The sequence below is a fragment of the Collinsella sp. HCP3S3_D1 genome (assembly GCF_052064015.1).
Classification (GTDB): Bacteria; Actinomycetota; Coriobacteriia; order Coriobacteriales; family Coriobacteriaceae; genus Collinsella.
On record NZ_JBQHWK010000013.1, the window covers coordinates 1 to 57,671 of the forward strand.

General features: G+C 60.6%; 52 protein-coding genes (1 of these 52 running past the window's edge). 3 read left to right on the top strand and 49 right to left on the bottom strand.

The genetic code is table 11. The features are described from left to right. Positions 1-491 precede the first annotated feature (491 nt). The 27 genes from ACTNDJ_RS05740 to pyrR all read right to left on the bottom strand — a co-directional run bounded on the left by ACTNDJ_RS05740 (position 492) and on the right by pyrR (position 27,542). Positions 492-2,738, bottom strand: a complete 2,247-nt coding sequence (locus ACTNDJ_RS05740) for a polyribonucleotide nucleotidyltransferase (protein WP_441015482.1) — start codon at positions 2,736-2,738, stop codon at positions 492-494. Positions 2,739-2,888: 150 nt separating this feature from the next. After that, positions 2,889-3,167, bottom strand: a complete 279-nt coding sequence (rpsO, locus tag ACTNDJ_RS05745; RefSeq protein ID WP_154516313.1) for a 30S ribosomal protein S15 — start codon at positions 3,165-3,167, stop codon at positions 2,889-2,891. Between the two features lie 138 nt (positions 3,168-3,305). Next, a complete protein-coding gene (gene recO / locus ACTNDJ_RS05750; protein WP_154516310.1) occupies positions 3,306-4,055 on the bottom strand; it encodes a DNA repair protein RecO in 750 nt (249 codons plus the stop codon). Positions 4,056-4,070: 15 nt separating this feature from the next. Beyond that, positions 4,071-5,144, bottom strand: coding sequence for a GTPase Era (gene era / locus ACTNDJ_RS05755; protein ID WP_441083432.1), 1,074 nt, complete (start codon positions 5,142-5,144; stop codon positions 4,071-4,073). Positions 5,145-5,156: 12 nt separating this feature from the next. Further along, positions 5,157-5,534 carry a diacylglycerol kinase family protein gene (locus tag ACTNDJ_RS05760; RefSeq protein ID WP_427726826.1) on the bottom strand — a complete coding sequence of 126 codons (378 nt, stop codon included), beginning with the start codon at positions 5,532-5,534 and terminating at the stop codon, positions 5,157-5,159. 9 nt (positions 5,535-5,543) lie between these two features. After that, positions 5,544-6,053, bottom strand: coding sequence for an rRNA maturation RNase YbeY (gene ybeY / locus ACTNDJ_RS05765; RefSeq protein WP_441083433.1), 510 nt, complete (start codon positions 6,051-6,053; stop codon positions 5,544-5,546). Continuing rightward, positions 6,050-7,036 carry a PhoH family protein gene (locus ACTNDJ_RS05770; RefSeq protein ID WP_441063835.1) on the bottom strand — a complete coding sequence of 329 codons (987 nt, stop codon included), beginning with the start codon at positions 7,034-7,036 and terminating at the stop codon, positions 6,050-6,052. The genes ybeY and ACTNDJ_RS05770 overlap by 4 nt, the downstream gene beginning before the upstream one ends. Further along, the gene (locus ACTNDJ_RS05775) at positions 7,017-8,309 is read right to left on the bottom strand and encodes a MiaB/RimO family radical SAM methylthiotransferase (protein WP_441083434.1); all 1,293 of its coding nucleotides are present in this window, start codon (positions 8,307-8,309) and stop codon (positions 7,017-7,019) included. The genes ACTNDJ_RS05770 and ACTNDJ_RS05775 overlap by 20 nt, the downstream gene beginning before the upstream one ends. Positions 8,310-8,318: 9 nt before the next feature. Next, entirely contained in the window at positions 8,319-9,467 is a 1,149-nt protein-coding gene (gene dnaJ / locus ACTNDJ_RS05780; protein WP_441063832.1) for a molecular chaperone DnaJ, read from the bottom strand. 81 nt (positions 9,468-9,548) lie between these two features. Continuing rightward, positions 9,549-10,652 (bottom strand): DnaJ domain-containing protein, encoded by a 1,104-nt coding sequence (locus ACTNDJ_RS05785; protein WP_427747934.1) that lies wholly within the window; start codon positions 10,650-10,652, stop codon positions 9,549-9,551. Between the two features lie 58 nt (positions 10,653-10,710). Continuing rightward, positions 10,711-11,943: a radical SAM family heme chaperone HemW gene (gene hemW, locus ACTNDJ_RS05790; protein WP_441063830.1), complete on the bottom strand. Its 1,233-nt coding sequence runs from the start codon at positions 11,941-11,943 to the stop codon at positions 10,711-10,713. Between the two features lie 2 nt (positions 11,944-11,945). Then, the gene (gene dusB / locus ACTNDJ_RS05795; protein ID WP_427717514.1) at positions 11,946-12,989 is read right to left on the bottom strand and encodes a tRNA dihydrouridine synthase DusB; all 1,044 of its coding nucleotides are present in this window, start codon (positions 12,987-12,989) and stop codon (positions 11,946-11,948) included. A 4-nt stretch (positions 12,990-12,993) separates the two neighbouring features. Next, positions 12,994-14,805: a translation elongation factor 4 gene (gene lepA, locus ACTNDJ_RS05800; RefSeq protein ID WP_154516289.1), complete on the bottom strand. Its 1,812-nt coding sequence runs from the start codon at positions 14,803-14,805 to the stop codon at positions 12,994-12,996. Positions 14,806-14,901: 96 nt separating this feature from the next. After that, the gene (rpsT, locus tag ACTNDJ_RS05805; RefSeq protein ID WP_022094714.1) at positions 14,902-15,168 is read right to left on the bottom strand and encodes a 30S ribosomal protein S20; all 267 of its coding nucleotides are present in this window, start codon (positions 15,166-15,168) and stop codon (positions 14,902-14,904) included. A gap of 133 nt (positions 15,169-15,301) precedes the next feature. Further along, positions 15,302-16,264: a DNA polymerase III subunit delta gene (holA, locus tag ACTNDJ_RS05810; protein WP_427747932.1), complete on the bottom strand. Its 963-nt coding sequence runs from the start codon at positions 16,262-16,264 to the stop codon at positions 15,302-15,304. Between the two features lie 78 nt (positions 16,265-16,342). Then, positions 16,343-18,373 (bottom strand): DNA internalization-related competence protein ComEC/Rec2, encoded by a 2,031-nt coding sequence (locus ACTNDJ_RS05815; RefSeq protein WP_441063829.1) that lies wholly within the window; start codon positions 18,371-18,373, stop codon positions 16,343-16,345. Between the two features lie 269 nt (positions 18,374-18,642). After that, positions 18,643-19,353 (bottom strand): helix-hairpin-helix domain-containing protein, encoded by a 711-nt coding sequence (locus tag ACTNDJ_RS05820; RefSeq protein ID WP_441063827.1) that lies wholly within the window; start codon positions 19,351-19,353, stop codon positions 18,643-18,645. A gap of 214 nt (positions 19,354-19,567) precedes the next feature. Further along, positions 19,568-20,812, bottom strand: a complete 1,245-nt coding sequence (gene thiI / locus ACTNDJ_RS05825) for a tRNA uracil 4-sulfurtransferase ThiI (RefSeq protein ID WP_441083435.1) — start codon at positions 20,810-20,812, stop codon at positions 19,568-19,570. Continuing rightward, positions 20,813-21,094, bottom strand: coding sequence for a DNA-directed RNA polymerase subunit omega (locus tag ACTNDJ_RS05830; RefSeq protein ID WP_370450597.1), 282 nt, complete (start codon positions 21,092-21,094; stop codon positions 20,813-20,815). It abuts the gene before it with no gap. Between the two features lie 5 nt (positions 21,095-21,099). Then, on the bottom strand, positions 21,100-21,669 hold the full coding sequence (gmk, locus tag ACTNDJ_RS05835) for a guanylate kinase (RefSeq protein WP_427794783.1): 570 nt from the start codon (positions 21,667-21,669) through the stop codon (positions 21,100-21,102). Continuing rightward, positions 21,670-21,978: an integration host factor, actinobacterial type gene (gene mihF, locus ACTNDJ_RS05840; protein ID WP_006236130.1), complete on the bottom strand. Its 309-nt coding sequence runs from the start codon at positions 21,976-21,978 to the stop codon at positions 21,670-21,672. Between the two features lie 240 nt (positions 21,979-22,218). Continuing rightward, positions 22,219-22,935, bottom strand: coding sequence for an orotidine-5'-phosphate decarboxylase (gene pyrF / locus ACTNDJ_RS05845; RefSeq protein ID WP_427747926.1), 717 nt, complete (start codon positions 22,933-22,935; stop codon positions 22,219-22,221). After that, complete coding sequence (locus tag ACTNDJ_RS05850) at positions 22,929-23,837, bottom strand: dihydroorotate dehydrogenase (protein ID WP_427717595.1); 909 nt, start codon at positions 23,835-23,837, stop codon at positions 22,929-22,931. The genes pyrF and ACTNDJ_RS05850 overlap by 7 nt, the downstream gene beginning before the upstream one ends. A 14-nt stretch (positions 23,838-23,851) precedes the next feature. Then, positions 23,852-24,619, bottom strand: a complete 768-nt coding sequence (locus ACTNDJ_RS05855; RefSeq protein ID WP_154516544.1) for a dihydroorotate dehydrogenase electron transfer subunit — start codon at positions 24,617-24,619, stop codon at positions 23,852-23,854. A gap of 116 nt (positions 24,620-24,735) precedes the next feature. Continuing rightward, the gene (locus ACTNDJ_RS05860; protein WP_154516264.1) at positions 24,736-26,025 is read right to left on the bottom strand and encodes a dihydroorotase; all 1,290 of its coding nucleotides are present in this window, start codon (positions 26,023-26,025) and stop codon (positions 24,736-24,738) included. Continuing rightward, positions 26,009-26,953 carry an aspartate carbamoyltransferase catalytic subunit gene (locus ACTNDJ_RS05865; protein WP_035138537.1) on the bottom strand — a complete coding sequence of 315 codons (945 nt, stop codon included), beginning with the start codon at positions 26,951-26,953 and terminating at the stop codon, positions 26,009-26,011. Before ACTNDJ_RS05865 ends, ACTNDJ_RS05860 begins: the two co-directional genes overlap by 17 nt. Positions 26,954-26,957: 4 nt before the next feature. Further along, on the bottom strand, positions 26,958-27,542 hold the full coding sequence (pyrR, locus tag ACTNDJ_RS05870; RefSeq protein WP_138374176.1) for a bifunctional pyr operon transcriptional regulator/uracil phosphoribosyltransferase PyrR: 585 nt from the start codon (positions 27,540-27,542) through the stop codon (positions 26,958-26,960). Between the two features lie 450 nt (positions 27,543-27,992). Between pyrR and rpmB the strand changes: the two genes are divergently transcribed. Beyond that, positions 27,993-28,181, top strand: a complete 189-nt coding sequence (rpmB, locus tag ACTNDJ_RS05875) for a 50S ribosomal protein L28 (protein WP_022094725.1) — start codon at positions 27,993-27,995, stop codon at positions 28,179-28,181. A gap of 229 nt (positions 28,182-28,410) precedes the next feature. On the opposite strand, the gene ACTNDJ_RS05880 is transcribed toward rpmB, so the two are convergent. Beyond that, entirely contained in the window at positions 28,411-28,854 is a 444-nt protein-coding gene (locus ACTNDJ_RS05880) for a hypothetical protein (RefSeq protein ID WP_441063825.1), read from the bottom strand. A gap of 233 nt (positions 28,855-29,087) precedes the next feature. Here ACTNDJ_RS05880 and adhE point away from each other — a divergent pair, with 233 nt between their 5' ends. After that, the gene (adhE, locus tag ACTNDJ_RS05885) at positions 29,088-31,736 is read left to right on the top strand and encodes a bifunctional acetaldehyde-CoA/alcohol dehydrogenase (protein ID WP_441063824.1); all 2,649 of its coding nucleotides are present in this window, start codon (positions 29,088-29,090) and stop codon (positions 31,734-31,736) included. Positions 31,737-31,823: 87 nt separating this feature from the next. Further along, a complete protein-coding gene (locus ACTNDJ_RS05890; RefSeq protein ID WP_154516259.1) occupies positions 31,824-32,588 on the top strand; it encodes an aminoglycoside phosphotransferase family protein in 765 nt (254 codons plus the stop codon). A 173-nt stretch (positions 32,589-32,761) separates the two neighbouring features. On the opposite strand, the gene ACTNDJ_RS05895 is transcribed toward ACTNDJ_RS05890, so the two are convergent. The 21 genes from ACTNDJ_RS05895 to glyS form a co-directional block, all read right to left on the bottom strand. After that, on the bottom strand, positions 32,762-34,471 hold the full coding sequence (locus ACTNDJ_RS05895) for a proline--tRNA ligase (RefSeq protein ID WP_441083447.1): 1,710 nt from the start codon (positions 34,469-34,471) through the stop codon (positions 32,762-32,764). A 12-nt stretch (positions 34,472-34,483) separates the two neighbouring features. Continuing rightward, positions 34,484-35,566, bottom strand: coding sequence for a flavodoxin-dependent (E)-4-hydroxy-3-methylbut-2-enyl-diphosphate synthase (ispG, locus tag ACTNDJ_RS05900; protein ID WP_441083436.1), 1,083 nt, complete (start codon positions 35,564-35,566; stop codon positions 34,484-34,486). A 13-nt stretch (positions 35,567-35,579) separates the two neighbouring features. Then, positions 35,580-36,941: a M50 family metallopeptidase gene (locus ACTNDJ_RS05905; RefSeq protein WP_441083437.1), complete on the bottom strand. Its 1,362-nt coding sequence runs from the start codon at positions 36,939-36,941 to the stop codon at positions 35,580-35,582. Between the two features lie 25 nt (positions 36,942-36,966). Beyond that, a complete protein-coding gene (gene dxr / locus ACTNDJ_RS05910) occupies positions 36,967-38,154 on the bottom strand; it encodes a 1-deoxy-D-xylulose-5-phosphate reductoisomerase (RefSeq protein WP_441083438.1) in 1,188 nt (395 codons plus the stop codon). Then, complete coding sequence (locus ACTNDJ_RS05915; protein ID WP_441083439.1) at positions 38,154-39,053, bottom strand: phosphatidate cytidylyltransferase; 900 nt, start codon at positions 39,051-39,053, stop codon at positions 38,154-38,156. The genes dxr and ACTNDJ_RS05915 overlap by 1 nt, the downstream gene beginning before the upstream one ends. A gap of 2 nt (positions 39,054-39,055) precedes the next feature. Continuing rightward, complete coding sequence (locus ACTNDJ_RS05920) at positions 39,056-39,850, bottom strand: isoprenyl transferase (RefSeq protein ID WP_427717554.1); 795 nt, start codon at positions 39,848-39,850, stop codon at positions 39,056-39,058. 1 nt (position 39,851) lies between these two features. Next, entirely contained in the window at positions 39,852-40,388 is a 537-nt protein-coding gene (frr, locus tag ACTNDJ_RS05925) for a ribosome recycling factor (RefSeq protein WP_006236112.1), read from the bottom strand. Between the two features lie 2 nt (positions 40,389-40,390). Further along, entirely contained in the window at positions 40,391-41,113 is a 723-nt protein-coding gene (gene pyrH / locus ACTNDJ_RS05930; RefSeq protein WP_154516255.1) for a UMP kinase, read from the bottom strand. A gap of 117 nt (positions 41,114-41,230) precedes the next feature. Beyond that, positions 41,231-42,100: a translation elongation factor Ts gene (tsf, locus tag ACTNDJ_RS05935; protein WP_441083440.1), complete on the bottom strand. Its 870-nt coding sequence runs from the start codon at positions 42,098-42,100 to the stop codon at positions 41,231-41,233. 45 nt (positions 42,101-42,145) lie between these two features. Then, positions 42,146-42,874 (bottom strand): 30S ribosomal protein S2, encoded by a 729-nt coding sequence (rpsB, locus tag ACTNDJ_RS05940; RefSeq protein ID WP_055285135.1) that lies wholly within the window; start codon positions 42,872-42,874, stop codon positions 42,146-42,148. A gap of 230 nt (positions 42,875-43,104) precedes the next feature. Continuing rightward, positions 43,105-44,058, bottom strand: coding sequence for a tyrosine recombinase (locus ACTNDJ_RS05945; RefSeq protein WP_441083448.1), 954 nt, complete (start codon positions 44,056-44,058; stop codon positions 43,105-43,107). Next, positions 44,022-45,359 (bottom strand): methylenetetrahydrofolate--tRNA-(uracil(54)-C(5))-methyltransferase (FADH(2)-oxidizing) TrmFO, encoded by a 1,338-nt coding sequence (trmFO, locus tag ACTNDJ_RS05950; protein ID WP_441083441.1) that lies wholly within the window; start codon positions 45,357-45,359, stop codon positions 44,022-44,024. The genes ACTNDJ_RS05945 and trmFO overlap by 37 nt, the downstream gene beginning before the upstream one ends. A gap of 14 nt (positions 45,360-45,373) precedes the next feature. Then, on the bottom strand, positions 45,374-46,306 hold the full coding sequence (locus ACTNDJ_RS05955; RefSeq protein WP_441083442.1) for a DNA-processing protein DprA: 933 nt from the start codon (positions 46,304-46,306) through the stop codon (positions 45,374-45,376). Beyond that, positions 46,306-47,829 (bottom strand): YifB family Mg chelatase-like AAA ATPase, encoded by a 1,524-nt coding sequence (locus ACTNDJ_RS05960; RefSeq protein WP_154516248.1) that lies wholly within the window; start codon positions 47,827-47,829, stop codon positions 46,306-46,308. Before ACTNDJ_RS05960 ends, ACTNDJ_RS05955 begins: the two co-directional genes overlap by 1 nt. Next, entirely contained in the window at positions 47,829-48,314 is a 486-nt protein-coding gene (locus ACTNDJ_RS05965; RefSeq protein WP_154516246.1) for a YraN family protein, read from the bottom strand. Before ACTNDJ_RS05965 ends, ACTNDJ_RS05960 begins: the two co-directional genes overlap by 1 nt. Positions 48,315-48,502: 188 nt before the next feature. Next, positions 48,503-49,291 (bottom strand): ribonuclease HII, encoded by a 789-nt coding sequence (locus ACTNDJ_RS05970; protein WP_441057368.1) that lies wholly within the window; start codon positions 49,289-49,291, stop codon positions 48,503-48,505. A 93-nt stretch (positions 49,292-49,384) separates the two neighbouring features. Then, positions 49,385-49,726, bottom strand: coding sequence for a 50S ribosomal protein L19 (gene rplS / locus ACTNDJ_RS05975; RefSeq protein ID WP_117583231.1), 342 nt, complete (start codon positions 49,724-49,726; stop codon positions 49,385-49,387). Positions 49,727-49,874: 148 nt separating this feature from the next. Then, positions 49,875-52,634 (bottom strand): hypothetical protein, encoded by a 2,760-nt coding sequence (locus ACTNDJ_RS05980; RefSeq protein ID WP_441083443.1) that lies wholly within the window; start codon positions 52,632-52,634, stop codon positions 49,875-49,877. Between the two features lie 172 nt (positions 52,635-52,806). Further along, positions 52,807-55,557 carry a pyruvate, phosphate dikinase gene (gene ppdK / locus ACTNDJ_RS05985; RefSeq protein WP_370450592.1) on the bottom strand — a complete coding sequence of 917 codons (2,751 nt, stop codon included), beginning with the start codon at positions 55,555-55,557 and terminating at the stop codon, positions 52,807-52,809. A gap of 341 nt (positions 55,558-55,898) precedes the next feature. Next, positions 55,899-56,774 (bottom strand): pyruvate, water dikinase regulatory protein, encoded by an 876-nt coding sequence (locus ACTNDJ_RS05990; protein ID WP_154516238.1) that lies wholly within the window; start codon positions 56,772-56,774, stop codon positions 55,899-55,901. Positions 56,775-56,808: 34 nt separating this feature from the next. Next, on the bottom strand, positions 56,809-57,671 hold the end of the coding sequence (gene glyS / locus ACTNDJ_RS05995; RefSeq protein ID WP_441083444.1) for a glycine--tRNA ligase subunit beta. It continues 1,234 nt past the right edge of the window; 863 of the gene's 2,097 nt are visible here — the last part of the coding sequence; its start codon lies beyond the right edge, outside the window; the stop codon is at positions 56,809-56,811.

Genomic DNA, 57,671 nt, shown 5'->3' on the forward strand with positions numbered 1-57,671 from the left:
GGTCTGGGGGGCCGGGGGGGGGGGGGCGGGGGGGGGGGGGGGGGGGGGGGTTGGGGGGAGTGCGGCTGGAAGCCACGAAAAAATTGATGTAGTGTATTGGTTGGGTGGGCGACGAAACGAAACACACACCCCCCCCCCCCCGCCCCCCCCCCCCCCGATCCCCCCAGACCTGCCAAAAAGGGACAGGTTTATTTTGGTCGGTTTTATCTGGGGTAATGCCGCACATGCGATTATCTAAAGATCTGAATTCAGATAACTGAATAGACTATCTGACAAAATCGAAACCCGCACCCACCAGCCCTTTTGCTATTCCCGGCGGGGGCCGCGGGTAAAGTTTATCGCGAGTTCCGCACGAGCCGGAGAGCACTTAATGTGCTCTCCGTGCGAGCAGGACTGTAGAGCAGGAAACTTTACCCGCGGACCCCGCCGGGAATAGTAAAAGGGCGACCCCTGTCCGGAGTCGCCCTTGTTGAGCTGCTTATGTACGGCTGTTACTCGGCGTCGTGGTGACGGCGGGGCTTGCGGCCTCCGTTGTCACCGGGACGGCGCGGACGGTCGCTGCGCTCGGAGCGCTCGCGGCGCGGACGCTCACGGCGCTGGAAGTGCTCGCCATCGCCCTCGGGGGCACCCTCGGCACGAGCCGGAGCCTCGGGCTTATCCAGACGATCGAGCGAGATCTTGCCGCGATCGTCAACCTCGATGACGACAACCTTAACCTCGTCGCCCACGTTGAGGACGTCCTCGACCTTCTCCACGCGGCCCTTGGCGACGCGGGAAATGTGCAGCAGGCCGTCCTTACCGGGCAGCAGGTTGACAAAGGCGCCAAAGGGCTGGATGGAGACCACGCGACCGGTGTACTCCTCGCCCGGCTCGGGAACCTTGATGATGAGCTTGATGCGCTCGACAGCCTGGTCGACGGACTCGCCGGTGCCGCCGACAAAGACGGTGCCGTCCTCCTGGATGTCGACCAAAGCACCGGTCTCGTCTTGGATGCCGCGGATGACCTTACCGCCGGAACCGATGACGTCGCGGATCTTGTCGGTCGGAACCTGGATGGAGACGATGCGCGGAGCGGTGCTGCGCGTGGTGTGGCGCGGCTCGGGGATCACATCGAGCATCTTCTGCAGGATGAAGGCGCGACCCTCCTTGGCCTGCTGCAGGGCGCGGGCCAGGATGTCAAAGGTAAGGCCGGTGGCCTTGTTGTCCATCTGCAGAGCGGTAATGCCCTCGGTGGTGCCGGTGACCTTAAAGTCCATATCGCCCAGGAAGTCCTCGAGACCCTGGATGTCGGACAGGACCACGGTCTTGCCCTCCTCCTGGATCAGACCCATGGCGATACCGGAGACCGGGCGCTTAATGGGCACGCCGCCGTCCATGAGGGCGAGCGTGGAGCCGCAGGTCGAAGCCATCGAAGAGGAGCCGTTGGACTCCATGACCTCGGAGACCACGCGGATGGCGTAGGGGAACTCGTTCTCGTCGGGGAGCACCGGAAGCAGGGCGCGCTCGGCCAGGTTGCCGTGGCCGATCTCGCGGCGCTTGGGGCTACCCATGCGGCCGGTCTCGCCGGTGCAGAACGGCGGGAAGTTGTAGTGGTGCATGTAGCGCTTGCCCTCGGTGGGCTCGATGGTATCCAGACGCTGGCCCTCGTTGAGCATGCCGAGCGACAGGACGGAGAGCACCTGGGTCTGGCCGCGCTGGAACAGGCCGGAGCCATGAACGAGCGGCAGGTAGTTGTCCTTCACCATAATGGGGCGAATCTCATCGGCGGCACGGCCGTCGACGCGCTCACCGGTCTCGACGACCATGGTGCGCATGGCCTTCTTCTCGAGCTTCTTGAGTGCCACGGGGATCTCGCGCTCCCAAGCGGCCTGCTCCTCCTCGGTGAACTCGGCACGGATGGACTCCTTCAGAGCCTCGACCTTGCCGATACGGGATAGCTTGTCGGCGTCGCGAAGGGCGGCTGCCATCTCGTCGTAGTGGGCGAAGATGCGCTCCTGGACCTCCTCGACAGGCTGGTCGAGCGGGTACTCCTTCTTGACGATAGCGCCGTTGACCTGCTCCCACTCGGCAACGAACTCGTCCTGAGCCTGGCAGAAGGCAGCGAGGGCCTCCTGGCCAAACTTCATGGCGGCGAGCATATCGTCCTCGGAGATCTCATCGGCGCCGGCCTCGACCATCGAGATGAAGTCGGCAGAGCCGCCCAGCTCCAGGTCCAGATCGGAGTTCTCGCGCTCCTCATAGGTGGGGTTGACGATAAACTCGCCGGTCTCCACGTTGCGGCCGATGCGCACGCACGCAAGCGGGCCCTCGAAGGGCACGCCGCCGAGCGTCATGGCCAGGGAGGCACCCATGACGTTGATGACGTCGAAGGGGTTGACCTGGTCGGCGACGAGCGAGGTGGCGACGATGTGCACCTCGTTGCGGAAGCCGTCCGGGAAGCTCGGGCGAATAGGACGGTCGATCATGCGGGCCGTGAGCGTGGCCTTCTCGCTGGGACGGCCCTCACGCTTGAGGTAGCCACCCGGGATGCGGCCGGCAGCGTACATCTTCTCGTTGAAGTCGACGGTCAGCGGAAAGAAGTCGTAGTTCTTGCGCTCCTTGGAGACGACCACGGTGTCGAGCATCGTGGTGTCGCCCTGCTTGACCAGACAGGCGCCGGTGGCCTGCTTGGCAAGTTCGCCCGACTCAAAGGTGTAGGTCTTGCCGTACAGCTCAAAGGTCTTGGATACGAGTGTCATTGTTCTCCTTTACCCCGCAGGCCCCTTGCCTGCGGGCTTCTCATGTGACGCGGGCCCCCTGCCCCCGCCACGCTTCAGAGCGTGATTGTTCACGCCCTTACACAAAAAGAGCGCCCCGCTGCGCAGGACGCTCTTAGCATGTACAAATCCTTACTGGATGTTGTCGCGGATGCCCAGAGCCTTGATGAGCTCACGATACTCGACGACGTCGTTCTTCTTGATGTAGGAGAGAAGACGACGACGGCGACCGACGAGCATGAGCAGACCACGACGGGTGTGGAAGTCCTTCTGGTGGGACTTCATGTGCTCGGTCAGCTCCTTGATGCGCTCGGTCAGGATGGCGACCTGAACCTTGGGGTTGCCGGTGTCGACCGGGGTGTTACCGAACTGGGCAGTCAGCTCCGCCTTGCGCTCTTTGGAAACAGTCATTGTTTCACCTTTCGTTTCGCGTCGCCCGCGGGCGACTCTATTCGCCTCGGACTGGGAAGCCGCCGGTGGAGCGAGCATCCAAGGTCGAGGTACCAACAGGTCGGTATGTTACCACAAGCGGACCGCGTCTGCCCATCATCACCGACCCAACATGAATTCCATCGCGCGAAGACGCTGATCGGTGTGCGTCGCAGCCCAAACATGCGAAAGCCCCAGCAAAAAGGCGGCAGTATGGGGATCGACCCTCTCGGCCATGAGCGCATCGAAGGTCATGGACATGAGGGCGCGCAGCCATGCGACCTCGCCGGTCGACACCAGCTCGGCACCCGGAACGCTCGACGCGCACGACCCGCACATGAGCCCGCCCGCCTGGGGCGAAAAATACGACAGCATGGGGTCTCCGCACAGTACGCAGGCCGAAAAATCGGGTCGATAGCCAACGTGCGACAACAGCTTAAAGACATATGCCGCCACAAGCAGATCCATATGTGCCGTATCGAGCCTGCTGCCCACCAGGGCAAGTGCTCGCTGCGTAATGGCAAAGGTAAACGGGTCCTCGGCGTCCTCGAACGAGCACACGCGCGCGACCTCGGCGATCGCGCTTGCGGCGCAGGTCGTCTCGTAATCGGGCGCGGCGCCGAGCGGCGCCTCCATAAGCTCGGCCTGGGAAACCACGTCAAGCGACCGTCCGTGCGCGAGCAGCATATCAACGGTACAGAACAGCTCACAGCGCGCCGCCAGGCGCCCGCCGGGTTTGCGCGCGCCCTTTGCCACGGCACGGACCTGCCGACCCCGCTCATCGAGCATCGTCAAGATCAGATCGGTCTCCTTGAGCTTGGTCTTATCGAGGACGAGTACCTTTGTGCGATATGTCCGTGAGCCTGCCATGAGCGCCGCGCGCCCTTAGTCCTCGGCGTTGTAGCCAAAACGGCGAATCTGGGCCTCGTCGTCACGCCAGCCGGCCTTTACCTTCACATCCAGCTCCAAAAAGACCTGCGTGCCAAAGATGCGCTCAAGATCGCGACGGGCGTCGATGCCGATATGCTTGATCATCTCGCCGCCCTTACCGATGATGATGCCCTTTTGGCCCTCGCGCTCAACGTAAATGGTGGCATGCACGCGCAGCACCTTCTTGGTCTGCTCGAGCGCATCGCAGATTACGCCAACGGAGTGCGGAATCTCATCACGGGTGCGGCGCAAGACCTTCTCGCGCACAAACTCGGCAACGAGCGTCTCGTCGGAAGCGTCGGTACCCATGTCCTCGGGGAACCAACGCGGGCCCTCGGGCAAAAAGTGCGCAACGGTCTCGATGAAGGCATCGACGTTAAAGTTCTTGACCGACGACGTCACGATCTCATCGTCATATTCCATGAACTCGTGGGCGGCCTTAAGCTGCTCCATGACCTGTGCGGGGTCGGCCTCATCGGCCTTGGTGAGCACCAGGACCTTCTTGGAACGGGCGCATCTGACGCGCTCGGCAACCCAGGCGTCTCCCCTGCCGATCGGTTTGGTGGCATCAATCAAAAACGCGACGACATCGACATCGTTCAGCTCGAACAGCGCGCTCTTGTTGAGCTCGGACCCCAGGCCGTCCTTGGGCTTGTGAATACCCGGGGTATCGACAAAAACCAGCTGGTAGCCAGGGCGATTGACGACGGCGCGCATGCGACGGCGGGTCGTCTGGGCCACCGGCGAGGTGATGGCGACCTTTTTGCCATAGCAGGCGTTGAGCAGCGTGGACTTACCGGCGTTGGGGCGGCCGACCAGGGCCACGAAGCCGCTGCGGAAACCGGGCTCAACGTCGCCAAAGCCCGCGAGGCTGTCGTCCTCGTCGCACAGGGCGTCGAGCTCCTCGTCACTCATGCCCTCAAACGGGTCGAACTCCTCGACCTCGCAAGCCTCAGTCGCTTCGGCATCCACAGCATCCAGGGGCTCGTCGTCCAGCGTTTCATCGATAGGCTGCATATTGTCGGACATGAAGATCCCTTTCTAAATAAAGCCGAGCGCGTGGGCAAATACCAACAAGCCCACAATCGCGGCGGTGATGGAAAGAACGTATACGGAGGCGGCGGCGATATCCTTTGCACGCTTTGCCAGCGGATGGAACTCCTGGGTCGCCAAATCGACAATCGCCTCCATGGCGGTGTTGCACAGCTCGCCGTGAATCACCAGGCCGCAGCAAATGATAATCGTAGCCCACTCGGCAATGTCGAGCCCCACGATGCAGCCGGCAATGACAGTACACACACCCGCCACGAGCATGACCTTAATGTTACGCTCGGTCTTGACGGCGGTAACGAAGCCCTCCATGGCGTAGGAGAACGACTTTAAAAAGGACGGATGGTCCTTGTTCGATCCGGGAATCATAGACGGCTCCTAGTCGTGGGCATGGTTGGTGATGGGGCCGACGTGAACCAGCTTGGGGTCCTCGCCGCGCTCGAGCGCCAGATCGCGCAGGATGGCGTCCTCGCGGGCCTCCATGACCTCGGCCTCGTCGTCCTCGATATGATCGTAGCCCAGTAAATGCAACATGCCATGCACGAGCATCAGGCGGCACTCATCGGCAGGGCTATTGCCAAAGCCGGGGGCCTGACGGGCAATGACCTGCGGGGCCAAGATGATATCGCCGAGCTCGAGCGTCTCGTCGGCTGGGATATCCTCGTCAAAGGCCGAGTCGCATTCAAACGAGAGGACATCGGTGGTACGGTCGATACCGCGCCACTCGTGGTTGAGCTCGCGCATCTCATCCTCATCGACATACGAAAGGGAAATCTCGACTTTTCGCTCAACGCCCTCGGCAGCAAGCACGACCTCACAGATGTGCTCTACCTCCTGCGCGTCAAGCAGCGTATCGAGCTCGGCATCGTTGCTGATCAATACACTCAACGGGACTCCTTTCGGTCGCGCACGCGTTTCTCGCGCACGTCATCATAAGCATCATATGCCTCGACGATTCGCCCCACCAAGGCGTGACGCACCACGTCGGCACGCTCGAGGTGCGAAAACGCGACATCGTCGACACGACCCAAAATCTGCTCAACGTCGGCAAGACCGCCGCGACGACCTACCAAGTCACGCTGGCTCAGGTCACCGGTAATCACAAACTTGGAGTTAAAGCCCAGGCGCGTCAGGAACATCTTCATCTGCTCGGGCGTGGTATTTTGAGCCTCGTCGAGCACCACGAAGGCATCGCTCAGCGTACGACCGCGCATGTAGGCAAGCGGGGCGATCTCGATCACGCCACGCTCCATAAGCTCATCGGTGCGCTCGCGATCCATCATGTCAAAAAGGGCGTCGTAGAGCGGACGCATGTAGGGATCGATCTTTTCCTCGAGGGTACCGGGCAAAAAGCCCAAGTTCTCCCCCGCCTCGACAACCGGACGCGTCAAGATCAGACGGCCCACCTCGTGACGCTTGAGCGCGGCAACGGCAAGCGCCATGGCCAGATAGGTCTTACCGGTACCGGCAGGACCCAAGCCAAACGTGATGGTATGCGAGCGGATGGCATCCACATAGCGCTTTTGACCGAGCGTCTTGGGGCGAATGGCACGACCGCGATACGAAAGCAGCACATCATCGCGAAGCGACGTAGCCCCGTACTCACCGTCGCGCAAGACGGCCAGGCAGCGAGAGACATCGTCGACAGACAGCGTCCGACCGGCGGCAACCTCGCGAAAAGCATGCTCGAAAAAGCGCGCCACGAGCTCGACCTCGTCCGGGTCACCGCACACGGCGATACGGTCGCCACGGGCGACCACGCGGGCGCGAACCAAGCTCTCGAGCGCACGAAGGACGCCGTCGCCGGCACCCAAAACGCGCGAGGGATCAATTCCATCGGGAACGGTAAGTCTAATCTTCGAGGCTTCCATGAACCTCCCTGCGTGCATGGACCAAGCCGGAATCATCGACTCCGATGATAGCAACATCGAGCAGGCACGGGGCTGTGAGTCCGCAGGTATCGTCAAGACGGGCATGATGGAACGAACCGAGCGTCAGGTTGTCGCCATACTCGAGCACGGCGCGCTCGACGGTGCCCACGCGACGGCGGGCGTCGACAATGGCGAGTTCCTGCGCCGCGGCTCGCATACGACGGCTGCGCTCAGCCATAACCTCGGGCGGCACCTGGTCGGGCATGTCGGCAGCAAGGGTACCGGGACGCTTGCTATAGCGGAAGACATGCATGCGCGAAAAGCCCACGCGACGGCACAACGCCAGCGACTCCTCAAATTCCTCGTCCGTCTCGCCGGGAAAACCGACGATGACGTCGCACGAAAGGGACGCCTGAGGCAAGTTGGCGCGGATCATGCGCACCGTCTCCTCAAAGGCCTCGGCGCTATAGGGACGGCCCATACGATGCAGGGTCGCCGTGCAGCCAGACTGCACGGGCAGGTGCAAAAACGGGGCGATACGCTGCGGATAGCGCGCCATGACTTTAAGCAGGGGCTCGGAGATATCCATGGGCTCGACCGAGGAAATGCGCACATGCGGAATAGACGTACGCTCCATGATGGCCTCGAGCAGCTCATCGATCTCGACGTGTTCGTCGGTCGCACTCTTGCCATCGTAGGCGCCCAGGTTCACGCCCGTCAGCACCACCTCGGGCACGCCGGCCTCCTGAGCCTCACGAACTTGTTCGAGCACAGACTCGACCGGCACGGAGCGCTCGGGGCCGCGGGCCTTCCACACAATGCAATAGGTGCAACGATGGTTGCAGCCGTCCTGGATCTTCACACCCAGACGCGAGCGACCGAGCGCGTCGACCACGTCGCCGTCGCTACAGGCGGCCACGCTATCGGACTCAACGCCCAGCACCTCGCAGACGCGTTTGGCGACATCGATCTTAGACGGCTCCGCGATCACGCGGTCCGAAAGATCCAGAAGCTCCTCGGGGTGCAAATTGACAACGCACCCGGTCACGACCACATAGGGCTCTTTTGGATGAGCCAGCGCATGGCGGACGGCCTTACGGGTCTTGGCCTCGGCCTCGCCCGTAACGGCACAGGTGTTAATGACGATAAGCTCCGCATCCTGAGGCTCCACCATTGCAAAACCCAGGCGCATAAGATCGGCAGTGATACGGTCGGACTCAACCCGGTTGACACGGCAGCCGAGGTTGACAACAGAGATATGAGGTGCGAGCACGCGGGCTCCTTAATCGAGGATGTCGTCGAGAGCGCTCTTAATGCGATCGGTCACCGATTTCTTGCCGGAAGCGACATCGTCGCCCGACTCGGCGGCGAAAGCCTCGAGCAGCTCGCGCTGCTTGGCGGAAAGGTTCGAAGGGACGAGCACGCGCAGCTGAACGATCAAGCGTCCACGCGAGCCGCCACCGCCGATACGGGGCATACCGTAGTTGTTGACACTCACGGTGTCGCCGTACTGCGTACCGGCGGGGACGCACACCTTGACGACCTCGTCGGGCAAAATGCCCTCAACCTTAATCTCGCAGCCGAGCGCAGCCTGCGCAATCGAGATATCGCTCACGAGGTACAGGTCGTCGCCGTTGCGTTTAAAACGCTCGTGATCGGCGACGCGCACGTTGACGATCAGGTCGCCCGAGGGCTCACCACGAAGGCCTGCCTCGCCAAAGCCGCTCACGCGCAGCTGGCGACCGGTCGAGACGCCGGCAGGGATATCGATGTCGATCTTTTCATGCGAAGGCGTGCGGCCCTGACCGTCGCAGGTCTCGCAGGGATGGTCGATGACCGTGCCTTCGCCATGGCAGTCGGGGCAGGGCGAAGAGGACTGAACCTGACCCAGGAACGAGCGCTGGACCGTCGTGACATAGCCCGTGCCGTGGCAACGGCTGCACTGCTTTTCGGCCGCACCCTCCGCCCTACCGGTGCCATTGCAATCATCACAGGGGGCAAGGCGGTCATAGCTGATCGTCTTTTTGCAACCGAGCGCCGCCTCCTCAAGGGTCACCGAAAGGGAGATGGCCATATCGCGGCCGCGACGACGCTCGCGGCGATTTCGGGCGCCACCGCCGGCGCCGCCGCCAAAGAACGACGAAAAGAGGTCGTCCATGCCCATGCCGCCAAAGATATCGTTAATGTCGACATAGCCGGAGCCACCGGGGCCGTCGGGCGAACCGTAGCGATCGTAGTTTGCACGCTTCTGCTCGTCGGAAAGAACGGAATATGCCTCGTTGAGCTCTTTGAACTTGGCCTCGGCATCGGGGTCGTCCGAAACGTCCGGGTGTACGATACGGGCCTTCTTTAGAAACGCGCGCTTAATCGTCCGCGCGTCGGCATCCTTGTCGACGCCAAGTACCTCGTAGTAATCCCTATTTTCCGACACGACCGAATCCTTCCGACTTTCATTATTGTCACAGTGCGTCCTATACCCAAGCTGGGCCGACCGCAAACAAAGGGTTTGATGTTATTGCATTGCGTAGGGCGAAAGCATGGCACGTTGCGAGCAGCTCGCAAACCAAACCGACACGAGAGCAAACATAAATCCGTTGGCAAAACCGTTGGCAAACTGCATCGCGCCGCGCTTCCACCACAGCAGGCTGCGGTGAAGCACGCCGTCCGAGAGCACCATGAACAAGCCCATGGCAAACGGAACAAAGCACATCATGGCAAAGGCCGAGAACACGCCCGAGATGGCCGACAGCACCAAAAAAGGCGCCACGATGCCCATCAGGTAAAAACCGGTACGAGCCTTGCCCTCCAGGCGTTCGGCCTCGACATGGGCGCGCCCGACCAAATCGCCGCCCGAGGCACCGTTGGTGCCGGCGTGACCCATGCCGTCAATATGGATCTCGTCGCCATCATGCGTGCCGGCAGGAAACTCAATCGTCTGCTCGGAGGTCACACGGGTCCGCCCGCTGCCACCGCAATCGGGGCAGGGGTCGGCGACGACCTTACCGGAACCGCCGCACTCGGGGCAGACCGACTGGAACGTGCCGGCACCAAACAGGAAGGACAGGTCGACGTCGATGTGGCCGCGACCGCCGCAGCTCGGACAGGTATGTGCATGCTCGGACGAGACAGAACCCGAGCCTCCGCAATGACCACAGGTATCGAAGCGCGTATAGCGGACGGTCTTGCGGGCACCGCCCTTGGCCTCCTTGGCGTCGAGCTTAATATCGACGACCACGTTGGCGCCGTTCTCGGGATTATAGGCAGCCTGGCTGCGACGCTGCTGGCCCCAGGCGCCACCAAAGGGAAAGCCGCCCTCAAAGGGATTGCCATAGCCTGCGCTGCCGGCGTAGCCGCCGCCATAGGGCGAAGCAGAAGGAGCGCCGGCGAAGGGATTGCCCGAGCGCATGGCATCATAGCGCGCACGCTTCTGCTCGTCCGAAAGCACGGCATAGGCCTCGGAAACCTCTTTAAACTTTTCCTCGGCATCCGGCTCTTTGTTGACGTCCGGATGGAGCTTGCGGGCCTTTTGCTGAAAGGCCTTCTGTATATCACGCGAGGTGGCGTCCTTGGAGACACCCAAGATCTCGTAGTAATCTTTTTCGTTCATCGTCGCCATGCGCGGCAACCTCCTGCTCACAGCAGCGTATATATTGCGGTAATTCTACCCGAGCGGCCTAAGCTAGACCCCAAAACAGCTCGAACAGCATATTTCCATCGAGCCAGCCCAAGTGGGTGGGCGCTAAACGGGCGCGGGCGCGACCTGCTACAACATCTTTTGAGGTGATGCGCCCCGCATGCCCCTCGACATCATCGGGTACCCAGGTGGCAAGGCCCAACTCGAGCGCACGGTCACAGGACGCCGCCAGCTCGCCTGCAGGAATCACGCTTGCCGAGCGAACCAACAGGTCGGGCCCAATGCCACGCGTCATGCGACAGGCGAGCATCAAATCCTCCGCCGCCGCCTCGCGCTGCGACAGATACTCGGCATCAAACGTCGTCGCGGCATCGTCGCGTTGCACCAGACGCACGCGATACGCATCGCCGCGAGCGGACACGCCGGGATAAAGCCCGGCCAAGCGATCGAAATCCTCGGCGTCGAGCATGCCCGCGGCAGAGCGACCCAGGCCCAGATAGCCCCGTCCGGTCCAATAGGCAATGTTATGCGAGCACTCATGTCCGTCGAGTGCATAGCTTGCCACCTCATACGGGTGATAGCCGGCCGCGCCCAGACGCTCGCGCGCCGCTTCCATGCACGCAGCCTGAAAATCCTCGTCGGGCTCGAGCGACTCGTCGTAGAACGCCATGCGGTAGAGCGGCGTGCCTTCCTCGAGCGTGAGAGGGTACACCGACACATGTTGCGGCAGCGCTGCCAACACGCCATCGAGCGTGCGCTTCCAACTCGCTGCGGTCTGCCCGGGAAGGCCGCACATAAGGTCGCACGACACATCGAGCCCAGCGTCCTTAACCGTCGTGATGGCAGCGAGCGCCCGATCGGCATCGTGAATACGGCCGATGGCGGTAAGTTCGGCATTATCGAGCGTTTGCACGCCCAGAGAGACGCGCGTGACACCAACCTTGGCAAGCGCAGCGGCAAGCTCGGCGGTCAGCGACTCAGGATTAGCCTCGCAGGTAAACTCAACGGGCTTGCACCACATGCAAATACGCCGGGCAAGCTCCACCAGACGCTCTCCCGCCAGCGACGGTGTGCCGCCGCCAACATAGACGGTGCGGACCTGTGCAAGCGCCCCGGTGTCTCCAAAGGCATCAAGGCGCGCATACAGCTGCACAAAATAGGCATCGAGCGCAGCGCTCAGGTCGCACGGAGCAAAACTGCGTGAGTCAAAGTCGCAGTACCGACACTTTTGAGCGCAAAACGGCACATGCACGTACAGCGCGGTAACGGCCACCGTTAGGCCTCCAGCGGATGGGCGGGCACCGACTCGCCAGCGGCAAGTGCGGCCTCGCAGGCCACCACATCGCGCTCGATATCATCGACCAATGCCATGAACTCCTCATATGTGGAGCAACGCACCACCTGGGCGCGCCAGGCTGCAGCATGGGGCATGCCCTTTAGATACCAGCTTGCATACGTACGGGCACGTGACATGAGCGGCAGAAGCTCATGCGTCAGCGTGAGATGCTCGCGCAGGGCGTCCAGGCGCTCGACAGAGCTGCGCACCGGCACCGGTACGCCATTGAGCGCAAGGGCGCGAGCATCACCAAAGACCCAGGGATTACCGTAGATACCGCGTGCGATAAACACCGCGCTGGCACCCGAGTTGCGCAGATGCTCCGCGGCATCCTCGGCCGAGAACACGTCGCCCGAACCGATAACGGGAATCTCGACGGCATCGGCCACCTCATCGACGACCGACCAATCGGCCTGACCCGTATAGAGCTGCGTGGCACAGCGACCATGCACCGCCACAGCAGCGGCGCCCGCCCCCTCGAGCATCTGGGCAAACGTCGCGGCATTGCGATCTTCGGCGTAAAAGCCTTTGCGGATCTTAACGGTCACGGGCACGTGCGCCGCGCCCACCGCCGCCTCGACGATCTTTTCGGCCAGCTCGGGCGTGCGCATGAGCGCCGAGCCCTCGCCTTTGGTGACGACCTTGCGAGCCGGGCAGGCCATGTTGATATCGATCAGCGACAGGCGATCGCCCACACGCTCCTCGACGGCAGCGACGGCGCTCGCAAATTGATCGGGCTTGGAGCCAAAGAGCTGTACGCAGATCTGCCGCTCCTCGTCTGCCGGCAGCACCAAGCGCCACGTCTTATTGCTGGCATAGGCAAGGCCCGCCACGCTCACCATCTCGCTATAGGCAAGATTGGCGCCGCGGCGGCGGCACATGATGCGATAGGCGGGATCGGTCACGCCGGCCATGGGAGCCATAAGGAACGGCTGCTCGGCATAGGCACCCAGCAGCCGCGTACTGTATTCAGAAAGCGCCATGGAACTACTCGTCCACCTTGAGGATCGCCATAAAGGCCTCTTGCGGGACCTCGACCGAACCGATGGCCTTCATGCGCTTCTTGCCCTCTTTCTGCTTCTCGAGCAGCTTGCGCTTACGCGAGATATCGCCGCCATAGCACTTGGCCAAAACGTCCTTGCGGCGCGCCTTGACGGTCGAGCGGGCAATGATCTTGTTGCCGATGGCACCCTGAATGGGCACCTCGAACAGCTGGCGCGGAATAATTTCCTTAAGCTTGTCGCACAACCCGCGGGCCAGCCCATAGGCCTTGTCCTTGTGCACGATAAACGAAAGCGCGTCCACCTCGTCGCCCGAAAGCAGGATATCGAGCTTGACGAGCTCGGAGGGACGATACTCGTTGAACTCATAATCGAGCGACGCATAGCCCTTGGTGCGGCTCTTGAGCTGGTCAAAGAAGTCCAGGATGAGTTCGGCGAGCGGCATGTCGAAGCGCATCTCGACCGATTTGCTCGTGAGGTGGATCATGTCGGTCGTAATGCCGCGGTGCTCGATAGCGAGCTGCATGACGGCTCCCGTATACTCGGGCGGGCAGATAATCTTGGCCTTGAGGTAGGGCTCCTCAATGCGCTCGATGCGCGTAGCCTCGGGCAGATCCTGCGGGCTGCGGACATCAATCATCTCGCCGTCGGTCTTGTAGACGTGGTAGTCCACCGAAGGGCTCGTGGCGATGAGGTCCAGGTTGAACTCGCGCTCCAGGCGCTCCTTGACGACCTCCATATGCAGCAGGCCCAAGAAGCCAACGCGGAAGCCAAAGCCGAGCGCCACCGAGGTCTCGGGCTCCCACACCAACGACGGGTCGTTGACATGCAGCTTATCGAGAGCGTCGCGCAGGTTCTCATAATCCTTGTTGTCGATCGGGAACAAGCCCGTGTAGACCATGGGCTTGGCCTCACGGTAACCGGGAAGCGGCTCAGGGCAGGGATTCGACGCCCACGTGAGGGTATCGCCCACGCGAACGGCCTCAGGGTCCTTCAGGCCCGTGACCACGTAGCCCACCTCACCGACCGTCAGCGCGTCGACCGGAGTCTCGGCGGGACGCTTGACGCCCACGCCATCGACCAAAAAGTCGCCCTCGGCCTGCATCATGCGCAGGGTATCGCCCTTCTTGATGGAGCCGTCAAAGACGCGGACCGTGGCAACGACGCCGCGGTACTCGTCAAAATACGAATCCAGGATGAGCGCCTTGAGCGGCGCCGTCGCATCGCCCTTGGGCGGTGAGATCAAAAAGACGATGGACTCCAGCAGATCATGGATGCCCTCGCCGGTCTTGCCCGATACGCATACGGCATCGTCGGCTGGAATCGCCAGGTCATCCTCGATCTCGGTCTTAACCTCGTCGGGGTGTGCCGACGGCAGGTCGATCTTGTTGATAGCGGGCACGATATCCAGGTTGGCGTTCATGGCGAGCGTCGCGTTGGAGACGGTCTGCGCCTCGACGCCCTGCGTGGCGTCGACGACGAGCACCGCACCCTCGCAAGCGGCAAGCGAACGCGAGACCTCGTAGGTGAAGTCCACGTGGCCCGGCGTATCGATCAGGTTGAACTGATACGTCTCGCCATCGTCGGCGTCATAGGAAACGCGAACGGCATTGGACTTGATCGTGATGCCGCGCTCGCGCTCGATATCCATGGTGTCGAGCAGCTGCGATTCCATGTCGCGCTCGTCGACGGTATGGGTGAGCTCGAGGATGCGATCACTGATCGTGGACTTGCCATGGTCGATGTGCGCAACGATCGAGAAGTTGCGGATGTGGGAAATGTCAATTGAAGTATTCATGCGGACTATCTTACCCGAGCGATACAAAAAATGGAGCCTGTTCCATAAAACAGGCTCCATTTATGCGCGTAATCTGTGTGGTGTGAAATTTACAACTTAGGCGTTGATGCTGTTCACGAGCTTGGCAAGACCGGACTTGCGGTTGGAAGCCTGGTTCTTGTGGATAACATGCTTGGCGGCAGCCATGTCGAGACGCTTGGTGACGGTCTTGAGGGCAGCCTGGGCCTTCTCGGCGTCGCCCTCGGCGACGGCGGACTGGACGTGCTTGGTCAGCGTCTTGAGCTCGGACTTGACAGCCTTGTTACGCATGCGAGCTGCCTCATTGGTGCGGATACGCTTCTTCTGAGACTTGATGTTTGCCACTTCTGGAGTTCCTTTCGAGTTCCTTGCAAAAAATGTATGACACCTCTGAGACACGGTGAGGTCATGCAAGCGCCTACTATAGCACGCTCCCCCTCAAAGGGATAGAACGAATTTGTCAAATAGACAGGTATCATCACGATTTTCTCAAGATGTTCGTAATCCAGAGCAAAAGCGCGTTCTGAGAATCGGCCGAACCCTTAAGAGCGAGCTCAACATCGACCGCGCCCTCGAGCGCCGCGACGAGCTCCGCCATCGAAAAGCGGCGTGCCCAGGTCAGGTGATTCTTAACCTGCCAGGGTTGAAGCTTGAGCGTCGCGGCAAGCTCGCGACCCTGCCCACGCGCATCGAGCGCCTTGGCGACGATAAGCTCGCGAATGCGTCCGCACAGCAGCGTGTAGGTCCACACATAGCTCTTGGCGGGTAGCAGCCCAAAGAGCTCAAGCGAGCGGCGCATATCACGAGCCGAGACCGCGTTGAGAAAATCCCAAGGCTGAACTTCGGCCGTGCGCACGATCCAGCGTTCCACATCGGCAAGCTCAATTTGCGGCGCATCGACCATCTGGGCAAGCTTGGCCAAGTCGTTATCGAGCATGCGAGTGTTTTCACCCGAACGCGAGACGAGTTCCTCGGCGGCCGCCGTCGAGATCGACTTGCCGTGCTGCGTCGCCATCTGCTGCACGCGGCGCGGTAGCTCCCAGCGCTTGGTGCCGGAGCAATCGATCACGGCCTTCTTGTCGATCTTGGCGATCGCCTTATACAGGCGCGTGTTCTTGGCAAGCGAGTCGGCGATGATGAGACAGACCGTTGTGGGGCTTGGACTCGCTAAATACTCGACAAGCGGCTCCGAGACCGCCTTGGCGAGCTTTGAGCAGCCGTCAAGGATTACCAAGCGAAACTCGCTGCCCATGGGAAAAGTGTTGAGCGATCCGATAATGGACTCGATATCGGGGTCCTTGGTCATGTCGCGCTCGTCGAGGTTGAACTCGACCATACCCGACTTTTCCAGACGTGCTTTCATACGCGAGACGGCGTGGTCGCGCTTGACTCCGTCGGTACCGACAATCAGATATGCCGGCAGCAGACCGGTTTCAGACATCGCGCTCCCCTCCCGCAGGCTCTCCTGTTCGTACCGTGCCATTCTATCCCACGGGTTGGTCCCGCGCCAACGGCAGCATCACGGTCGCTGACATCGCATGGCAAAACCGGCCGCAGTCGGCGAGACGGTAATGTCGCCTCTCTCGATAGTGCATGCGAACGCGCCGCCCGCATCGCTAACGGCATCGATGCAGGCATCGGATGGATGGCCGTAGCGGTTGCCCTCGCCCGCGCTCGCAATAGAGAGCTCGGGCTTAAGGGTTTCCAGCAGGTCTGTATCGACAGAATCTTTTGAGCCGTGATGGCCCAGCTTGAGCACATCGATATCACCCACCTCCTGTACAAACTCGCGCTCCTGATCGAGCTCGGCATCACCAGTGAGGAGCATACGCAGGCTTTTGCCTTCCTGAGCATAGGAGAGCAGCAAGACAAGCGAGTCCTCATTGCCCTCACCGTCAACCGTATCAAACGGCCACATCACACGAGCCCGAAATGCGCCGATATCGACTGTGTCTCCGCGAGCCACCTGCCGATACGTGACGCCTGGGCGATTCAGAACCTCAGCAGGCGCGCTGCCCAGCGCATCCGCCGCAACCGCAATGGTTCCCACCGAAAACCGATCGAGTACGTCGGGAAGACCGCCCCAATGGTCTTCATCCCAATGCGTCACGAAGACGGCGTCGATATGGTGGACGTTATTGCGAACCAACGCCGACACCACGCGCGCGTCGAGCCCACAGTCGACGAGCGCCACGGCGCCACCCTGACGAACCAGAATCGCATCGGCCTGGCCAACATCAAGGACTGTCACCGAAGGCGGCGCACATCGATCCCAATAGACATACGGAACGCCCGCTACAAGCATCAAACACAGCAGCCCCACTGCCATGGGCCGCGCGCGGGGGCGTGGCCACAAGACCAAGAGGACCACCAGCGAAAAAGGCACCACGTATACCAAGGGCGTATCGGGCGGAACGCTTACGGATGCGCCCGGAACGGCAGCAAAGAGCTGCTCAAAGAACAGGGCACAGCGAGCGATAGCCATGGGCACCACAAGCGCCCCGTGGCGCAAGAGCGGCACAAGCGAGCAAGGCACCAGCACAACCGAAGATGCGAGCAGCACGCTTATCACCGGACCGATCACGGCATTTGCAAGCGGGGCAATGAGCGAAAACATCCCAAATGCGGGAATGGTTACGGGAAGTGTCGCGATCTGTGAGCACAGCGTGACGGACAAAATACTGGCAACCCCCGATGGCACGCCCAGCTCGCCCAAGGCGTAGGTAGCGTAGGGGCAAAAACAAAGGATGGCAAAAACACTGGCGCACGATAGCTGAAAACCCATCTCGAACAATACTGTCGGCCGCAGCAACATAAAGATTGTCATGGTCAAAAATAGAGCCGAAAGGCCATGCCGACGACGTCCGGCGCCGTTGACGACAAGCGTCACCGCCACCATACAGCACGCGCGCACGGCCGAGGGCGAAGCGCCCGTAAAGACGGCATAGGCAGCAAGGGCCAGCACCAACAGCCCTCTCTGCAGCCCACGAGAGAGGCGAGTCTTTTGCAGGGCGCTCTCAATCACAAACCCAACGATGGCAAGATGGCTGCCCGAGACGGCGATAAGATGTGCGGTGCCCGTTACCGAAAACAAATCGCCCGCCGGCTGAGCACGCAGCTCGGAGGAGCGTCCGCAGACAACGCCGGCAATGAGCGAGCGCGCCGGATCGGTCTCGGGCGCGATAACGGCAAGGAGCTCGTTTCGCAGCCAAGGCAACAGCCCCGGAAAGCCCTCGTCAACCGATACCAACCGGATGACCTTAACTTTTCGAAGCTCGCCCCGAAGCACGCGTGAGCGCCCATACGCATCATTCTCAAAACGCGAAATTCGACCGACAGCATGCACATGCGAACCGGCACCGAGCTCACGATCACACGACAGCCGTATCTCGCCCAAGCGCTTTCCACCCGCATATGAATCACAGGTATAGGAGTACGTCCCGTCATTGATGGATGGGTCACCCTGTACAACAAACTCGAGACTGCTCGCAGCTCGATTATCCAGTGCCGTCGAAGCACGCAGCGCCCCTATCGCCCAACCCGCGGACACGACCGCTCCCGCAAGGAGGCCGAGGGACGCGGCATACAGCCATCGCCTCCACCTCACAAGACGCATACAAAACCGAGCCAATACGATGCACGCGACAGCCGCAACGGGAATGGCCATAAGCAATGTGACGGGCGCTGCCCGCTCTCCCAGCAGCAAATCGGCTGCCACGTTAAGCACCAGGCCGCAGCTCGCACACAAGCCAGAACAAAGGGCCATCGTCCACGGCATCAGGGGCCGCGGCGGCATCACATGCTCGCACTCGGACACACTCATACGCAGATGCAATCTTTAATTTTGGCGAGCTTTTTCTCACCGATCCCCGATACGCGCATGAGGTCATCGACCGAGGCAAAGGCCCCGTTTTGAGTCCGCTCATCGATAATCGACTGGGCCGTAGAAGGCCCGATGCCCGAAAGCGTCTGCAGTTCCGCCGCACTTGCCGTATTGATATTCACAAGCCCCGACGAAGACCCCGCACCAGCAGTCATGGCAGCACCGCTATCGACCCCGCCGACCGCCGCAGCCGCTTGTTGCTCCCCCACCATCGGAACATAGATCTTTTGACCATCTGTGATCTTGGACGCACGGTTAAGCCCTGTCACATCCGCCTCAGCCGTGAGCCCTCCGGCGGCATCGATCGCTTGGGACACCCGCGCTCCGTCTTTGAGCCGGTACACGCCAGGCCTCGCAACGGCGCCATCGACATCGACGTACACCTCAGTAGCAGAAGAACTCTTGGCAGACGACTCATCGGCATCACCAGGTAACCCATCCCCGGCCCCGCGCACATCCGAGGCGCCCGCCTCATCACCACGCTCAAACGACACGCCGCTGGAGCGGCTACCAAAACTTGCCATCGCCAAGCCGCTCGCGGCGGCAATGACAATCAGAATCGCCACGACCATCGCCTTATGGCCGAGCAGCTTTTCTGCCCAGCGGTCCATCCGTTTAACCCGTTCGTGTTGCTCGCGTTGCGCCATAGCAAACACCTCCCAACACCATCGTGTCAGGAAACAAGCGCCGTAGCCTCCGCACGCCCACACCGGTTATCGAAGTCAAACCAAAAGCTGACCAAAACCTTGCAGGATAGTGTCCATTTATTCAGATACACGTCGACAAATGAACCGTTTATCGCCTAATGCCCAGGTAGATTAAGACCGACGATGCAAATGCACTGCCGGTCTATACACAACATTATTCGTGATCTTGGTAAATCTCACGTGGAGCAAGCTGAGGATGTTTACGTTTTAAGGTCTTAGGGGCCTTGTACGTGTTGCTCTCGAAGTCGATGTACTCGGTCTGTTTGAGCAAGCGCTCAATCATCTCCTCGTGATCGAACAGCTCCCACGCCTCATGCACGGCATCGAGTTTTGCGTGCGTCTCGGGGCGGCGCGGCATAAAGAGCGTGCAGCAATCGGGAGCAGCCTCGGTCGAGATATCGAAGGTACCGATTTCCTCGGCACGCGCGATGATCTCCTGCTTGTCCGAACCGATCAGCGGGCGGAACACGGGGATCTTGACGGCCTCGTTGACGGCCATAATGTTCTCGAGCGTCTGGGAGGCAACCTGACCGAGCGATTCACCGGTCACGATAGCCTTGGCGCCCTCGATATGCGCAATGCGCTCGGCAACCGAATACATAATGCGGCGGTACATGATCACGCGCAGGTTGCTGGGGCAGGCCACGGAAATCTCACGCTGGCAATCGCCAAACGGCACCACGTACAGGCGGCCGATCTGGACGCCCGGCGCAAGCGCACGGATAATGTCCCGCACCAAATACTCGCTCGTATCGGGTGTCTGCGGACGACCGGAGAAATGTACCGGCACGCACACCGCGCCGCGACGCGCGAGCATCCAGGTCGCCACCGGAGAATCGATGCCCGACGACAGGAGCGTCACAACCTTGCCGGCGGAACCCACCGGCAGACCGCCCACGCCGCGCTCGGAGCGCGCATACACGTAAACGCTACCCTGGACCACCAGTACGTGCACCATCGCGTCGGGGTCGTGCATCTGGACCTTTTTATCGGGGAAGGCCTCGCACAGTACCTCGCCAACCTGACGATTGATATCAATCGAGGTGAGCTCGTAGTCGGTGTTAGAGCGTTTGGCATGCACCTTAAACGAATCGAAGGGACCAAACTCGTGCAGCGCCTTCACGGCGGCGGCGCAGTACTCCTGCGGGTCGCGGTTGGTGTGATATGCCAGGGACACGCGGGCAACGCCGGGGACGGTGCGAATGACACGCGCCGCCTCGTCGGCCTGATGCTCGTTAAAGGTCACGAGGATATAACCGGAAATTCGAGACACGGCATTCACGGAAAAGGCGGCCAAGGCCGCCTTGATGTTATCCATGAGGATATGCTCAAAATGTGCGCGGTTCTTGCCCTTCAGTCCAACCTCGTGATAGTGGACCAGGCAGACGCGAGCTGCCATTTAGGCTTCAGCAACCTTGTGACCGAGCGCCTTCTTGTAACGAGCCTCGTCGTAGGAGATATCGCCGTCGACAATCTCGTCCATAGCCATCGAGATGGTATCGGCGCCGGAGAGGCCAATGGTAATGTCATCGACATCCTGAACGGCAAGCACGCGGTTGTGCTGGCCGCGCAGCATGCTGTTAATGTCGCAGGCGCGCTTGGAGGCAAGCGAGGCGAGCAGGAAGCGGTTGTGATCGGTCTTCTCCAGAAGATCGTCAATACAAGGCTTTACAACGGACACGGACCTCAGATCCTTTCATGCATATCGAGAACGCGAACGAGCTCATCGGTCGCGCGGTCGAGATCGTCATTCACCACGACGTCGTCGTAGCGGTCGGCAAGGGCAAGTTCATCGGCGGCGTTTGCCATGCGCAGCTCGATCGTCTCGGGCGTCTCGGTACCGCGACCGACCAGGCGATCGCGTAACACCTCAAGCGAAGGCGGCTTGATAAAGATCAACACGGCCTCGGGGAAACGCTCCTTGACCTGCAGGGCACCCTGGACATCAATCTCCAAAATCAGAGACGAGCCAGAGGCGAGCTTGGATGCGACCTCGCTCACCAACGTACCGTAGCAGTTACCGTGGACCTCGGCCCACTCAACAAACTCACCGTTTGCCACGCGGCGGTCGAACTCCTCGCGCGTCAGGAAAAAGTAGTTGACGCCGTCGACCTCACCTTTACGTGGCGCTCGCGTGGTAGCCGAAACCGTCAGGCCCAGGTTCGAGCGGCGCTCGCGCACACGACTGACGAGCGTCCCCTTGCCTGCACCTGACGGTCCAGAAATCACAAAGAGCTTTGAATCCTGAGCGCTCACTTATTTGGTCAGCTGCTCGAGGAGCTGCTCGCGCTGACGGACGCCGAGGCCCTGGACGCGACGGGTAGCGGAGATGCCGAGCTCCTCCATGATCTTGGCGGCCTTGGCCTTGCCATAACCGGGCAGAGACTCAATGAGGGTGGAAACCTTCATGCGGGAAGCGATGGGGTCATCGGAGTTGAGCACGGACTCGAGAGACTTCTCGCCCTTCTTGATCTGCTCGCGAAGCTCAGCGCGGGCGTGACGTGCGGCGGCAGCCTTCTCAAGAGCCTGCTTACGCTGCTCGTCGGTAAGCTGAGGGAGTGCCATTCGAACCTCCAAATAGTTGGGTTATATCTGATGCAATAATTGGCATTTTAGCACGTCAAACGCACTAAATGCCCAATCGACGGCTCCATAGGTTAGACGATACCTGCGAAAAGTGCAATATACGGAGGTCAAAGTTGAGCCCCTGACCTGTGATTCCACACAAAGGATGGGAAAGTTTTCGCAGGCACAAGGGCTAATTTGTGCTAATAAGACCCAAAAGTGGTGACTTGAGGGAATCTTTTACGCGACGTTTTCGACCAGCTCGGCGACGATGGCGTCAAAGGCCGCAACCGGATCGTCGGAGCCGGTAATAGGACGGCCCACCACGATGTGGCTCGCACCGCGCTCGATAGCCTGGGAAGGTGTCGCCACACGGGATTGATCGCCCAGGGCGGCACCCACCGGACGCACACCCGGAGTCACGATCAGCGCGTCGGGGCCGAGCAGCTCACGCATGTCGTGAGCCTCCATCGGCGAGCACACGATACCGTCGATGCCGTTGGCCTGAGCGAGCTTTGCCAGGCGAGCGGCCTCCTCGGCCACGGGCGACTCGACGCCGATCTCCGCCAGCGCATCCTGATTCATGCTCGTAAGCACGGTGATGGCGACGAGCTTGGCGCGGTCCTCGCGCGCCTCCTCGGCACCCTCGCGGCAGGCAGCGAGCATGGCGCCCGAACCCAAGCCGTGGACCGAGAGCAGGTCGGCACCGGCAAGCGAGGCCGAGCGAGCGGCACCGCGCACCTGATGCGGAATGTCATGGAACTTGAGGTCGAGGAAGACCTTAAAGCCCAAATCCTTGAACGTCTTGACGATCTCGGGACCCTCGGCGTAATAGAGCGTCATGCCCACCTTGAGCCAGGCGGCATGGCCCGAAAGCTCATGGGCGAGCTCGAGTGCGCGCTCACGGTCGCAGTCGAGGGCGACGATAACACGGTCGCGGGCATCGGTCTCTAGCATTCGAACGCACCTACCAGCTCGTTGATGTCCTTTACGCCCTGGGACTCCGCCCAGGCCTCGAGCTCGTGCGCGATCTTAAGCGAAGCACACGGGTCGACGAAGTTGGCCATGCCGACCGACACGCAGGTGGCGCCGGCCAGGATAAACTCGGCCGCATCCTCGCCGGTCATGACACCGCCGACACCGTTGATGGGGATATCGACGGCCTGGGCGACCTCCCAGACCATGCGCACGGCGATGTGGTGGCACAGCGGGCCCGAAAGGCCGCCCTTGGGCTTGGCCACACGGGACTTGCGGGTGTGCACGTCAATGGCCATGCCCTGGATGGAGTTGATGACCGAAAGGCCATCGGCGCCGGCAGCCTCGAGGGCGCGGGCGATCTCGGCGACGTTGACCGGAGCCATCTTAACGAACAGCGGCTTATCGGTCACCTTGCGGCAGGCAGCCATAACGGAAGAGGCGCCCTCGGGCGTGGAGCCCATGGCGGCACCGCCGGCGGCAATGTTGGGGCAGCTCACGTTGATCTCATAGCCGGCAGCCCAGGGGCACAGCTCGACATACATCTCGAGCGCGCGCACGAACTCATCAACGGAGTGACCGGCAACCTGGCAGATGACCTGGCAACCGTCCTTGGAGAGCTGCTCGAGCCACGGACCGGACTCGCGGGCGAAAGCGGCCACACCGGGGTTCTGCAGGCCCACGGAATTGATCATGCCGCCGGGGATCTCGGCCATGCGGGGTGCAGGATTGCCGGGCCAGGGCTCGGCAGCGCAACCCTTGGTGGTGATGGCACCCAGCTGGGAGACATCAAAGAAGTTCTGGAACTGCCAACCGTAGCCAAAGGTACCGGCTGCGGTGTTGATGGGGTTCTGCATCTTGACGCCGCCGAAATCGACGGACATGTTCACGGTACCCACTAGAAGACCACCACCTTGGAAGCATCAAACACGGGGCCGCACATGCAGGCGCCCTTCATACCGTCGACCGTCTCGACATTGCAGGTGTTGCAGGCACCAAAGCCGCAGCTCATCATGCGCTCGAGCGACACCTCGCAGTACGCGCCGGCCTCGGCGGCAGCGGCGGCGACTTTCTTCATCATAACGGCGGGACCACAGCTGGCGACGTAGTCGTAACCGCCCTTGCCGAGCAGCTCAGCGGCAGGATCGGTGCATAAGCCGTGCGTACCCAACGAGCCGTCGTCGGTGCACACGTTGACCGTGGCTCCCAGCGCGCGGAACTCATCGACGCCCACGACCTTGGACGCGGTGCCAAAACCCAGGCACACGTCAACGGCCACGCCCTGCTCGGCAAGCATGCCAGCGAGGCACAGCACGGGCGGAACACCGATGCCGCCCGCCACGAGCAGCGCCTTCCTGGTGCCCTCGGGTACCAGCCAGCCGCGGCCGCCAGGGCCCAACAGGTTGGACTTGGAGCCGGGGCCCATTTGCGACAGACGACGGGTGTCGTCGCCCACGACGGCGTACCACAGCTCGACGGTACCGGCCTCGGCGTCAGAGCGATAGAAGCTCAAGGGCACGCGAAGCAGCGAAGAGGCATCGCCGGGCACGGCGATGTTCACAAACTGACCGGGCTTGAGCGCACTTGCAAGCTTGGGGGCCGAAATAACGAGCGAGAAGATGCCGTCGGCGATCTCCTGGTTCGAGACGACCTCGAAGTCGTGCATGCGTGCAGTGGAAGGTGTGGGCATAGACGCTCCAATCCCCCATGCAGTTGCATGGACCAAACGAACAGAAAGCGCGGCACCGCAAGGGCACCGCGCGCAAAAGCGATAAGGCTATGCTAGCAGATGCAGCCGTCGGCAAGCGTCTGTTTACCGCCGACAAACACATCGGTGGCACGACCGGTGAGCGTGCGGCCGGCAAAACCGGAGTTCTCGGCGCGCGACTCGTAACCGTCCTCGCCGACCGTCCAGGTGACAGACGCGTCGAAGACGGTCAGGTCGGCAACAGAGCCCGCCTTGACCTGAACCTGGTCGAGGCCCAGGATCTCACGCGGCTTAATAGCCATGAGCTCGACCATGCGGCCCATACCCATCTTGCCCGTGTTGACCAGCTCGGTGAGCACGAGCGACAGCGAGGTCTCGAGGCCGATCATGCCAAAGGGCGCGAGCTCGAACTCACGGGCTTTCTCCCACGGCGTGTGGGGAGCGTGATCGGTGACGATGACGTCGACGGTGCCGTCGATGACACCCTGGCGGATGGCCTCGGCATCCTCGTCGGTACGCAGCGGCGGGTTAACCTTGAGCGAGGTGTTGTAGGTCTCGTCCAGGTCGTTCTCGGTCAGGAACATGTGATGCGGAGTGGCCTCGCAGGTAACCTGAACGCCAGCGGCCTTGCCGGCACGCACGAGCTCCAGGCCATGGGCGGTGGAGATGTGCTGGATGTGCAGCTTGGCACCGGTCAGTTTGGCGATCTCGATGTCGCGGGCGATCTGGAGCTCCTCGCCGGCAGCCGGCCAGCCCTCGAGGGCCAGACGAGTCGAAACCTTGCCCTCGTTGATCTGGCCGTGGCCGACCAGGTCCTCGTCCTGGCAATGGCTCATGAAGACCTTGCCGAACATCTTGCCGTAGTCCATGCAGCGACGGAGCATGCCTGCACCCTGCACGCCGCGACCGTCGTCGGTGAAGGCGACGGCGCCGTGGGCGACCATATCGCCCATCTCGGACATAGCCTCGCCCTTAAGACCGCGGGTCATGGCGCCGGAAGGATAGACGCGGCAGTGGCCGACCTCGGCAGCGCGCGACTTGACGAACTCAACAACGGTACCGTTATCGGTAACGGGGTCGGTGTTGGGCATGGCGCACACGCCAGTGAAGCCGCCCTTGGCAGCTGCGCGGGTGCCGCTCTCGATGTCCTCTTTGACCTCGTAGCCGGGCTCGCGCAGGTGGACGTGCATGTCCACCAGGCCAGGGACAAGGTACTTACCGGAAAGGTCGCGGACCTCGGCTCCCTCGGCGGCGAGGTTCTCGCCGACCTCGGCGATCTTGTCGCCGTCGATCAGGACATCAACGACCCCGTCAAGCTCGACGGACGGATCGACGACGTGGGCATTCTTAAGAAGCAAGGCCATTATCGGCACCTCCAAGCAGCAGATACAGGATAGCCATACGCACGCAGATGCCGGCGTAGACCTGCTCCAGGATGACGGAGCGTTGCGGGTGGTCGGCCATATAGGAGTCGAACTCGACGCCACGGTTGATGGGGCCCGGGTGGCAAATGATCGCGTCGGGCTTCATGAGCTTCTCACGGTCCTTGGTCAGGCCGAAGAGCTTGTGGTACTCGCGAATGGTCGGGAACGGGGCACCCTCGAGGCGCTCCTGCTGTACGCGCAGCATGTAAACGACGTCCAGCTCGGGCAGGACGGAATCGAGGTCGCTCGTCACGTGGTCGCAGCCCAGAACCTCGGGCGCCGGCGGCAGCAGCGTGCCGGGGGCGACGGCGTAGGTCTCGCAGCCCATGATCTTCAACGCGGGGATCAGCGAGCCGCAAACACGGGAGTGGGCGATGTCGCCGACGACGGCGACTTTCAGACCGTGGAAGTCACCCTTGTGCTCCCAGATGGTGTACAGGTCAAGCAGGGCCTGCGTGGGGTGATTGTGCTTACCGTCACCGGCGCAGATAACACTCGCGGGCGAATTCTGCGTGACGATGTAGGGAGCACCGGCATGTTTGTCGCGCACGACGATGCAGTCGATCTTGTAGGCGTTGAGCGTCTCGACGGTATCGACGAGGCTCTCGCCCTTGACCGTGGAGGTCGAGGAGCCGCCAAAGTTGAGGCTGTCGGCCGAAAGACGCTTCTCGGCAAGCTCGAAGGAGCTGCGGGTACGCGTCGAGGGCTCGTTGAACATATTGACGATAGTCTTGCCCTTGAGCGTGGGGACCTTCTTGATGGCACGCTCGTTGACCTCGGAGAACGCCTTGGCGGTCTCGAGGATGAGCTTGATGTCCTCTTCGGAGTACTCGGTAATGTCGATCAGGTGCTTATGATTGAACGCCACGGTACTACTCACCTCCCAGCGGCGCGGAGCCCACGTGGGAACCCGGCGCGACGTCGTTGATCTCGACAGCGGTACGGCCGTCGACTTCCTTCATATATAGGTGCACGTTCTCCTCGTGCGACGAGGGAACGTTCTTGCCGACAAAGTCCGGCGAGATAGGGAGCTCGCGGTGGCCGCGGTCAACGAGAACTGCCAGCTCGATGCGGCTCGGACGGCCCAGGTCCATAACGGCGTCCAGAGCGGCGCGGATGGTGCGACCCGTGTACAGGATGTCGTCAACCAAAACGACGCGCTTGCCGTCGACGCTGAAGGGAATGTTGGTAGCGTGGATCGCGGGAGCGAAGTTAGTCGCATAGTCATCGCGATAGAAGCTGATGTCCAGGCTGCCGAGCGGGACGTCAACACCCTCGATCTCCTTGATCGCCTCGGCGAGCTTCTTTGCCAGAAGGTCGCCGCGCGTGACGATGCCGACCAGAGCGAGGTCTTCACAGCCCTCGTTGCGCTCGAGAATCTCGTGCGCGATGCGGGTCATCGCTCGGTTGACGGCGGTCTCGTCCATGATGACCGCCTTGGGGGAAGTCGTGCCCATCGATCTCCTTCCTCACATGTCTTGACTGCTGATACAGTCAAAAAAATAGATGCCCGACCGCTCAAAGCGGACCAGACACCCACAGGAAGGACTGCTCTATGGCAGCAATATAAATCCATGTGGGTATCTCGTACCCCTTTAATGGTCAAGGGATAGTGTAGCCAACCCCGAGCTTAATTGCGAGCATTAATACGGAGCAATCCGCAAACGGACTCAACGCTCCATAAACCTATATATATTTGCGGGACAAGCTTGAAAACGTCGATGCGAGCTGGCATAATCCCCTCTGCTACACGCAAATCGGATCTACGTCCAGGGCCGTAGCGTGGGCACTATCGCCATAAGAGAAATATCTCTGTGTAGATTACGCACAGGGAGCTGCTTCTGTGCTATAGTTCAGGCTTGTTTGTTAACGCGACATGTTCGTTTGTCGCCCAAGGAGGGTCAGTTATGTCCAAAGTTTGCGAAGTTTGCGGTAAGCACCCCGTTGCCGGTCGCTCCATCAGCCACTCTCACCGCGTCACCAACCGTAAGTTCCGCCCCAACATCCAGCGTGTCTACGTCGTCGTCGATGGTCACCGTCGCAAGATGAACGTTTGCTCCACCTGCCTTAAGTCTGGCAAGGTTGCGCGCTCCTAAATAAGGTCTTACCAACAAGTACCTCGGACTCTCCGGGTCAAAGACCTCGCGTTCACATAGAACTTACCAAAGGCGTCCTCTCTTGTGGAGGGCGCCTTTTTGCACTCATTGGGGACAGACTTACATGGGTGTTTTCACTCATTGGGGACAGACTTACATGGGTGTTTTCACTCATTGGGGACAGACATGATGCGTGTCTGCGGCGCCCCGACTAGCTCCGGCCCCTGCCTCACGCAGCTTCCTTCCAGCCCGCAGTGGCCTTGGTCACACTTGTAGCGCCGATACCGGTGATACGGGCAATTTGCTTGACCGTGAGATGTGCCTGCCTGAGCCTCAGCAGGCAGGCATCGCGTTCGGGGCGTGGCAGGGCCTTAAGCAGCGTAGGATCTATGCTCGGCAGGACTTCGCGCGCAACGGAAAGGGCCTCCTCATCGGGGATCCGACGGCGTGGAAGAACCTCCACCGACCAGATGCGCCCGGCAGCTTCCTTGAGATGTTCGCAATAGCAACGGGAGCCTCCGACAATATCGAGCATAGGGGCCGCATCACAAATGTCAAAGGGATCGTAGCCCAGCTGATATGCCTTGAAGCTTGACCATCGGTACGCCTCGAGTGAGTCGAGCGAACCTTTCACAGGATTGAGATGGATATAATCGAGCAGCTGCACCGCCATAACAGGTCCAGAACAGCGAAATGGCAAAACGATGTCTGTCCCAAATGAGTGAAAGCACTCATATAAGTCTGTCCCCAATGAGCGGGCCGATGCCAGGCTGATATTTTAAATTAAAACGCTTCAGTAGATTGAAGCGTTTTAGTGTGCCTTTTACGGGAATCTTACCGTTCGCCGAATAATTTCTTGCTATCATGCAACACGTAGGGTAAATCTCCGATCGCAAGGAGACACAAATGGTGAAAAAGTCACCGGAAAACACTACTCCCGCAATTGTGGACAACGTAGAGGCGCTTGAGGCTAAGCTCGCTCAGATGCGAGAGGCCCAGGCGCTTTTTGCTACGTACACGCAGGAGCAGGTCGACAAGATCTTCTACGAGGCCGCCATGGCCGCCAACAAGGCTCGTATCCCGCTGGCGAAGATGGCCATCGAGGAGACCGGTCGCGGCGTTCTTGAGGACAAGGTCATCAAGAACCACTACGCCGCAGAGTACATCTACAACGCTTACAAGAACACCAAGACCTGTGGTGTCATTGAGCGCGACGAGGCCTACGGCATCACCAAGATCGCTGAGCCCATCGGCATCGTGGGCGCCGTCATCCCGACGACCAACCCCACCTCCACCGCGATCTTCAAGACGCTGATCAGCCTGAAGACCCGCAACGCCATCATCATCTCCCCGCACCCGGCTGCCGCCAAGTGCACCATCGCCGCCGCCAAGCTCGTGCTTGACGCCGCCGTCAAGGCCGGCGCCCCCGAGGGCATCATCGGCTGGGTCGATGTCCCCTCCATCGAGCTGACCAACATGGTCATGCGCGATGTCGACATCATCCTCGCCACCGGTGGCCCGGGCATGGTCAAGGCCGCCTACTCCTCGGGCAAGCCCGCCCTGGGCGTTGGCGCCGGTAACACCCCGGTCGTCATCGACGACACCGCCGACGTGCTGCTCGCCGTCAACTCCATCATCCACTCCAAGACCTTCGACAACGGCATGATCTGCGCTTCCGAGCAGTCCGTGACCGTCATCGACACCATCTATGACCAGGTTAAGGCCGAATTCCAGAAGCGCGGCTGCTACTTCGTCAAGCAGGGTGCCGAGATGGAGGCCCTGCGCGGCGCCATGTTCAAGAACGGCGCTCTCGATCACCGCATCCCCGGCATGGCTGCCGCCAAGATCGCCGAGCTCGCCGGTATCGAGGTTCCCGCCAAGACCAAGATCCTGATCGCCGAGGTCACCTCCACCGACCCCGCCAAGGAGGAGTTCTCCCACGAGAAGCTCTCCCCTGTCCTGGCCATGTATCACGCCAAGGACTTCCAGGAGGCCGTCGACAAGGCCGAGCACCTGGTACTCGCCGGTGGCCCGGGCCACACCGCCTCTCTGTACGTGCATCCCGCCCAGGCCGATAAGATCAGCCTGTTCGAGCATGTCATGAAGGCCTGCCGTATCGTCATCAACACCCCGTCCTCGCACGGCGGCATCGGTGACCTGTACAACTTTGGCATGAAGCCGTCTCTGACCCTGGGCTGCGGCTCCTGGGGCGGCAACTCCGTCTCCGAGAACGTTGGGGTGAAGCACTTGATCAACGTTAAGACTGTGGCCGAGCGCCGTGAGAACATGCTGTGGTTCCGCGCTCCCGAGAAGGTCTACTTCAAGAAGGGTTCCACGCCCGTCGCTCTCGACGAGCTGGGCAGCGTCATGGGCAAGAAGCGCGCCTTTATCGTCACCGACCAGTTCCTCTTCAAGAATGGCAACACCCGCGCCATCGAGGCCAAGCTCGACGAGATGGGCATCGCCCACGACTGCTTCTACGACGTCGAGCCCGATCCGTCGCTGCAGTGCGCACGTCGCGGCGCCAAGCAGATGGCTCTCTTTGAGCCGGACGTCATCATCGCCGTTGGCGGTGGCTCCGCTATGGACGCCGGCAAGATCATGTGGATGATGTACGAGCACCCCGAGTGCAAGTTTGAGGACATGGCCATGGACTTCATGGACATCCGCAAGCGTATCTTCACCTTCCCCGAGATGGGCAAGAAGGCCTACTTCGTCGCCGTCCCGACCTCTTCGGGCACCGGTTCCGAGTGCACGCCCTTCGCCATCATCACCGACAAGGAGACCGGCATCAAGTGGCCGCTCGCCGACTACGCGCTGCTCCCCAACATGGCTATCGTTGACGCCGACAACTGCATGACCGCCCCGCGCGGCCTGACCGCCGCCTCCGGCATCGACGTCATGACCCACGCCATCGAGTCCTATGTCTCCATCATGGCCTCCGACTACACCAAGGGCCTCTCCGAGCGCGCTGCCAAGCTCGTCTTCGAGAACCTGCCCTCCAGCTTCGAAAACGGCGCCAAGGACCCGCATGCCCGCGAGGAGATGCACAACGCCTCCTGCATGGCCGGTATGGCCTTCGCCAACGCCTTCCTGGGCCTCAACCACTCCATGGCCCACAAGCTCGGTGCCTTCCATCACCTGCCCCACGGCATCGCCAACGCCATCATCCTGACTCGCGTCATGCGCTACAACGCCGCCGAGGCCCCCGTCAAGATGGGCACGTTCTCCCAGTATCCTTACCCCAACGCGCTGCACAACTACGCCGAGATGGCCAAGTACTGCGGTATCGAGGGCAAGGACGACAAGGAGATCTTCGAGAACTTCATCACGAAGCTCGAGGAGCTCAAGGACTTCATCGGTGTCAAGAAGACCATCGCCGACTACGGTGTTGACGAGCAGTACTTCCTCGACACCCTCGACGAGATGACCGAGCAGGCATTCAACGACCAGTGCACCGGCGCTAACCCGCGCTACCCGCTCATGAGCGAGATCAAGGAGCTCTACCTGGACGCCTACTATGGCCGCGAGCCCCAGGACTACGCCGTCTGCTAGTTTTTAGCACGGTTATTTCGGCGGGGGTGAACGGGCGCACGCACGCCCCCGCCGCTGCTTCTATCGCATCGTTGAAAGGATGCAATCATGCTGCTCCCCGAATCCAAGACCGAGCTCGTCCGTCGCGGCAACAAAGTCGTTTACGACCTGGGCGACAAGATCGTCAAGGTCTTTAACGAGACCAAGCCCGTCTCCGACGTGTTCAACGAGGCTTTGAATCTTGCCCGCATCAATGAGTGCGGCATCCGCAGCCCCAAGGCTCTCGAGGTTTCTCAGCTCGAGAACGCCAACGGCTGGGCGCTCGTGACCGAGAAGGTTCCGGGCACCACCCTTGCCGAGAAGATGACTGCCGAGCCCCAGCGCTTTGGTGAGTACCTCGAGATGTTCGTCGACCTCCAGATCGAGATCCACGGCTACACCTCCCCGCTGCTCAACCGTCAGCGCGACAAGTTCGCCCGCATGATCGACAGCCTCGATCAGCTCAATGCCACCACGCGTTACAACCTTCAGGAGCGTCTGGACGGCATGACCAAGGAGTTCAAGGTCTGCCACGGCGACTTCAACCCCTCCAACGTCATCGTTGGCGACGACGGCCAGCTGTACGTCTGCGACTGGGCACACGCCACCCAGGGCTCCCCTGCTGCCGACGTTGCCACCACCTACCTGCTCTTTGCCCTCAACAGCAAGGACCAGGCCGAGGCCTACCTGGAGCTCTACTGCGATCGCGCCGACATGCCCATGCAGGTCGTGCGTCAGTGGACGAGCATCGTCGCCGCTTCCGAGCTCGCTCGTAAGCGCAACGTGAACGATGAGTTCCTGAAGAACTGGATCGACGTCGTCGATTATCAGTAATATCTGAGCGATTAATTTCGCATCGGAGGCACAAAGGAAAACCCCACAGCTCGCATGGGCTGCGGGGTTTTCCTTTTAGCAACGAATGTCCCTTAGACGCAAAAGCGGCCCTGCATCTCTACCTCGAGAGACGCAGGGCCGCTTAACAAGTGCACTAAACGCAGCGGGCTCGATTAACGGCGTGCTGCTTTCACAAGCTCAGCGACCTTGGCGACAACCTCATCGATCGCCACGTCCTCGCGCTCGCCCGTGGCACGATCCTTGAGCTCGACGGTGCCGTTCTTAAGGCCGCGCTTGCCGAGCACCACCTGATAAGGGAAGCCCATAAGGTCGTTGTCGGCAAACTTAAAGCCGGGACGCTCGTCACGGTCGTCAACGACAACCTCGATACCCTCGGCGCACAGACCCTCGACGATTTGATCGCAAACGGTAGCGCACTCCTCCTTCTTGGGGTCGAGCGGAATCACCGCAACCTCGTACGGGGCAACAGAGACCGGCCAAACGATACCGTGCTCGTCGTTGTGCTGCTCCACGACGGCAGCGAGCGAGCGGGACACGCCCACGCCGTAGCAACCCATGATAAGCGGCTTCTCCTTGCCGTCCTCGTCCATAAAGGTGGCACCCATGGCCTCGGAGTACTTGGTGCCCAGCTGGAAGACCTGGGAAACCTCGATGCCGCGAGCAGCGGAGAGCGGCTTGCCGCAGTGCGGGCAAGGGTCGCCGGCAACGACGGTAACCAGGTCGGCCCACTCGTCGACGGTAAAGTCGCGCTCGGGGCAGGCACCGGTAAAGTGATAGTCGACTTCGTTGGCACCGCAGGCCCACTGCTTGGACTCGCGCAGGCTCTCGTCGCAGACCAGACGAATGCCCTCGGGCAGGTTAACCGGTCCGATAAAGCCCTTATGCAGACCGTAGGTCTGGAGCTCCTCGTCGGTCATCATGCGATAGCCCTTGCCAAAGACATGCTCGGCCTTGCAGTCGTTGAGCTCATGATCGCCCGGAACGATGGCCACAACCGGCTTGCCCTCGGCGTCGATGAGAGCCAGCGACTTGCGTGTACCGTTCTCGGGGAAGCCGAAGAACTTGGCGACGGCCTCGATGGTGCCCATACCCGGAGTCTCGACCTTAGTGAGTGTGCCGTCGCCGGGGCCCTCGGTCACAACGACCTTGGTGCTTGCCGCCTCGTCATCGGCAGCAAAGCCACAATCGTCGCAGTAGACCAGCGAAGCCTCGCCGGCCTCTGCCAGCGCCATGAACTCGACGGAAGTGTCGCCACCGATCTCGCCGGAATCGGCGACAACGGGCAGGGCCTTAATGTAGCAGCGCTCGCAGATATTGGCGTAGGCCTGCTTCATCTTGTCGTACTCCTCCTGCAGGCTCTCCTGCGTGGCAGAAAAGCTGTAGGCGTCTTTCATGATGAACTCGCGACCGCGCATCAGGCCAAAGCGGGGACGGAACTCGTCGCGGAACTTGTCCTGGATGTGATAGAGATTCACCGGCAGTTGCTTGTATGAACGCAGCTCGTTGCGCACCAGGGCAGTCACGGTCTCCTCGTGCGTGGGGCCCAGCACGAACTCGCGGCCGTGGCGGTCATCAAAGCGCACGAGCTCCTTGCCATAGGCATCGATACGGCCGGACTCACGCCACAGCTCGGCATCGACCATGATGGGCATCATGAGCTCCTGGGCGCCGGCGGCGTCCATCTCGTCGCGCACGATGTTCTCAATCTTGCGAATCGAGCGCCACGCGAGCGGCAGATAGGAATAGAGACCGGCGGCCTCCTTGCGGATCATACCGGCACGGAGCAGCAGGCGATGGCTCGCAAGCTCAGCGTCGGCCGGATCCTCTTTGAGCGTCGGAGCATACAGCTTAGACATATACATTGCTCGGGTCATTTATTTCTCCTCAATAAGCTTGTCGACCTCGGCCATAAGCGCGTCGACAATTTGGTCCTCCGCTACTTTACCAATGATCTGGCCGTGCGAAAAGAGCAGGCCCTGACCACGTCCGCAGGCAACGCCCAGGTCGGCATCAGAGGCCTCACCGGGGCCATTGACGGCACATCCCATGACGGCAATCGAAAGCGGCGCGGCATAGTTCTTAAGCCGCTCGGTTACTTCCTCGGCGATTGCGATCAGGTTAACCTGACAGCGGGCGCACGTGGGGCACGAGACAATCTCGGGGCCGCGGCGACGCAGGCCCAGCGACTGCAAAATTCCCCAGGCGACCGGCGGCTCCTCAACCGGATCGGCCGTGAGCGAAACGCGCATGGTGTCACCGATTCCCTCGGACAGCAGGATGCCAAGGCCCACCGAGCTCTTGATGGTGCCCTGCAGCTTGGTGCCCGCCTCGGTAACGCCCAGGTGGAGCGGAACGTGGGGAATCTCACGCGACAGGGCACGATAGGTGTCGAGCGTCGTTTGCACGCTATGGGCCTTAGCCGATAGCACAATGTTCGTAAAGCCGCGGTCTTCAAAATGCTTGACAAAACGTTCGCTCGACATCACGAGCTTTTCGGGCTGCGTGAGGTCGTCGCGCTCAGCGATATCCTGCTCAAGCGAACCAGCATTGACGCCGATACGAATCGCACAGCCCGCGGCACCCGCAGCATCGATTACCGCGTCAACCTTGGCCCAATCGCCGATATTGCCGGGATTGATGCGCAGCTTGGCAGCACCGGCCTCAACGGCACCAATGGCGAGCTTATGGTTAAAGTGGATGTCGGCAACGATCGGCACCGGAGACTCGGCACAGATGGTGCGGAAACCCTCAAGCGCGGCCTCGGTGGGCACGCTCACGCGCACGATATCGCAGCCAGCCTGCGCCAACGCGCACACTTGCGCAAGCGTTGCCTGGGTATCAGCGGTATCGGTGCAGGTCATGGATTGGACCGCCACCGGCGCGCCTCCACCGATCTGCACGCCGCCCACATGCACGGGGCGCGTCAACTCGCGAGGCAAAGGATGGGATAAAGACAATCCAAACACTCCCCTACAGAATAAATCGAAGGATGTCGGAACAAAGCATATAGACAAACAGCAGTGCAAAGAGCGCGATGCCCACATAGCTCACAATCGTCTGGACCTTGAGCGGAAGCTCGCGGCCCGCAATCTTTTGAATGATCTCGATGACCAACTTGCCGCCATCGAGTGGCGGGATGGGCAGCAGGTTCATAAAGCCAAGCGAGAACGAAATGAGGGCGGCAAACGAAAGGAACGTGGCAGGGCCGGCAGCAGCAGCTTGTGAGGACATAACGCTAATACCCACGATCGAAGAGGACTGATCGAGAATCTCCATCGTATGCTGAGGCTGGAGCAGGCGCATCACGCCCTGCGCTGTCTGCACGACATAGGAGAACGACAGGCGAGCCGACGTGATAGGGTCTAAACGGACCACCTGCGTAGAGACATACACACCTAGGCGTTCGTCCTCTTTGAGCGCAACCGTGGTCGAATGCTTCTTACCGTCACGCTCGTACTCAATGGCGATATCGTCCTTACCGGCAGCCTTGCCAATGGCATCGTAAACGTCCATCCAGGTAGAGCACGATACTCCGTCGACCGAAAGAATCGCGTCGCCATCCTCGATTCCCGCCGCGGAGGCAATCGAGCCTTCGTCAACCTGGCCGATCACATTGGTGTCCACCGGCACCGTGACACCCGCGATGGAATAGATGCTCATAAGGAGCAAAAAGCCCGTCAGGATATTGACGATAATGCCCGCAAGCAGCATAAAGGCACGCTTGACAAAGCCCTGACCCAAATAGGTGTGCGAGCGCTCGCGTGCAAGGAATTCGGCCTCGCCGCACGGCAGTTCCCATACATCGCCCTCGGCAGTCGCGTGCTCGCGATCGAACCGACGGCCGTCAAAGGTGGTATAACCCGCCGCATCACGCGGCAGGGTCTGGTACTTGGTGGGATAGTAACCAGGCGAAGGCTTTTCTCCTTCTTCATACCAAGGAGCTATGGAGCCCCAACCCAGCAGCAAAGCACAGGCCTCGAGCACATCCTCCTCGGACAGCTCAAGCTCGACGGCAAGATCGGCCACCGTCACACGGCCGTGGCGATAGATGGCGGCAAGCACGCGATCGGCATACGAGACATCGGTCGGATCCATGCCACAGATGGCAGCATACCCACCCAGCAACAGCGGGGTCACGCCAAACTTGGTGCCGATCCGACGAGACGTATGGTGAATATCAAAGCGACACGGCAGGCCCAAAAAGAACTCAGTCACCCGGACGCCGCAGGCACGCGCCGCCAAAAAGTGGCCGCCCTCGTGCAAAAACACGAGGACGGAAAGCATCAGCAGGCCCCAAAAGACCGATGAGAGAACGCTCAGAACAGTTTCCATAAAACGAAAAAGCAATCCTTATGGGTTAAGAACGGGTTGCGACGAGCACTTGCGCGGCCTTTTCACGCGCCCACGCATCGATACCGCGAAGCTGTTCAAACGAATCGACCGTCTGCGCATCATGCGCATCCATACAGGATTCCACAATGCGATCGATATCGGTAAAACTGCAGCCATCATGCAGGAAGGCATCGACGGCGACCTCGTTGGCGGCATTGAGCACGCACGGCATGGTGCCGCCCGTCTTGCCCGCACGCTCGGCCAGCGCCAGGCAGCGGAACGTATCCATGTCGGCCGCAGCAAAGGTAAGCTGACCCAACTCGCGGAAATCGATGCGCGGAGCCGGAGTATCCCAGCGCTCGGGATACGAGAAGGCAAACTGGATGGGAATGCGCATGTCAGATACCCCGAGATGCGCCATCACGGAGCCGTCGGCAAACTCGACCATCGAATGAATCTTTGACTGGCGCTGCACGACCACGTTGATAAAGTCGAGGTCGCAACCGAACAAGTGCATCGCCTCGATACGCTCCAGGCCCTTGTTCATGAGGGTAGCGGAGTCAATCGTGATCTTAGCACCCATAGCCCACGTAGGGTGCGCCAGGGCATCGGCGCGCGTCACACGGTCGAGTTCCTCGCGCGAACGGCCAAAGAACGGACCGCCCGAGCAGGTAAGCCAAATACAATGGGCCTCGCGCGGATTCTCACCCAGATAGCACTGGTAAATTGCAGAATGCTCGGAATCGACCGGGATAAGCTGACCGGGCTGCGCCAACGGCATCAGCAGGTCACCGCCAACAACGAGCGACTCCTTATTGGCAAGGGCAAGGCGCTTATTCGAGGTCAAGGCCGCATGGCTCGCCTCGAGACCGGCGGCGCCCACAATAGCGACAAGCACGCAGTCAACATCGTCGCGACGCGCAAGCTCGCAAACCGCTTGCGCACCTACGCCGAGCTCCGTTCCCTCGGGCAACTCCTGCAGCACGGCGTCATCGCCATGAGCGACATCGGCCACGGCAACCGCCGGAACCGAGAACTCGCGGGCAGCGGCAACGAGCTCGGAGGTGCTGGAATTAACGGAAAGAGCCGTCACCTGCAGACGATCGGCATGCTGACGGCAAACATCGAGCGCCTGAGTGCCGATAGAGCCCGTACAGCCCAGGATGGCAACACGGAGACGTCCATCGGAGCCATAGGTCGTCTGGAAGGACATTACAGCACGCCTCCGATCATCAGCATCAGCTGCGCGGTGATGCAGCCGAAGATAAGCGAATCGCTACGATCGAGCATGCCGCCGTGGCCCGGGATAAGGTTGCCGGAATCCTTGACGCCCACACCGCGCTTGATGCGCGACTCGATAAGGTCGCCGATAACGCCCAAGATGGACACAACCACGCCGCAAAGCAGCGCATAGGGCAAGCTCAGCTTATAGAGATGCGTCACCCACAAAATGAGCCAGATGAGAACCGAGCCCAAGATGCCACCAACAAAGCCCTCCCAGCTCTTATTGGGAGAGATCTTGGGGACCATCTTGTGTTTGCCGATACGGCTGCCCACGATGTAGGCAAACGAATCGGAGACCCAAAGGGACGCGCAAACACCCACTGAAAGCAGGGCGCCAGCAAAACCAGGCACGGCATCGCGCAGCAGCACAATAGCCGACAGCATAAAGCCTGTGTAGATGGGACCCATGAGCGTCACGGCCACATCAGAGATGCGGGTACGCGGCGACCAAACATACCAAATGCCCACCGCGAGCATCAGTGCAAAAAGCAGGGCGTTCAGCAAAAGCGAATCGCCAAGCGCCGATAACGGAAAGAGCACGGCGGCAATAATGCCCAGGTGCTCGTTGGCGACCTTGCCATCGAGCCTCGTCATACGGAAAAACTCAAAGCAGCAAAGCCCGCTCATGACAGAGACAAAAATGGCGGTGGGCACGATACCCAAAACCAGGCACAGGATAAAGACGACGGCGTAGACGATACCGGCGGCGGCACGGGTAATAAAGCCCGCAAGCCACGAACCGGTGCCGCTCTTCGCTGCAGGCGCTCCCGCAGTGGCAGCTTTGCGCGCAGCCGTCTTGGGAGCAGATGCCTTGGGACGATCGGACACGATTAAGCCTCCTCGGTCTTGCTCAGTCCACCAAACCTACGGTCACGGCCCTGATAGGCCAAAATGGCGTCGACAAGGCCCCAACGATCAAAGTCAGGCCAATAGGTATCGGTGACATAGAACTCGGAATAAGCCACCTGCCACAGCAGATAGTTCGAAAGGCGAAGCTCACCAGAGGTGCGAATGACCAGCTCGGGATCGGGAAGACCGGCGGTGTACAGGTGCGAAGCAACCATATCATCGTCGATAGCAGCAGGATCGATCTTGCCGGCGGCGGCATCGAGCGCAAGCTGACGGGCGGCGCGGGTAATCTCGGCACGAGCGCCGTAGTTGACGGCAAGCGCCAGCGTCATACCGGTGTGATCGGCGCACTCGGCAAGACCGCATTCAAAAACGTCGCGGGTCTTCTTGGGCAGCGCGGAAATATCACCCAAAAAGACAACACGCACGTTTTCGCGCTTCAGAAGCGGCAGCTCATCGATAAACGTCTTGGCAAACAGATGCATCAAGACGTTAACCTCATGCTGCGGGCGGTTCCAGTTTTCGGTTGAAAACGCATAGGCGGAAAGCACGTCGACGCCCAGACGCACGCAGGCGGTAATGATCTCACGAAGGGAGACGATACCCGCCTTGTGGCCCTCGGTACGGGCAAGACCTCGCGCCGTAGCCCAGCGACCGTTGCCGTCCATGATGCACGAGATATGATGTGGAATATTATTGAGGTCAAGGTCGGAAAAACCGACGCCCGCAGGGGCGTCGGCAAAGTACTCGACCAGTTTGTTCTCGTCGTATTGCACCTTAGATCTCCATGACCTCGGCTTCTTTTTCCTTCAGAAGCTCCTCGACCTTGGCGACATACTCGTCGGTATGCTTCTGCACCTTGGCCTGCTCACGGCGGACGTCGTCCTCGGTAAGCTCCTCATCGCGTTCGAGCTTGTTGTTAAAGTCGCGACGGATGTTACGGATAGACACCTTGGCCTGCTCGGCGTACTCGCGGCACTCCTTGACGAGCTCGCGACGGCGCTCCTCGGTGGGAGCCGGGAACGGAAGACGAACAACGGTACCATCGGAGTTGGGGGTAATACCCAGATCGGAAGCGCCGATGGCCTTGACGATGGCGTTGATAAGCGCCTTGTCCCACGGCTCGATGAGCAGCATGTGGGCCTCGGGGGTCTTTACGGCGGCAACCTGCGTGACCGGCGTGGGAACACCGTAATAATCGACGGTGATGTCGGACAGAATGTTAGCGTTGGCTCGGCCGGTACGGACCTTGGAGAAGTTATGCTTGAGGGACTCGAGCGACTTGTCCATGTGGGCGGTGATGTTCTCTGCCATGCTTAATCCTCCTGATAGACGAGCGTGCCGACGGGCTCACCCGAAAGCGCGCGCTTGACGTTGTCCTCGCCATCGATGTTGAGGACCAAAATGGGCATACGGTTATCCTGGCACAGGGCCGTAGCCGTGGAATCCATAACCTGCAGGCCGCGGACGAGCACCTCGTGATAGGTGATCTTGTCAAAGCGGACGGCATCGGCGCACTTGACGGGATCCTTGTCGTAGATACCGTCGACCTTGGTGGCCTTAATCAGAATCTCCGCACCGATCTCGCAGGCTCGAAGGGCCGCGGCGGTGTCAGTCGTAAAGTACGGATTGCCCGAGCCGGCCGCGAAGATAACGACATTGCCCTTGGAGAGGTGATTGATGGCGCGACGACGAATATAGGGCTCGCAAATCTCGTTCATCTGGATGGCACTCATAACGCGGCAAGGAACATCGTTATGCTCGAAGGCATCCTGCAGGGCGAGCGCGTTCATAACGGTTGCAAGCATGCCCATGTAATCGGCCTGAGCACGCTCCATACCGCCGGCAGCTCCAGCCATGCCGCGGAAAATATTGCCGCCGCCGACAACGATGCCGACCTCATGGCCAACGGCGAGCAGCTCCTTGACCTGCTTGGCAAGATGGTCGGTAATCTTGGGGTCGATGCCATAGTGGCCATCGCCCATCAGTGCTTCGCCGGAAAGCTTCAGAAGCACGCGTTTATATCGGATGTCGGACAAAGCGATCCTCCTTTAATTAGACTCTCAATATGATATCAAAGGCTCTGCTTAGAGCCATGAAAAAGCAGGCTGTGAGTAAAACCCACAGCCTGCTCATTACCAGCTACAAGAGCTTATTTACTCGCCACGGACCAGACGGTCGAAGGCAACGACGGTAATGGTATCGCCGAGCTCCTTGGAGACCTGCTCGGCGTACTTCTTGATGGTGAGGGAGCTGTCCTTGATGAACTCCTGCTCGGTGAGCACGGACTGCTTGTAGAACTTCTCCAGACGGCCAACAGCCATCTTCTCCTGGATGGCCTCGGGCTTGCCGGACTCGGCAGCCTGAGCCATGTAAATCTGCTTCTCATGCTCGACGGTCTCGGCCGGAACCTGATCGCGGGTAGCGCAGATCGGAGCGACAGCGGCAACCTGAAGAGCAACGTCGTGGGCAAAGGTCTTGAAGGACTCAGCCTGAGCGGTCTCAGCCTTCTCGAAAGCAAACTCGACGAGGACGCCGATCTTACCACCCATGTGGATGTAAGAAGCGAGAGCGCCGTTCTCGACCTTGCGGGCGGCGAAGCGAGAGATCTTCATGTTCTCGCCCATGATGTGAATCATCTCGGTGAGCTCGGAGGAAACGGTCTCCTCGCCCATCGGCTTCTCGAGCAGAGCGTCGACATCGGCCGGCTCGGTGGTGGCGACAACCTCGGCGACCTTGGAAGCAAAGCCGGTGAACTTGGCGTTGGAGCCGACGAAGTCGGTCTCGCAGGAGAGCTCGAGCAGAGCGCCGGTCTTGCCATCCTCGGAGACGAACGCGGCGATAGCGCCCTCGTTGGTCTCGCGGCCAGCCTTCTTGGCAGCCTTAGCGAGGCCGTTCTTGCGCAGAACGTCAACAGCGGCGTCCATGTCACCGTCAGCCTCGACGAGAGCCTTCTTGCACTCCATCATCGGGGAGTCGGTCATCTCGCGGAGCTGCTTGACCATAGCGGCGGTAATCTGGGCCATTGTGGTTCCTTTCAAAGAGATGAAAAAGACTTAATTAGGACTGATTTACTCGGCCTTGGGCTCGGCGGCCATCTCGGCCTCGGAGACCTGCTCCTTGCCGGAGCCAGCGAGGCAAGCGTCGGCCATGAGCTCGCACATAAGGGTGACAGCAGAGATGGCGTCATCGTTGCAGGGGATGCCGTACTCGACCTCGTCGGGATCGGAGTTGGTATCGATCAGAGCGACGACGGGGATGTTCAGGCGCTGGGCCTCCTTGATGGCGTTCTCCTCGCGCTTAGTGTCGATGACGAAGAGCGCCTGGGGCAGACCCTTCATGTCGCGGGCGCCACCGAGGTTGGTCTGGAGCTTAGCGAGCTCCTTACCCAGAACAGCCTGTTCCTTCTTGGGAAGAACAGCCATGCGGCCGTCCTCGACCATGGCCTCGAGCTCCTCCATGCGGTTGATGCGGGAGCGGATGGTGACGAAGTTGGTCAGCATGCCGCCGAGCCAACGCTGGTTGATGTAAGGCATGTTGGCGCGCTCAGCGGCGTTCTTGACGGCCTCCTGAGCCTGCTTCTTGGTGCCGACGAACAGCACGTTGCCACCCTTGGCAACGTTCTTGACGAAGGTGTAAGCCTGGTCGGCGTCAAGAATGGTCTGCTTGAGGTCGAGGATGTAGATGCCGTTGCGCTCACCGAAGATGAACGGCTTCATCTTGGGGTTCCAGCGACGGGTCTGGTGACCGAAGTGGCAGCCGGCCTCGAGCAGGGTGCGGATATTAATCTTGGTAGCCATGTTAAACCTCCTGTGGTTTGCCTCCGCGCGGGGTCATCCTCCAAAACCAACCCGGACATGTGCTACCAAAGCCCGGGCACCACGGTATGAAGTAGCCGCGCGTGCGTGATAAAAACCTGTTGCCGTGAAGCAACCCGGTGAATGATAGCAGGATTACATCTTTCTGCCAACCCGAAATCAAAACCACACACACGGAAGCGCGATCGATTGGATAGAACCCATCTCCTGCCTTATTCGCCGCGCGGAAGAGCTTGGGTAACGGCGCGTTTGAGCCGATCGGGCGTGAGATGCGTATAAATCTGCGTGGTGGACAAGCTTGCATGCCCCAGCAACTCCTGGACAGAGCGCAAGTCCGCTCCGCCCTCGAGCAAATCGGTCGCAAAAGTATGGCGCATCGCATGCGGGGCGATATCGGAAGGGATACCCGCAAGCGTCGCCAACATATGAAACCGTCGCCTAAGCATGGCGGCGCTCATACGGTTGCCGCGTGCCGAGATAAACAGCGGATGCACACCGTTCGTACCGTCGCCACGCTTTGCCCGAGCAAGAAGCTCCGGTCTTCCTTCCTCAATATAGCGGCGGGTCACATCGAGAGCACGCCGATACAGGGGCACGATGCGCTCCTTGCTCCCCTTACCCCAAAGCCGCAGCGTTCGCTCGGACCAAGCAATGGACTCAACATTGAGTGCCGCAAGCTCGGAGATGCGAGCCCCCGATGCATAGAGCAATTCGAGCATCGCCGCATCGCGCAGTCCCGCAGGCGTTGAAACGTCTGGCGCTGCAAGCAGTGCCTTAACCTGCTGGGTGGTCAGCACTCCGGGCAAATCGCGTGGAAGCTTGGGCGAGGCAATCGCAGACACAGCGTCTCCATCGATAAGACCCTCGGCAGCCATCCATCGATAGAACGAACGAATGGCAGACAGGTGCGCCGCAATCGTCCTGGGCGCCACCTGCTCGCGCGACAGCTCCGCCAGATACATACGAACGGTACGTACGTCCGCCGTGCGTGCATCGATATCCCCACGCTCGCACCAAGCGGCAAAACGCTCCAGACGAGAGCCGTAAGCGATAACAGTGTTAGAAGAAAGCCCCTCGACGCGTGCAATATAGGCTATGAACGAGTCGACGGCACCGTACAGGTCAAAGGCTATGGCCGGTCGCCCCCAAACAGGTCGGAGCGCGATTCCAGATAGGAATCCAGGGCCTTAAGGGCGCGATCCGCATAGGCCTGATAGCGATCACGTTTGCTGCGGCGTTTACCGTCCTCGAGGGGAGGCACCAGGCCAAAATTAACATGCATGGGCTGATATCCGACCGTAGCAGGATCGGTCGCATAGCCCACGAGCGCGCCGAGAGCGCCCACGCGCGGCAGCTCGACAGGAGCAACCTCGATAGCCTCGGCATAGGTATTGAGCGCAGCGAGGAGACCCGTCGCGACCGCTTCCATGTAACCCTCCGTACCGGTAATCTGTCCGGCAAGGCGCACGCCCGTGCCGGGCACGGCGAAGGTCCCATCGAGCACATGGGGAGCATCGACAAAGGTATTGCGATGCATGACACCATAGCGGAAAAACTCGGCATTCTCCAGACCGGGAACCATATGAAAAACGCGCTTCTGCTCGCCGAAGGTCAGGTTGGTCTGAAAACCAACCAGGTTATAGGCGGTCTTCTCCTTGTTCTCGGCGCGCAGCTGAATCGCCGCCCAGGGACGGCGACCGGTGCGCGGGTCGGTGAGCCCGACGGGCTTCATAGCGCCAAAGCGGATGGCATCCTTGCCCGTGCGCGCAACCTCCTCGGCTGGCTGACAGGCCTGGAAGAGGTCCCCGCCCTCAAAGTCCTTGAGCACCACGCGATCGGCCGTGGTAAGCGCCTCGATAAAGGCCTCGTACTCCTCCTTGTTGAGCGGGGCATTGAGATAGTCGCCGCTCCCCTGCTCCTCGTAGCGCGACTGCGAGAACAGCACATCCATATCGAGCGTCGAGGCATCGACAATCGGGGCCGCGGCGTCAAAGAACGCTAGGGAATCACCACCGACGAGCTTCATGACCTCCCCGCTCAACGCCGGCGAGCACAAGGGACCCGCGGCGATAACCACATGGCCCTCGGGAATCTGGGTGACCTCGCCGTGAACGACCTCGATATTGGGACGGGCGGCAACCTCGGCCTCGACGAGCTCGGAGAATTTAACACGGTCGACCGCCAAGGCGCCACCAGCGGGAACGGCAGCGCGATGAGCGCAGTCGAGCAGCACCGAACCCATACGCTCGAGTTCGGCCTTCAACAGGCCGGCGGCGGAATCGGGTCGGGTCGACTTAAACGAATTGGAGCAGACGAGCTCCGCCAAGTGATTGGTATGGTGGGCAGGAGAGGTCACCAGCGGCCGCATCTCGCACAGCTTTACGGCAAACCCGCGATCTGCCAGCTGAATCGCGCATTCCGATCCCGCCAGACCGCCACCGATAACCGTCACTTGATCAAACAGCATCTGCAAACACCTTTCTAATTGACACGCTTTCCATTGTGACCGAAGGGCGTCTGAGCGTGAAGCGCAAACTTTGAGGGCGCATACCTTCCATCCATCATGCGCTCTATGAGTCCCTCGAGCCCGAGTGAGCCCAGGAGTTTGAGCACGCCGACGGCATCGAGGGAGACGAGCGCGGCAATGTCATCGACCTTGAGCGGCGAGGCAATGAGCGCGTGCATCACGGCCTGCTGCGTGGGGTCCAGATCGGCGATACCGGGCGCATCGGGACGCGAATAGCGCAGGGTGCCGTAAATTCGCGAGATGGCCATCTCAATAGACTCCTCGTCAACAATGCAGCAGGCACCGTTGGCGATGAGGTAGTTGGTCCCACGCGACTCTGGTGACAAAATGGAGCCCGGTACCGCGAGCAGTTCGCGCCCCAGGTCCATGGCGGCCTCCGCTGTCGAGAACGTGCCCGAGGGCATGCCGGCCTCCGACACGAAGAGCGCCTGCGAAAGCGCGGCAATCACCCGGTTACGCCGCGGAAAGGCAAATTTGCGGGGCCCCATACCCCAAGGCGAGATTGACACGACCGCGCCGCCCGTATCGATCGTGCGCGCGATGAGCCCTGCACTCGAACGCGGGTAAACCACGTCGGCGCCCGTACCCAACACCACGACGTGCCTGCCACCAGCGTTGACCGCGGCCCAACCCGAGGCCTGGTCGCAGCCGACCGCACCGCCCGAGACCACCGTCACCCCCGCCTCGACCGCAACTTTCGCGGCCAGCTCTGCCACGGCAAGGCCGTACGGCGAGGCCTTGCGAGCGCCGATGATGGAGAGCGCGGGCGTCGACAGTGCGGCGGGGTCGCCACGCACATAAAGCGTCTGGGGTACATCGGAGAGCTCCAAAACGGTAGCTGGATACAACGCATCACCGGGATGCAGCTCAAAAGTCTCCTCGGGCATTACTGGTCCCTCCTCCCCTGGTACATCGCCGCCTCGAGCACGTGGTCTTGGGTTACCCGCTCACTTTCGGCAACATCGGCGATCGTGCGCGCGATACGCACCAAGCGCACGATGCCGCGACCGGTAAGATGCGTGCGCCTCGACAGGCCGAGCACGCACTTTTCCGCTGCCCCATCGAGCGCAAAGGTCGACACGACGCCGTCGATGGAACGTGACTCATCATCCTCGGCCTCGGCATCTGCATCGTCCATACGGGACTCGCGCCAGGCGCGAAATGCCCGACCCCGCACAACATAGTCACGTAGTTCAGCTGACGACATACCCTCGGCGCCCTCGATAATTACCTGCGGGTCGGGTCGGGTCACGTCAATCATAAGGTCAATACGATCGGCCAAGGGACCACGTAGCTTAGACCGATAGCGCTCAACCATCGAAGCCGAGCAGCGGCACGGTACCTCGCGATCGCCCAAAAAGCCGCAGGGACAGGGATTGCTCGCGGCAAGCAGCTGGAACCGCGAGGGAAACGTGAAAGCCCCATCGACGCGTACGATCTTGACGTAGCCGCGCTCTATGGGCTGACGGAGTGTCTGCAGCACGCTGTTGGGAAACTCGGCAAGCTCGTCTAAAAAGAGCACGCCGCCGTGCGCTAGGCTAATCTCGCCCGGGTGCACCGGCCGTCCGCCGCCAATAAGGCCCGCAGTCGAAATGCTGTGGTGGGGGCTACGGAACGGCCGGTGTCCCGCCAGCAAACCATCGATGTTCTCGCCCAAGACCGAATGGATGCACAGCGCCTCTTGCTGATCCTCGAGAGAAAGCTCGGGCAAGATACCCGTCATGCGGCGTGCGAGCATGGTCTTGCCCGAACCCGGCGAGCCAATCATAAGCAGGCCGAGCTCCCCCGCCGCCGCGAGCGCAATGCCGCGCTTGGCAACCTCCTGCCCCAGCACATCGGCATAATCAAGTTCTGGCTCAAACGACGCCTCGACACCCTCGGAATCCAGATAATGCCGAGCCGCCTCGCCCATACCGCGGGCGAGCTGAGACAGATGGTCGATAAAGCCACAGTCCACACCGGCAAGCGGTACATGTTGATCCGACCTTCCTGCGATAAAGGACAGGCCCATATCACGCGCCAACAACTGAAACGCAACCTCGCCTTTTACGGGCAGCACGCTACCATCCAGCCCGAGCTCACCGGCAATAAGGCAATGGTCTAGATGGTCGCGGGGAATCTGCCCATCGGCCGCCAGTACCGCGATGGCAATCGGCAGGTCAAAACCACTGCCCGTTTTACGGATGTCGCCCGGAGCCAAGTTGACGGTAATGCCCGCTCGTGGAATCTCAAATCCCGCCGAGCGCATTGCGCAGCGTATGCGGCCACGCGACTCCATCACCTCCATACTTGGAATGCCAAGCATTTGGATACCCGGAATACCGCCGGCAAGCGAGACCTCGACCGTGACGGGAATCGCCTCGACGCCACGAATGCATGCAGCGTGGACGGCAAAGGTGTCAAACGCCATCACGATACCTGCCAATCGAATGCGTTGTATTGATGCTCAATCTCCGCAATATGACCGCCGCGGATAGTAACGCCCACCGCGTCGAAGCGAATCGCCTTAAGGGGATAGTGATCCATAAGGTAACAACTCGCGATACGGCGGTAGCGACGCTGCTTCTGGGCGTCCACCGCCTCCTCGGGAAAGACCCGCGTGTTGCAATCTAGGGCGACGCGCCTTGTCTTGATCTCAGCCATCACCACGACATCATCAAGTTCATCAAGCAGTACCAGATCGGCCTCGCCCTCGGGACACCGGTAGCCCTGTTCCAAGAGGGCATAACCGCGCTCGCGAAAGTAATCGATTGCAATAAGCTCGCCCAGCATGCCCAGTTCTCGAGGACTGAGGCCCTTAATGAACCCAGGCGTAATCGACGCGCAATCAATCTCCCCGCTCTCCCAAAGCTCTTTGAGCTGTTGCGTCTTGCTCTTTGCACTTGCGGCGCACATGGGGTCTCCTTTCCCGCGCACGATATTGACCCGATCATGGGGCCGCCTTTCTTGCGGGTAAGTACCAAAAGAAAACCAAAGTCCAACCAAAAACAAACAAAAAAGGGACCGCATGCAACAATTGCGTTGCATGCGGTCCCCACCAGCTGGTTTATAAAATCCCAGAAGTCCCTGTCTCCATATTTGCCTTAAAAAAGACGCTCCGTCTGCAAAAAATTTCCGCAGAAGCTCACACGATGCAACGGAGAAAGGCCATGTTTACGAATAGCCTCAATGTGCTCGGGGCTCGCATAGCCCTTTGACTCAGCAAGATGATATTCGGGATACTCGGCGTCGTACTCGACCATCATCTCGTCACGCGTGACCTTGGCCATAATGGAAGCAGCGGCGATGCAGGCGATTTTGGCATCTCCCTTGACCACATCGCGCTCGTTAGGGACGGCGCCCAAAGGGTTGCCGTCCATAAGCACGCAATCGGGCTCGAGCCCCGTATCGGCCACCGCGCCCGCGACGGCAGTGCGGATGGCGCGGGCCATGCCCATCTCATCGATATCCGCAGGAGCGATATGGCAAAAACCAATGGCCGTAGCCACCTCGGCAATCTGCACCGAGAGCAGCTCACGACGGGCAGGCGTGAGCTTTTTGGAATCGTTAATGCCCCAAACGCGCGGCTCCATGGGAAGGCAGACGGCGCAGACCGTCAACGGGCCGGCGACAGAGCCGCGCCCCACCTCGTCAACACCAACGACCACGCCATCGCCGCCGAGCTCATGCATCAGCTCGTACATGCCGTTGACGCGCTCGCGCTCGGAAAGTTCCTTGGCATGGCGCTTAAGTGCGCGTTCGCAAGCCTTGATCACCTGCTGGCGCGGATCCTCGCGATAGTGCTCCACGAGGGCGGGAATCTCCTCGAACGTGGCACTCGCCAGCTCGCCGGCAACCTGCGATGCCGAAATCGAGCTCGTCATATTGGCCATACCAGGCCCTCCTTGCATGGAAATCAGATAAAAAGAAGGGCCACCCGAAGGTGACCCTTGTGTCCAAACGAGTGGACAGACGCTGCGATCTTCTTAGCGCTTCTCGGGGATGCGAGCAGCCTTGCCCACCTTGTCGCGGAGGTAGTACAGCTTGGCGCGACGGACGCGACCATGACGGACGACCTCGAGCTTGGCGATCTTGGGGCTGTGAAGCGGGAAGGTACGCTCAACACCGACACCGAAGGAAATCTTGCGGACGGTGAAGGTCTCACGGGCACCGGCGCCGGCCATGCGGATGACGTCACCCTGGAAAACCTGGATGCGCTCGCGGTCGCCTTCCTTAATGCGGTAGTGAACCTTGACGTTGTCGGCAACGCGGACCTGCGGGATGTCCTCGCGGATCTGCTGACGCTCGATTGCGCGGATGTAATCCATGTGCAATTCCTTACTCTTCTAGAGGTGCCGTACCACCTTGGCCGGCACGTAGTTGAACAAACGTATTCGAGTATACACGCCACGACCTTGGCTGCAAGAACTATTTTGCCCGTGCGCAAAAAGACAAAAACACGCACTCTTTCTGCACTTATGCGCCGTCCGCAGCATCAGTCGTCGGCGTCGTCACGGTCGTTCCGGGCGCGATATAACCGTATTCGAGCAGCACCGAAAGCGCATGCTGCTTCCAGGTGGCAAGCTCTTCGTCATTATAGTTGTCATGAGCCCATTCGTTCATCGCGTCCTCGGCGTCTTGGGGCACCAGGTCCTGGCTGTCTGCCATCAGGTATAGGATGCCTAAGATGTCGAAGTCCTGCTTGGTCATTTCTTCCTTGTTTGATGTGCCGATGAGGCCGTGATCGATGCCGTAGCGGCAGATATCGGTCAAAACGGTAACGAGGCCCGTAGGAATCGGCGAGGCATCTTTTGCGGCAGCGGGCGCGGTGTCGTCAGTCACTGCAGTGGCATCGTCGCTCGCCGGAGCAGGCTCGGCCGCGTTCGCATCGGAAGCCGCCTGCTCTCCCTGGGCAGGAGCCGCGCTATCCGTCGTTGCCGAAGAATCCCCCGAAGAAACGGACGTAACGCTCACCGGTGTCTCGACCACGGTCGTCATCGGGTCGACCGGTGCGGGTGCGGCGATGACCTCGGCCCAATCGGAATACACGCCGTCAATAAAGGCGCGAACATGGAAGGTGCCCGGTTGCGAGATGGTCATCGTGCCGTCCGTCGCGACCGAAATGCCCTTGCTCTCGAGCTCCTGGGCCTCCCAGCTGCAGACCCTATCGACTTCCTTGCCCGTCGTGTCATAGACCGTAGCCGTTAGGCCGTCGATACCGTTGAGATTCTCCTCGACTCCGACGACGGTCTGTGCCGAGCCCTCGAGTTTGATGCTGCCGTTAAACGACTCGGGCGCCACGTCGCTTACCTTATATTTGTAGGCCGCGGCGTCGATCTCGTCATTGGTCGAAACATGCCCGTTCACGTCCACATAGGTGTCCTCGGGGATAAAGTACTTTACGTAGGCGGTGCCGGCCTTTTTACCCACCACGACTTGCTCGTGGGTGACAGGGTCGGTCTGGATCTCGATGACGTCGGACTTGCATTTCTTGCCGTTTTTATCGACCACGCGCCAGTCGCCCGACGACTTCACAAAGCCGTAATAGTCAACATCGTCCTCGTCCCTTGCACGCACGCGATAGGAAGAGATGGGGTCTTCGTCTCCCACCGTAAGCCTTCGGGTCTTATCGGTCTGCAGCGATACGAGAATCTTGGAAATGGGCTTAATGGGCTGCGGCGTGCCCAACTGGGTATCGACCGTCACCGACTCAAACGACAGATTGGAACCCGTAATGGACATGGGGTAGGTGGCTGCCATGTCGTTGAGCACATTGCACGTGCGCGGGGCGCCGCCGTTGCGCGATGGCACCTCGCGATCGGCCAGGACAGAATTCCAATCGATGGCGCGCACCATGTGGTTGTTGGTGCGATGCGACCAGCTCGTAACGTTTCCGGCGGTGGTATCGTAGCCGTCGTCGCCACGATGGGCGATTGAGCGCAGGAACAGGTTCTGCACGGCGTCGGTCGACTGATCGCCAAAGGTGGTGTAGAACGAGCGCTGGTCATAACCGGCGGTATGGAACTCCTGCACGGCGGCGTTGTCGTCGTAGCACTCGCCGTTCATGTTAAAGATAATCACGTCGAACGTCACGCCCACCGGCTGGTCATAGTCCTCGGACAGCGTCGTAGTAGAACTCGTCTGCTTGCTATTGACCTGCGTGTGCGCAGGGATCGTCATATCGACGGTGACCGACTGATTGTCCGTTGTGGTGATCGACTGTTCCTCGGTCTTGCTCGCCTCCCACAACTGGGACATCGTGGCTTCGGCCGAAAACGAGGTCTCGATCTCCTCGCTCGCTGTTCCGGGCACGCCCAGCGACTCCTTGAGGCTCACCGATGCGCCCCACGAGCCGCCTTTGGAATACGATGCGGATTCAGAAGTGCTCGTGCCGACCGTCTCCTCGGTACCGCGGGCGAGTGTGATGCTCTGCGAGGCGTCCTCATAGCCGACGTTAAGAGCCGAGGTAACGAGCTCCTGCTCAGTCTTAGAATCGACAAAGGAATAGCCCGGCGCGTCCTCGGGCGCGCAGTTAAGCTTGTTCATGCTGTTGAGCTGCTGAACTCTAAAGTTATAGAACGCGATGCCAAAGCCATTGAAATCATACTGATAGGTGCCGCCGAGCTTGTCGACACAAGCAATGGTGGCATAGATGACGTCCTGCTCAGTCGTGTCTTTCGACAGTCCGTCGAGCGGCACGTTTTCACGGAAATCGGAGCCCTCCAGCTTGTGACCGATACAGCCGGCGATATCGTCGGTCAAGCGATCGTAGACAGCTTTGAGGCTTTTTGCCGATGTCAGACCACTCTGTTTCGATTTGTCGGCGCCGTCGGAATGCTCACCGTTGCCGCCCGAAAGCGCATCATACAGATAGATGTAGTGACCCTTACCGAAGTCCTTCTCAAAGCCCTTGCCGGCGTGGTCCCAGTACAAAAAGTCCCCGGAGTCGTCGCCTCCACCATAGCCAAGGATGTTATAGGCAAGCGATGCCCAGTTGGGCAGCACCTTTTTGACGGCGGCCGTGTAGAACGAGACGTTGTCGTACATCGAGGTACGGCCCTCGAGCTTGCCGTCATCGATATCTACAAACGTGCAGTCGCGATCGTTGACCGTAATGGTGAGCGGGTTGACCACGTCACCATAGAGCTCGTCGCGCGATTCATCCTGAAGGGCAAAACCGGCCGTCGGCATCCCGCAAAGCGCCGTGACCGCAACGACCACCCAGCACAGGGTCATCTGTGCTCCCCGACGCGCTCGTTGCAAATACCTGGTGAGGTTTTTCATCGCAGTCCTCCCGTCAGTTGCCAATGTATTGAACCAATAGAATCAATATAAAACGCCGCCGCGTCCATAGGGGGCGCGGCGGCGCGAAGGGGGGCGTAAGAGGCGCAAATGGAACGCGACTCAGTTAAGCGGAACGCTTGGCCTCGAGCTTGGCCTGAGCGGCAGCCAGTCGTGCGAGGGGTACGCGATAGGGCGAGCAGGACACGTAGTCCACATCGGCCACGTTGAACAGGCCCTTGATGGACTTGGGGTCGCCACCGTGCTCGCCGCACACGCCAAAGTGCATATCGGGGTTGGCGGCGCGACCCTTCTCGACTGCCATACGCACCAGCTCGAGCACCGCCGCGTCGATGGTCTCGAAGGGATTATCCTTCAAGATCTTCTTGTGCATGTACAGCGGGATGAACTTGGCCTCGGCGTCGTCGCGCGAGAAGCCGAAGGTTGTCTGGGTGAGGTCGTTAGTGCCAAAGCAGAAGAAGTCGGCATGGTGGGCGATCTCGTCGGCGACCATGCAGGCGCGCGGCAGCTCGAGCATCGTGCCCACGGGAATATTGAGCTCGACGCCCTCCTCGGCGGATACCTCGGCGATCACGCGCTCGATGACCTCGCGGGTCTGGACATGCTCGGCTGTGATGGAAACGAGCGGGACCATGATCTCGGGGCGCGGGTCGACGCCCTCCTTGATAAGGCGGGCAGCAGCCGTGGCGACGGCGCGAACCTGCATGAGCGGCAGATCGCCAAAGACAACGGACAGGCGCACACCGCGCAAGCCGAGCATCGGGTTGGACTCAACCATGCCGTCGATTCGACGCAGGCGGGCACGCAGGGTGGCAAGCTCTTCCTCGCTGGCGCCGGCGGCTTCCTTCTTGGTGATGGCCACCTCGAGCTCGCGAGGATTATCCAGGAACTCATGCAGCGGCGGATCGAGCAGGCGAACGACCACATCGCGACCGGACATGGTCTTAAACATCGCCAGAAAGTCCTCGGTCTGAACCTTGAGCAGGTCGGCCAGGGCCTGCTGCTTCACGGCCTCGTCGTCGGACAGGATAAAGCTCTGGATGATGTTCTTGCGGTCGCCCAGGAACATGTGCTCGGTGCGGCACAGGCCGATGGCCTCGGCGCCAAACTCGAGTGCGAGCGCGGCATCCTCGGGGTTGTCGGCGTTGACGCGCACGTGGTTGGCGTGACCGTCGGTCTCGTCCAGGCGAATCTCGTCTGCCCAGGACAGAATGGTGTCCAGATCGCCGGTGAGCTCGGCGGAGACCAGATCGACGGCGCCGTCGACGACAATGCCCTGGGTGCCGTCGATGGAGATGATGTCGCCCTCGTGCAGCACGCGATCGCTGCCCTCGATGCGCACGACCTTCTCGGCGGCGTCAATATGGAAGCGCTCAACGCCGCAGACACAGGGCGTACCCATACCGCGGGCGATAACGGCGGCATGGCTCGTCTTGCCGCCGTGGCTGGTAAGGATGCCCTCGGCAGCGACCATGCCCTTCAAGTCGTCGGGGTTGGTCTCCCAGCGAACCAGAATGACCTTGTGGCCCTCGTTGGCGCGCGCGACGGCATCGTCGCTCGAGAACACGACCTCGCCTACGGCGGCGCCGGGGCTGGCGTTAAGGCCGCAGGCCAGGGCCTCGTACTTCTTGGAGGAGTCGAACTGCGGATGCAGAAGCTGGTCGAGCTGCGCCGGATCGATGCGACTCACGGCCTCCTCGCGGGTGATGAGACCCTCCTCGACCATCTCGATAGCGATGCGCAGCGCGGCGGTAGCGGTGCGCTTGCCCACGCGGGTCTGAAGCATCCAAAGTTTACCCTGCTCGATGGTGAATTCGATATCGCACATATCGCGGTAATGATCCTCGAGCGTCAGGAAAACGCGCTCGAGCTCCTCACCAGCAGACTCGAGACCCGGGGTGGTCTTGAGGTCGGCGATGGGCTCAGTGTTGCGGATGCCGGCGACGACGTCCTCACCCTGGGCGTTAACCAAAAAGTCACCGTAGAACTCCTTGGTGCCATCGGCCGGATTGCGCGTAAAGGCGACGCCGGTCGCAGAGGTCTCGCCTTTGTTGCCAAAAGCCATGGCCTGGACGTTGACGGCGGTACCGAGCTCGTCGGAAATGCCATGCTGTTTGCGGTAGATGCAGGCGCGCTCGTTCATCCAGCTGCCAAAGACGGCCTGGATGGCAAGGCGTAGCTGGAGCTCCGGATCGTGCGGGAAGACGGGCTTGCCGTCGACAACCTCGAGCTCGGGATACAGGGCAGCCTCGACGTTCTCGGAGAAGATGCCCTTGAAGGTCTCGACGAGCTCCTGCAGGTCCTCGGCCGAAAGCTCGGAATCGACGCGAACGCCGGCGACCAAGCGAGCCTGGGTCAGGGCGTTCTCAAACAAGTCGGCATCGACACCCATAACGACGTTGGAGAACATCTGGATAAAGCGGCGGTAGCTATCCCAGGCAAAACGCGGGTTTTGCGTCTGGGTAATGAGGCCCAGAACGGAGTCGTCGTTAAGGCCCAAGTTGAGGACCGTGTCCATCATGCCGGGCATGGAGAACGGAGCACCCGAGCGAACCGACACGAGCAGCGGGTCGGATGCGTCACCAAGCTTCTTGCCGCAGCGGGCCTCGAGATCGGCCTCGGCGGCAACGATCTCATCGAGTGCGCCTTCGGGCCACACGTTGCCGGCGCCGGAGTACTCGACACAGGTTTGGCAGGTAATGGTAAAGCCACCGGGAACCGGCAGGCCGATGCGGCTCATCTCGGCAAGATTTGCACCCTTGCCGCCAAGCACGAAATTCATGGACTTGTCGCCCTCAGTGACACAGGTGCCCTGGGCGTCGGTTCCAAAACGGTAAACCCTCTTGCAATCGCTCACGATACTCCCCTTCCATGCGCTGTCGCGCACGACCGTGGTAACGAATCGACCCGCCGGATGCGGGCCGTGAGGGTACTATACGGCGGGTATTGGAAGTGCTTGCGTAGAGGGTGCGAGGTTTGGTAAACGTGGTAAAACTGACGGTAAACGGTAGATAAAGGTGGTTACCTTATGAAGATACCAGTGTAGGAGACTTGCAGGTTAACTGAAAGAACTTTGCTAAATCGCTTTACCATAAGTAGCTAATTTGGGACGGGGCTTTTTTAGCTACCCCGTCGGCAATCGGCCAAAAAGCTCGCGGCCTCAGCCGGGGTAGCTAAAAAAGCCCCGTCCCAAATTAGCTACTTTTGTTGGGCTCGGCGAGCGGCACGACGGGCTCGAGCTTCTTGGATTTCCTCCAAATGACCGATGATCTCGGATGCACTCTCCTCAATCGCCTTACCGTCGGTACGCACCACAAAGCAGCCTAGGCGCTTCATGAGGGCACGGGCTTCCTCAAGCTCGCTGCGCACACTCTCGGGCTCGGCATAGGAACCGGCGACGGCGCGGGCGTAGTCATCGCCCAAGCGGCTGTCGCGAATCTCAGAAATTACGTCAACGGTCGAAATCAGGCCGAACAGGCGCATCGGGTCGACCTCGTAAATCGACTTCGGCGGCTCCATGCCGTGCGCCAGCGGAACGTTTGCGACCTTGTAACCCTGATAGGCCAAATACATCGACAGCGGCGTTTTGGACGTACGCGACACGCCCAGCAGCACGATATCGGCCCCCGAAAGGTCGTCGCAACCGCGCCCGTCATCGTGCTCAACGAAATACTCCATAGCCTCAATGCGGTGGAAATAGCGGTCATCCGTTTTGTGAATAACGCCCGCAACGCCCTTGGGCGGCACACCGATGAGCGACGAGAGCACGGCAAGGGTCGGACCGATCAGGTCGACAGAGCGAATATGCAGCATACCCAGGTAATCGAGCACGCGGGCGCGAAGCGCCGGATCGACGATAGTGTGGAACACGGCGATATCACGATGGTCCGCATCGACGCGCGGGCCCACAAAGGACTTGACCTGCTCCACCGAGTTCACTTTGGGCAAGCGCAAGAGACGAAAAGCCCCTTCATCAAATTGCCCGGACGCCGCAAGCACCACCTCACAAGCGGTATCACCGAGCGAGTCGGAGATAACGATAACGGTGGGACGAGCGGTGACCGGGCAATCCATGCGGGGCTCCTTTTGCGCTTATGCGCAGGCTGGCTTACTTTTTGCGGGCAAGCTCACCGATGTTGGCGATGCCAGAGAAAACGGCCTCGAAGCGGTTGAGCAGCTTAAGGCGATTATCGCGGAGCTGCTCGTCCTTGTCCATGACCATAACCTCGTCGAAGAAGCGGTCGATGGGGGCACGCAGGGCGGCAAGGGCGGCAAATGCGGCCGGGTAATCCTCGGCAGCAAGGGCGCCATCGACAGCGATCTGAGCAGCCTCGGAGGCATCGGCGAGCGCGAGCTCGGCCTCACCCATCAGGCTGCGATCGTACTCCATACCCAGCTCGGGCTTGGAGATGTGCGCGGCGCGGGCATAGGCAGTAGCCAGGTTGTCGAAGGTCTCGGCATCGTTCTTACGAGCCTCGTCGAGCGCGGCGCAGCGGGCGAAGAAGACGGACGGAGCGATGATGTGCACCGCGGAGACGGCGGCGACGGTATCCGCCGGAATCTTCTCGTCGCGGGCCATGCTCACCAGACGGCCGTGGAAGAAGTCACGGACCTGCTGGGCGACCTCGGCGGCGTCGAACTCGATGCCCTGCTCGCTATAGAGCTCAAGGGCAAAGTCGATGAGCGTCGTGGGGTCGATCGGCAGACGATCGCGCAGGATGTTGATAATGCCGATAGCGGCGCGACGCAGCGCGTACGGGTCGGAAGAGCCGGTCGGGGGCTCACCGATGGCAAAGATACCGGCAATGGTATCGAGCTTGTCGGCACAGGCCACGATGCAGCCAGCGGTGCCCTCGGGCAGCTCATCGCCGGCAAAGCGGGGACGATAGTGATCGCGAATGGCGTGGGCGACCTCGTCGTTCTCCCCCATCGCAGTTGCGTAATAGCCACCCATCACGCCCTGCTGGCTCG

Coding starts and splice junctions, on each gene's coding strand:
- ACTNDJ_RS05740 (WP_441015482.1), bottom strand. CDS start 2,738: ATGACACTCGTATCCAAGACCTTTGAGCTGTACGGCAAGACCTACACC.
- rpsO (WP_154516313.1), bottom strand. CDS start 3,167: ATGACTGTTTCCAAAGAGCGCAAGGCGGAGCTGACTGCCCAGTTCGGT.
- recO (WP_154516310.1), bottom strand. CDS start 4,055: ATGGCAGGCTCACGGACATATCGCACAAAGGTACTCGTCCTCGATAAG.
- era (WP_441083432.1), bottom strand. CDS start 5,144: ATGTCCGACAATATGCAGCCTATCGATGAAACGCTGGACGACGAGCCC.
- ACTNDJ_RS05760 (WP_427726826.1), bottom strand. CDS start 5,534: ATGATTCCCGGATCGAACAAGGACCATCCGTCCTTTTTAAAGTCGTTC.
- ACTNDJ_RS05770 (WP_441063835.1), bottom strand. CDS start 7,036: ATGGAAGCCTCGAAGATTAGACTTACCGTTCCCGATGGAATTGATCCC.
- ACTNDJ_RS05785 (WP_427747934.1), bottom strand. CDS start 10,652: ATGGCGACGATGAACGAAAAAGATTACTACGAGATCTTGGGTGTCTCC.
- dusB (WP_427717514.1), bottom strand. CDS start 12,989: ATGGCGCTTTCTGAATACAGTACGCGGCTGCTGGGTGCCTATGCCGAG.
- lepA (WP_154516289.1), bottom strand. CDS start 14,805: ATGAATACTTCAATTGACATTTCCCACATCCGCAACTTCTCGATCGTT.
- holA (WP_427747932.1), bottom strand. CDS start 16,264: ATGTCTGAAACCGGTCTGCTGCCGGCATATCTGATTGTCGGTACCGAC.
- ACTNDJ_RS05820 (WP_441063827.1), bottom strand. CDS start 19,353: ATGGCGCAACGCGAGCAACACGAACGGGTTAAACGGATGGACCGCTGG.
- thiI (WP_441083435.1), bottom strand. CDS start 20,812: ATGGCAGCTCGCGTCTGCCTGGTCCACTATCACGAGGTTGGACTGAAG.
- mihF (WP_006236130.1), bottom strand. CDS start 21,978: ATGGCACTCCCTCAGCTTACCGACGAGCAGCGTAAGCAGGCTCTTGAG.
- pyrF (WP_427747926.1), bottom strand. CDS start 22,935: ATGCTAGAGACCGATGCCCGCGACCGTGTTATCGTCGCCCTCGACTGC.
- ACTNDJ_RS05850 (WP_427717595.1), bottom strand. CDS start 23,837: ATGTCCGTCGATTTCGGCGGCGTCAAGATGCAGAACCCCATCAACACC.
- ACTNDJ_RS05855 (WP_154516544.1), bottom strand. CDS start 24,619: ATGCACGACTTCGAGGTCGTCTCGAACCAGGAGATCGCCGACGGCATC.
- ACTNDJ_RS05860 (WP_154516264.1), bottom strand. CDS start 26,025: ATGGCCTTGCTTCTTAAGAATGCCCACGTCGTCGATCCGTCCGTCGAG.
- pyrR (WP_138374176.1), bottom strand. CDS start 27,542: ATGGGCACGACTTCCCCCAAGGCGGTCATCATGGACGAGACCGCCGTC.
- rpmB (WP_022094725.1), top strand. CDS start 27,993: ATGTCCAAAGTTTGCGAAGTTTGCGGTAAGCACCCCGTTGCCGGTCGC.
- ACTNDJ_RS05880 (WP_441063825.1), bottom strand. CDS start 28,854: ATGGCGGTGCAGCTGCTCGATTATATCCATCTCAATCCTGTGAAAGGT.
- adhE (WP_441063824.1), top strand. CDS start 29,088: ATGGTGAAAAAGTCACCGGAAAACACTACTCCCGCAATTGTGGACAAC.
- ACTNDJ_RS05890 (WP_154516259.1), top strand. CDS start 31,824: ATGCTGCTCCCCGAATCCAAGACCGAGCTCGTCCGTCGCGGCAACAAA.
- ACTNDJ_RS05895 (WP_441083447.1), bottom strand. CDS start 34,471: ATGTATATGTCTAAGCTGTATGCTCCGACGCTCAAAGAGGATCCGGCC.
- ACTNDJ_RS05905 (WP_441083437.1), bottom strand. CDS start 36,941: ATGGAAACTGTTCTGAGCGTTCTCTCATCGGTCTTTTGGGGCCTGCTG.
- dxr (WP_441083438.1), bottom strand. CDS start 38,154: ATGTCCTTCCAGACGACCTATGGCTCCGATGGACGTCTCCGTGTTGCC.
- frr (WP_006236112.1), bottom strand. CDS start 40,388: ATGGCAGAGAACATCACCGCCCACATGGACAAGTCGCTCGAGTCCCTC.
- tsf (WP_441083440.1), bottom strand. CDS start 42,100: ATGGCCCAGATTACCGCCGCTATGGTCAAGCAGCTCCGCGAGATGACC.
- rpsB (WP_055285135.1), bottom strand. CDS start 42,874: ATGGCTACCAAGATTAATATCCGCACCCTGCTCGAGGCCGGCTGCCAC.
- trmFO (WP_441083441.1), bottom strand. CDS start 45,359: ATGCTGTTTGATCAAGTGACGGTTATCGGTGGCGGTCTGGCGGGATCG.
- ACTNDJ_RS05955 (WP_441083442.1), bottom strand. CDS start 46,306: ATGCCCGAGGAGACTTTTGAGCTGCATCCCGGTGATGCGTTGTATCCA.
- ACTNDJ_RS05960 (WP_154516248.1), bottom strand. CDS start 47,829: ATGGCGTTTGACACCTTTGCCGTCCACGCTGCATGCATTCGTGGCGTC.
- ACTNDJ_RS05965 (WP_154516246.1), bottom strand. CDS start 48,314: ATGTGCGCCGCAAGTGCAAAGAGCAAGACGCAACAGCTCAAAGAGCTT.
- ACTNDJ_RS05970 (WP_441057368.1), bottom strand. CDS start 49,291: ATGGCCAATATGACGAGCTCGATTTCGGCATCGCAGGTTGCCGGCGAG.
- rplS (WP_117583231.1), bottom strand. CDS start 49,726: ATGGATTACATCCGCGCAATCGAGCGTCAGCAGATCCGCGAGGACATC.
- ACTNDJ_RS05980 (WP_441083443.1), bottom strand. CDS start 52,634: ATGACCCTGTGCTGGGTGGTCGTTGCGGTCACGGCGCTTTGCGGGATG.
- ACTNDJ_RS05990 (WP_154516238.1), bottom strand. CDS start 56,774: ATGGATTGCCCGGTCACCGCTCGTCCCACCGTTATCGTTATCTCCGAC.